General features: G+C 74.1%; 48 protein-coding genes and 1 pseudogene (2 of these 49 running past the window's edge). 32 read left to right on the plus strand and 17 right to left on the minus strand.

The features are described from left to right. The 5 genes and pseudogenes from ACFVHV_RS07255 to ACFVHV_RS07275 all read right to left on the minus strand — a co-directional run. On the minus strand, nt 1–2,994 hold the 5' portion of the coding sequence (locus ACFVHV_RS07255) for an error-prone DNA polymerase (protein ID WP_359900134.1). It extends 276 nt beyond the left edge of the window; only the first 2,994 of its 3,270 coding nucleotides appear in the window; it begins with the start codon at nt 2,992–2,994; its stop codon lies off the left edge, out of view. A gap of 65 nt (nt 2,995–3,059) precedes the next feature. Further along, nucleotides 3,060–4,811 carry a DNA polymerase Y family protein gene (locus tag ACFVHV_RS07260; RefSeq protein ID WP_359900132.1) on the minus strand — a complete coding sequence of 584 codons (1,752 nt, stop codon included), beginning with the start codon at nt 4,809–4,811 and terminating at the stop codon, nt 3,060–3,062. A 1-nt stretch (nt 4,812) separates the two neighbouring features. Then, the gene (locus ACFVHV_RS07265; protein WP_359900130.1) at nt 4,813–5,679 is read right to left on the minus strand and encodes a hypothetical protein; all 867 of its coding nucleotides are present in this window, start codon (nt 5,677–5,679) and stop codon (nt 4,813–4,815) included. A gap of 678 nt (nt 5,680–6,357) precedes the next feature. After that, the gene (locus tag ACFVHV_RS07270) at nt 6,358–7,050 is read right to left on the minus strand and encodes a DUF1062 domain-containing protein (protein WP_359900126.1); all 693 of its coding nucleotides are present in this window, start codon (nt 7,048–7,050) and stop codon (nt 6,358–6,360) included. Between the two features lie 334 nt (nt 7,051–7,384). Continuing rightward, nucleotides 7,385–7,653, minus strand: a pseudogene (locus tag ACFVHV_RS07275) (response regulator transcription factor); the annotation flags it as partial. A gap of 419 nt (nt 7,654–8,072) precedes the next feature. Between ACFVHV_RS07275 and ACFVHV_RS07280 the strand changes: the two are divergent. The 5 genes from ACFVHV_RS07280 (at nt 8,073) to ACFVHV_RS07300 (ending at nt 11,308) form a co-directional block, all read left to right on the plus strand. Continuing rightward, nucleotides 8,073–8,612: an RNA polymerase sigma factor gene (locus ACFVHV_RS07280; protein ID WP_380349455.1), complete on the plus strand. Its 540-nt coding sequence runs from the start codon at nt 8,073–8,075 to the stop codon at nt 8,610–8,612. Between the two features lie 20 nt (nt 8,613–8,632). Next, nucleotides 8,633–8,989, plus strand: coding sequence for a hypothetical protein (locus ACFVHV_RS07285; RefSeq protein ID WP_380349458.1), 357 nt, complete (start codon nt 8,633–8,635; stop codon nt 8,987–8,989). 192 nt (nt 8,990–9,181) lie between these two features. Beyond that, nucleotides 9,182–9,889, plus strand: coding sequence for an ArsR/SmtB family transcription factor (locus ACFVHV_RS07290; protein ID WP_380349461.1), 708 nt, complete (start codon nt 9,182–9,184; stop codon nt 9,887–9,889). Further along, nucleotides 9,886–10,623 (plus strand): SRPBCC domain-containing protein, encoded by a 738-nt coding sequence (locus ACFVHV_RS07295; RefSeq protein WP_359900119.1) that lies wholly within the window; start codon nt 9,886–9,888, stop codon nt 10,621–10,623. Before ACFVHV_RS07290 ends, ACFVHV_RS07295 begins: the two co-directional genes overlap by 4 nt. 112 nt (nt 10,624–10,735) lie before the next feature. Then, nucleotides 10,736–11,308, plus strand: coding sequence for a dihydrofolate reductase family protein (locus ACFVHV_RS07300; protein ID WP_359900117.1), 573 nt, complete (start codon nt 10,736–10,738; stop codon nt 11,306–11,308). 119 nt (nt 11,309–11,427) lie between these two features. Here ACFVHV_RS07300 and ACFVHV_RS07305 read toward each other — a convergent pair whose 3' ends face one another. Then, nucleotides 11,428–12,267, minus strand: coding sequence for a class I SAM-dependent methyltransferase (locus ACFVHV_RS07305; RefSeq protein ID WP_380349465.1), 840 nt, complete (start codon nt 12,265–12,267; stop codon nt 11,428–11,430). A 192-nt stretch (nt 12,268–12,459) separates the two neighbouring features. Between ACFVHV_RS07305 and ACFVHV_RS07310 the strand changes: the two genes are divergently transcribed. Next, on the plus strand, nt 12,460–13,050 hold the full coding sequence (locus tag ACFVHV_RS07310) for a DinB family protein (protein ID WP_359900114.1): 591 nt from the start codon (nt 12,460–12,462) through the stop codon (nt 13,048–13,050). A gap of 80 nt (nt 13,051–13,130) precedes the next feature. On the opposite strand, the gene ACFVHV_RS07315 is transcribed toward ACFVHV_RS07310, so the two are convergent. Continuing rightward, the gene (locus ACFVHV_RS07315; protein ID WP_359900112.1) at nt 13,131–13,691 is read right to left on the minus strand and encodes an AAA family ATPase; all 561 of its coding nucleotides are present in this window, start codon (nt 13,689–13,691) and stop codon (nt 13,131–13,133) included. Between the two features lie 58 nt (nt 13,692–13,749). On the opposite strand from ACFVHV_RS07315, the gene ACFVHV_RS07320 reads away from it, so the two are divergent. From ACFVHV_RS07320 to ACFVHV_RS07335, 4 genes are all read left to right on the plus strand, one after another. Further along, entirely contained in the window at nt 13,750–14,751 is a 1,002-nt protein-coding gene (locus ACFVHV_RS07320; protein ID WP_380349469.1) for a hypothetical protein, read from the plus strand. A 195-nt stretch (nt 14,752–14,946) separates the two neighbouring features. After that, nucleotides 14,947–16,098 (plus strand): SUKH-4 family immunity protein, encoded by a 1,152-nt coding sequence (locus ACFVHV_RS07325; protein WP_359900108.1) that lies wholly within the window; start codon nt 14,947–14,949, stop codon nt 16,096–16,098. Nucleotides 16,099–16,349: 251 nt separating this feature from the next. After that, nucleotides 16,350–17,441, plus strand: coding sequence for a DUF2332 domain-containing protein (locus ACFVHV_RS07330; protein ID WP_380349473.1), 1,092 nt, complete (start codon nt 16,350–16,352; stop codon nt 17,439–17,441). 216 nt (nt 17,442–17,657) lie between these two features. Continuing rightward, a complete protein-coding gene (locus tag ACFVHV_RS07335; RefSeq protein ID WP_359900104.1) occupies nt 17,658–18,416 on the plus strand; it encodes a MerR family transcriptional regulator in 759 nt (252 codons plus the stop codon). 123 nt (nt 18,417–18,539) lie between these two features. Here ACFVHV_RS07335 and ACFVHV_RS07340 read toward each other — a convergent pair whose 3' ends face one another. Both ACFVHV_RS07340 and ACFVHV_RS07345 read right to left on the minus strand, forming a co-directional pair. Then, nucleotides 18,540–20,933 (minus strand): FtsX-like permease family protein, encoded by a 2,394-nt coding sequence (locus ACFVHV_RS07340; protein WP_380349476.1) that lies wholly within the window; start codon nt 20,931–20,933, stop codon nt 18,540–18,542. Next, complete coding sequence (locus ACFVHV_RS07345; protein ID WP_380349479.1) at nt 20,930–21,643, minus strand: ABC transporter ATP-binding protein; 714 nt, start codon at nt 21,641–21,643, stop codon at nt 20,930–20,932. The genes ACFVHV_RS07340 and ACFVHV_RS07345 overlap by 4 nt, the downstream gene beginning before the upstream one ends. Before the next feature lie 303 nt (nt 21,644–21,946). Between ACFVHV_RS07345 and ACFVHV_RS07350 the strand changes: the two genes are divergently transcribed. The 5 genes from ACFVHV_RS07350 to ACFVHV_RS07370 all read left to right on the plus strand — a co-directional run bounded on the left by ACFVHV_RS07350 (nt 21,947) and on the right by ACFVHV_RS07370 (nt 26,584). After that, complete coding sequence (locus ACFVHV_RS07350) at nt 21,947–23,395, plus strand: histidine kinase (RefSeq protein ID WP_359900099.1); 1,449 nt, start codon at nt 21,947–21,949, stop codon at nt 23,393–23,395. Next, the gene (locus tag ACFVHV_RS07355; RefSeq protein ID WP_359900097.1) at nt 23,347–23,994 is read left to right on the plus strand and encodes a response regulator transcription factor; all 648 of its coding nucleotides are present in this window, start codon (nt 23,347–23,349) and stop codon (nt 23,992–23,994) included. The genes ACFVHV_RS07350 and ACFVHV_RS07355 overlap by 49 nt, the downstream gene beginning before the upstream one ends. 349 nt (nt 23,995–24,343) lie before the next feature. After that, the gene (locus tag ACFVHV_RS07360) at nt 24,344–25,387 is read left to right on the plus strand and encodes a 2-oxoglutarate and iron-dependent oxygenase domain-containing protein (protein WP_359900096.1); all 1,044 of its coding nucleotides are present in this window, start codon (nt 24,344–24,346) and stop codon (nt 25,385–25,387) included. A 191-nt stretch (nt 25,388–25,578) separates the two neighbouring features. Further along, nucleotides 25,579–25,707, plus strand: coding sequence for a hypothetical protein (locus ACFVHV_RS07365; RefSeq protein ID WP_380349484.1), 129 nt, complete (start codon nt 25,579–25,581; stop codon nt 25,705–25,707). A 103-nt stretch (nt 25,708–25,810) separates the two neighbouring features. After that, entirely contained in the window at nt 25,811–26,584 is a 774-nt protein-coding gene (locus ACFVHV_RS07370; protein ID WP_359900094.1) for a MerR family transcriptional regulator, read from the plus strand. A 75-nt stretch (nt 26,585–26,659) separates the two neighbouring features. Here the strand turns inward: ACFVHV_RS07370 and ACFVHV_RS07375 are convergent, their stop codons facing one another. The 4 genes from ACFVHV_RS07375 to ACFVHV_RS07390 all read right to left on the minus strand — a co-directional run bounded on the left by ACFVHV_RS07375 (nt 26,660) and on the right by ACFVHV_RS07390 (nt 32,575). After that, the gene (locus tag ACFVHV_RS07375; protein WP_359900092.1) at nt 26,660–28,837 is read right to left on the minus strand and encodes a 3-hydroxyacyl-CoA dehydrogenase NAD-binding domain-containing protein; all 2,178 of its coding nucleotides are present in this window, start codon (nt 28,835–28,837) and stop codon (nt 26,660–26,662) included. Nucleotides 28,838–28,926: 89 nt separating this feature from the next. Beyond that, complete coding sequence (locus ACFVHV_RS07380) at nt 28,927–30,141, minus strand: acetyl-CoA C-acetyltransferase (protein ID WP_359900090.1); 1,215 nt, start codon at nt 30,139–30,141, stop codon at nt 28,927–28,929. Nucleotides 30,142–30,212: 71 nt separating this feature from the next. After that, nucleotides 30,213–31,355 carry an acyl-CoA dehydrogenase family protein gene (locus ACFVHV_RS07385; RefSeq protein ID WP_380349489.1) on the minus strand — a complete coding sequence of 381 codons (1,143 nt, stop codon included), beginning with the start codon at nt 31,353–31,355 and terminating at the stop codon, nt 30,213–30,215. Between the two features lie 2 nt (nt 31,356–31,357). Then, on the minus strand, nt 31,358–32,575 hold the full coding sequence (locus tag ACFVHV_RS07390) for a CoA transferase (protein WP_380349554.1): 1,218 nt from the start codon (nt 32,573–32,575) through the stop codon (nt 31,358–31,360). Between the two features lie 306 nt (nt 32,576–32,881). On the opposite strand from ACFVHV_RS07390, the gene ACFVHV_RS07395 reads away from it, so the two are divergent. The 11 genes from ACFVHV_RS07395 to ACFVHV_RS07445 all read left to right on the plus strand — a co-directional run bounded on the left by ACFVHV_RS07395 (nt 32,882) and on the right by ACFVHV_RS07445 (nt 45,114). Next, nucleotides 32,882–33,358 carry a hypothetical protein gene (locus tag ACFVHV_RS07395; RefSeq protein ID WP_359900084.1) on the plus strand — a complete coding sequence of 159 codons (477 nt, stop codon included), beginning with the start codon at nt 32,882–32,884 and terminating at the stop codon, nt 33,356–33,358. A 21-nt stretch (nt 33,359–33,379) separates the two neighbouring features. Continuing rightward, nucleotides 33,380–35,491, plus strand: a complete 2,112-nt coding sequence (locus ACFVHV_RS07400) for a hypothetical protein (protein WP_380349492.1) — start codon at nt 33,380–33,382, stop codon at nt 35,489–35,491. A 4-nt stretch (nt 35,492–35,495) separates the two neighbouring features. Next, nucleotides 35,496–36,557, plus strand: coding sequence for a hypothetical protein (locus ACFVHV_RS07405; protein WP_359900081.1), 1,062 nt, complete (start codon nt 35,496–35,498; stop codon nt 36,555–36,557). An 85-nt stretch (nt 36,558–36,642) separates the two neighbouring features. After that, a complete protein-coding gene (locus ACFVHV_RS07410) occupies nt 36,643–37,701 on the plus strand; it encodes a hypothetical protein (RefSeq protein ID WP_380349495.1) in 1,059 nt (352 codons plus the stop codon). Nucleotides 37,702–37,744: 43 nt separating this feature from the next. Further along, nucleotides 37,745–38,809, plus strand: coding sequence for a hypothetical protein (locus ACFVHV_RS07415; protein ID WP_380349498.1), 1,065 nt, complete (start codon nt 37,745–37,747; stop codon nt 38,807–38,809). 94 nt (nt 38,810–38,903) lie between these two features. After that, nucleotides 38,904–39,458 (plus strand): GNAT family N-acetyltransferase, encoded by a 555-nt coding sequence (locus ACFVHV_RS07420; protein ID WP_359900075.1) that lies wholly within the window; start codon nt 38,904–38,906, stop codon nt 39,456–39,458. An 81-nt stretch (nt 39,459–39,539) separates the two neighbouring features. Continuing rightward, on the plus strand, nt 39,540–40,517 hold the full coding sequence (locus ACFVHV_RS07425; RefSeq protein ID WP_380349501.1) for a hypothetical protein: 978 nt from the start codon (nt 39,540–39,542) through the stop codon (nt 40,515–40,517). After that, complete coding sequence (locus tag ACFVHV_RS07430) at nt 40,514–41,782, plus strand: sensor histidine kinase (RefSeq protein WP_380349504.1); 1,269 nt, start codon at nt 40,514–40,516, stop codon at nt 41,780–41,782. The genes ACFVHV_RS07425 and ACFVHV_RS07430 overlap by 4 nt, the downstream gene beginning before the upstream one ends. Before the next feature lie 74 nt (nt 41,783–41,856). After that, entirely contained in the window at nt 41,857–42,546 is a 690-nt protein-coding gene (locus ACFVHV_RS07435) for a response regulator (RefSeq protein ID WP_380349556.1), read from the plus strand. Nucleotides 42,547–42,683: 137 nt separating this feature from the next. Then, a complete protein-coding gene (locus ACFVHV_RS07440; protein ID WP_380349507.1) occupies nt 42,684–43,334 on the plus strand; it encodes a Pr6Pr family membrane protein in 651 nt (216 codons plus the stop codon). 298 nt (nt 43,335–43,632) lie between these two features. Next, entirely contained in the window at nt 43,633–45,114 is a 1,482-nt protein-coding gene (locus tag ACFVHV_RS07445) for a S41 family peptidase (RefSeq protein WP_380349510.1), read from the plus strand. A gap of 30 nt (nt 45,115–45,144) precedes the next feature. Here ACFVHV_RS07445 and ACFVHV_RS07450 read toward each other — a convergent pair whose 3' ends face one another. Further along, nucleotides 45,145–46,758 (minus strand): ABC-F family ATP-binding cassette domain-containing protein, encoded by a 1,614-nt coding sequence (locus ACFVHV_RS07450; protein ID WP_380349513.1) that lies wholly within the window; start codon nt 46,756–46,758, stop codon nt 45,145–45,147. Nucleotides 46,759–47,298: 540 nt separating this feature from the next. On the opposite strand from ACFVHV_RS07450, the gene ACFVHV_RS07455 reads away from it, so the two are divergent. From ACFVHV_RS07455 to ACFVHV_RS07470, 4 genes are all read left to right on the plus strand, one after another. After that, entirely contained in the window at nt 47,299–48,510 is a 1,212-nt protein-coding gene (locus ACFVHV_RS07455; RefSeq protein WP_359900063.1) for a hypothetical protein, read from the plus strand. A 107-nt stretch (nt 48,511–48,617) separates the two neighbouring features. Next, a complete protein-coding gene (locus ACFVHV_RS07460; protein WP_359900061.1) occupies nt 48,618–50,255 on the plus strand; it encodes an ABC-F family ATP-binding cassette domain-containing protein in 1,638 nt (545 codons plus the stop codon). A gap of 109 nt (nt 50,256–50,364) precedes the next feature. Further along, nucleotides 50,365–51,048, plus strand: coding sequence for a nitroreductase family protein (locus ACFVHV_RS07465; RefSeq protein ID WP_359900059.1), 684 nt, complete (start codon nt 50,365–50,367; stop codon nt 51,046–51,048). Between the two features lie 83 nt (nt 51,049–51,131). Further along, a complete protein-coding gene (locus tag ACFVHV_RS07470; RefSeq protein ID WP_359900057.1) occupies nt 51,132–51,734 on the plus strand; it encodes a GNAT family protein in 603 nt (200 codons plus the stop codon). A 111-nt stretch (nt 51,735–51,845) separates the two neighbouring features. Here the strand turns inward: ACFVHV_RS07470 and ACFVHV_RS07475 are convergent, their stop codons facing one another. Beyond that, nucleotides 51,846–52,799: an aldo/keto reductase gene (locus tag ACFVHV_RS07475; protein WP_359900055.1), complete on the minus strand. Its 954-nt coding sequence runs from the start codon at nt 52,797–52,799 to the stop codon at nt 51,846–51,848. A gap of 380 nt (nt 52,800–53,179) precedes the next feature. Here ACFVHV_RS07475 and ACFVHV_RS07480 point away from each other — a divergent pair, with 380 nt between their 5' ends. Both ACFVHV_RS07480 and ACFVHV_RS07485 read left to right on the plus strand, forming a co-directional pair. Next, on the plus strand, nt 53,180–54,703 hold the full coding sequence (locus ACFVHV_RS07480; protein ID WP_359900053.1) for a carbohydrate binding domain-containing protein: 1,524 nt from the start codon (nt 53,180–53,182) through the stop codon (nt 54,701–54,703). Between the two features lie 168 nt (nt 54,704–54,871). After that, nucleotides 54,872–56,275, plus strand: coding sequence for an SDR family NAD(P)-dependent oxidoreductase (locus tag ACFVHV_RS07485; RefSeq protein WP_359900051.1), 1,404 nt, complete (start codon nt 54,872–54,874; stop codon nt 56,273–56,275). Nucleotides 56,276–56,388: 113 nt separating this feature from the next. Here ACFVHV_RS07485 and ACFVHV_RS07490 read toward each other — a convergent pair whose 3' ends face one another. After that, on the minus strand, nt 56,389–56,916 hold the full coding sequence (locus tag ACFVHV_RS07490) for a hypothetical protein (RefSeq protein ID WP_380349519.1): 528 nt from the start codon (nt 56,914–56,916) through the stop codon (nt 56,389–56,391). Between the two features lie 106 nt (nt 56,917–57,022). Continuing rightward, nucleotides 57,023–57,671, minus strand: the 3' portion of a protein-coding gene (locus ACFVHV_RS07495) for a serine hydrolase domain-containing protein (RefSeq protein WP_380349521.1). It continues 563 nt past the right edge of the window; the window shows 649 of its 1,212 coding nt (coding positions 564–1,212); its start codon lies off the right edge, out of view; the stop codon is at nt 57,023–57,025.

Genomic DNA, 57,671 nt, shown 5'->3' on the forward strand with positions numbered 1-57,671 from the left:
GGCACAGAGGGCGCCGCCGCGCTCCAGCCGGGCACGCAGGTGCTGGAGCGGGTGGCTGGTGGCGGAGGTGCCGGTGGCCCACAGGTCGGCGATGGTCTCCTCGACCGGGCTCATCCCGGGCAGCTCCGGCGCCTCGGTACCGGGCGTGGTGCCGGGGATCAGATCGGCCGAGATCCCGGCGAACGCCCCTGCCGCCCACAGCGCCTGACGCCTCGTCAACCCGAAGCAGTCGAAGGCCCCGGCCGTCGCCAGCGCCTCCAGGGCGGGCCCGGGCAGGCCGGTGCGGCGGGCGAAGTCCTCCAGGTCCGCGTACGGCTGCCCGGCCACGACCGCCTCGGCCTGCGGGGTGCCGATGCCGCGCACCGTCTCCAGGCCGAGCCGGATCGCCGGCTGCGGGCGCCCTGCCGTCAGCGGCGGCCCGGGGGTCGGCCCCCGGTACGGTTCCAGGGTGGGCCGCGCCCCACTGGCGTTGACGTCCACCCCGCGCACCCGCACGCCGTGCCGGCGGACGTCCGCGACCAGGCTGAGCGGCGAGTAGAAGCCCATCGGCTGGTTGGCCAGCAGGGCACAGGTGAAGGCCGCCGGGAAGTGGTGCTTCAGCCAGGCGCTGGCGTACACCAGGTAGGCGAAGCTGATCGCGTGGCTCTCCGGGAAGCCGTAGTTGGAGAAGGCCTCGATCTTGCCGTAGACGTCCTCCGCCACCTCGGGCGGGATGCCGCGCTCGGCCATCCCGCCCAGCAGCCGGTCGCGCAGCCGGGCGACCCGCTCGTGCGAGCGCTTGGCGCCCATCGCCTGCCGCAGCCGGTCGGCCTCGGCCGGGGTGAACCCGGCGCAGTCGATGGCGAGTTGCATCATCTGCTCCTGGAACAGCGGCACCCCCAGGGTCTTGCCGAGCGCGTTCTCCATCAGCGGGTGCGGGCAGCCGGCCGGCTCCGCCCCGGCGCGGCGCCGCAGGTACGGGTGGACGGAGCCGCCCTGGATCGGTCCGGGGCGGATCAGCGCGACCTCGACCACCAGGTCGTAGAAGTGGTCCGGCTTGAGCCGGGGCAGGGTCGCCATCTGCGCCCGGGACTCGACCTGGAACACGCCGACGGTGTCGGCCCGGCGCAGCATCGCGTACACGCCCTCGTCGTCGTCCGGGATGGTGGCCAGGTCGTAGCGCAGACCGTGGTGCTCCGCGACCAGGTCGCAGGCGTCGTGCAGGGCGGCCAGCATGCCGAGGCCGAGCAGGTCGATCTTCACCAGTCCGGCGCCGGCGGTGGACTCCTTGTCCCACTGGAGCACGGAGCGCCCGGGCATCCGGGCCCACTCGGTGGGGCAGATCTCGCCGATCGGCTCCCGGGTGAGCACCATGCCGCCCGAGTGGATGCCCAGGTGCCGGGGCAGGCCGTGCAGCTGGGTGGCGAGCTGGAGCACGTCGGCGGGGATGACGGCGTCCGCGCCGGGGGCGGAGCGGAAGTCGGTCTGCCGGCTGAACGCGTCCACCTGCCCCTGCGGGTAGCCGAGCACCCGGGCGGCGTCGCGGATCGCCAGCCGGGGCCGGTAGGTGATCACATTGGCGACCTGGGCGGCGTGCTCGCGCCCGTAGCGGCCGTAGACGTACTGGATGACCTCCTCGCGGCGGCGGTTCTCGATGTCCAGGTCGATGTCGGGCGGCCCGTCCCGGGCCGTGGAGAGGAAGCGCTCGAACAGCAGCTTGTAGTGGATCGGGTCGACGGCGGTGATCCCGAGGGCGTAGCAGACCGCCGAGTTGGCGGCCGAGCCGCGGCCCTGGCACCAGATGTCCCGGCTCCGGCAGAAGTCCACGATGTCGTGCACGATCAGGAAGTAGCCGGCCAGGTCGAGGTCCTCGATCACGTCCAGCTCCCTGCCGAGCTGGCGGCGGGCGGCGGCGTTGCCGGGGCCGAAGCGGCCCGGGCCGCCGGCCGCGACCAGGGCGCGCAGGTGGCTGATCTCGCTCTCGCCCTCGGGCACGGGGAAACCGGGCAGCTCCGGATCCAGCCGGGCGAAGTCGAAGGCGCAGGCCCGGCCGAGTTCGGCGGTGGCCCGCTGCACCCCGGGGAAGCGGGCCAGCCGGCCGGCCATCTCGCGGCCCGAGCGCAGGTGCGCGGTGCCGGCCGCCCTGGTCCAGCCGACCGCGTCCTGGAGGGTGCGGCGGTCGTGCAGCGCGGCGAGGCTCTGCGCGAGGCGGCCCTGGGCGGGGCCGGCGTGGTGGGCGTTGGTGGAGGCGACGACGGGGAGCCGCGCCGTCGCCGCGAGGGCGGCGAGGGCGTCGTTGCGCCGGTCGTCGCCGGGCAGCCACTGGTCGATCAGCTCGACGTGGACGTTCTCCCGGCCGAACGCCTCGGTGAGGGTACGGAGCCGGCGCTCGGCCTCGCCCCGGTCGGGCAGCGCGGCGGGGACCCGGCCGAGCCGGCAGCCGGTGAGCACCGCCCAGTGGCCGTCGTGCGCCCCGGCGAGCGCCGCGAGGTCGTACACCGGACTGCCCTTGGCACCGCCGGCCAGCTGGGCGGCGGCGATCGCGGCGGAGAGGCGGCGGTAGCCGGCCGGGTCGCGGGCGAGGACCAGCAGGTGCTCCTCCGCCCCGCCGCCGCGGACGGTCAGCTCGGCACCGAACACGGTGGCCAGGCCCGTGCCCCGGGCCGCCTCGGCGAGCCGGACGGCCCCGTACAGGCCGTCGTGATCGGTGATCGCGAGGCTCTCCACGCCCAGCCGGACCGCCTCGGCGACCAGGTCCTCCGGGTCGCTGGCGCCGTCCAGGAAGCTGAAGGCGGAGTGGACGTGCAGCTCGGCCCAGGGCTCGGCGGCCCTCCCGGGGCCGGGGCCGGGGCCGGGACCGGACTCGGGCTCCGCCGGAGCGGGAGGGGATTCGGGAGCGGGGGCAGGCTCGGGAGCGGGGCGGCGCAGCGGGACGACCGTGCGGTCCGGCGCCGTGCCGGTCAGCCGGCGGTGCAGCTCGCTCCAGGGGAGGGTGGGGTGGCTGGTGAAGCCCATCGGGGGTTGCCTTCGTCGTTCTCGTGCTCGTTCCACTCCCCCCGGGGTCCGGACCGACCGGACCGCTAGTCGTAGCCGGCCTCCAGGTACCAGGCACCCCCCTCCACGGTGAGCAGCAGCGCCCGGCCACCGCCCACCACGACCTGGAACCGCGCCCGGCGCCGGGCCAGCGACTGGTCCCACCAGTACTCGACCGCCGGCCAGGGACCGGTCCAGCCGTCCACCCGCTCCTCCCGGCCCCGGACCACGACCAGGGCCGGCCGGGCCGACACCCCCGCCCGGCCGTCCACCGTGACCGGCTGCCCGGCCCCGTCCAGCACCCGCACCGGTGCGGGCTCCCGCAGCACCACGGCGGGCCACACCTCCGGCAGCCGACCCGGCCAGGGCGCGTCGGCCGCCACCGCCGCCTCGTACGGCTCGCCCCACGGCACCTTGACCGCCTGCTCGCCCGGGCCGCGCCCACCCGCCGGTTCGATCCGGCGCAACCCCGCGTGGCCGAGCACCGCCTGCACCCGGGCGACCGCGCGCTCCACCCGGTCGTCCGCGACGGCCTGGCCCCACAGCGCGAGCTGGCGGCCCTGGTCCGGGGAGAGGCCGTCGGGGGCCAGCCGGAGCAGGGTGAAACCCGCGTCCTCCCCGCCTTCCCCGTTGCCGGCGAAGGTGCCCGCGCCCTGCCAGGCCTGCAGCTGCCAACGGACCCGCTCGGCCAGCGCCGTCGCGGACAACCGGCCCTCGTGCCGCCACAGCCGGGAGGCCGTCCGACCGTCCGCGCAGGCCACCTCGACGGCCACCCGGCGGCAGGTCAGCCCGGCCCCGGCCAGCCGCCGGTGCAACTGCTCGGCCAGCGTGCGGGCGACGAACACCAGCGGCTCGGCCAGCGGCTCCGGCGGGTCGAAGCGCTGCTCGACGGCGAGGTCTGGCTCCTCGTCGCGCGGCACCAGCGGGCGCGGCTGCAAACCGCGGGCCAGCCGGTGCGCGACCGTCCCGGACGGGCCGAAGCGGTCCGCGACCGACTCGGCCGGCAGGGCGGCGAAGGCCCCGACGGTGGGCAGGCCGAGCCGCCCCAGCAGTTCGGCCAGCGTCTCGTCGCCCAGCGCGCTCACCGGGTACGGGGCGAGGAACTCCGCCGTCCGGCCGGCCGGGACCAGCACCCCGGCCCGGGCGGCGAGCACGGCGGCGAACAGGCCGTCGGCGACACCGACCCGGGCCTGCGGGGCGGCTTCGGCCGGAGCGGTCCGGGTCTGCGGGGCGGCTTCCGCGTCCCGGGCCTGCGGGGCGGCTTCGGGGCGGGAGGCGGTTGCCGGTCGGGAGGCGGTTTCGGGTAGGGAGGCGGCTGCCGGTCGGGAGGCGGCTTCGGGGCGGGAGGCGGCTTCGGGGCGGGCCTCGACGGCCATCGCGCCCGGGACGGCGTCCGGGACGAGGGGCCGTCCGAGGGCGTCCGCCACCGCTCTGCCGACCTTGCCGGCCAGCGCCTCCTCGCCGCCGAAGTAGCGGCCCGGGCCCTTCACCGGGATCGCGCACAGTCCCGGACGGATCACCTCCACCCGGGGCGTGAACGCCTCCACCGCCGCGACCACCGGCTCGAAGCGGCGGGTCTCCGCCTCCGGGTCGCGGTCGCGCAGCTCCAGCTCCGGGCAGAGCCGCTGGGCCAGCTTGAGCCGCTGCCCCTGCCGCACCCCGGCCGCCCGGGCGCCCGCCGAGCAGGCGAGGATCCGCCCGCCCTCGGTCACCGCGACCGGGTCGTCGCCGGTGACGGCCACCACCGGCCAGTCCGGGCACCAGATCACCAGCACCCGGGGGGTTCCGTCGTCCGCCATCTCAGACCACCGCCGCCACGCGGGGTGCCATCGGCTCCGCCGCCGGTATCGCCGGTAGTGCCGGTAGCGCTGGTAGTGCCGGCATCGCCGGTTCCGCCACCGGCTGCGGCCGTCCCTGTCGCGGCTGCTCCTGGAGCGGGCGCACCGCGCCGTGCTCGTCGGGCAGCCAGAGCCGGGCCGTCCGGCCGCGCACCGCCGAGCCGCGGCCCTCGGCCACCACCTCCACCTGCCGGCCGACGAGCTGCCCGTGGCCGTCGCCCAGCCCGAACCAGCGCCCGGAACGCACCCCCAGCCGCAGCACCGCGCCCGGCCACGGCCCGGCGACCAGCAGCACGCAGCCGCTGCGCCGCAGCACCGCCGCCAGCCGGGCGGCCAGCTTCGGCGGCACCGGCCCGTCCGGGCGCAGCATGATCAGCTCGACCGCGCCGGCCAGCACCGAGACCACTTCGGCCCAGTGCGGCCCCGGATCGTCCGCGACCAGCAGCCGCCGCAGGTCCAGTCCGTACCCCTCGGCGGCGGCCAGCCCCAGGTCCGGCAGTCCGACCGCCGCGGCCCAGCCGCCCTCGGTCTCCTTCACCCCGGCGGCGAGCGCCAGCAGCAGCCCGGTGTCCCCGCCCGCCACCGACACCGCCGTCCCCCGGCGCAGCCCGGCGTCGGGCAGCACCTCCCGCAGCGCGGACGGCACCGGCAGCAGCCCCCGGGGCTCCGCCGTCCGCCCGGTGGCCGGTGTCGCCCGCCCCTCTCGCTCCTCCCGTTCCCCCGGCTCACCCCGCTCCCCCGGCGCGGCAGCCGGGGACGCCACCGGGCGGAGCACGGGGCGTGCGGGCTGCTCGGCGGTGGATTCGAAAACAGATTCGAAAACGGGCACACCCCCAGGATCGAACATTCGTTCGCAAAGATTCAAGTCCGACCTGGTCAACCCGCCACGGGCGCGACGCGCCGAACACCCCGGCCCCGGGGTGCCGCCTCAGCGGCGGTCGCCCCCGGGGTGATCGGGCCGGTGACCGCGTCCGGTGGCCCGGGTACCGCTTCACCCGGGGACGGCTCCAGGGTCCGGCGGACCTTCGCGGTCGGGGTCTCGGTCAGGGGTTTCGGGGTGTGCCCGGCTGGTCGATTCGGCAGCGAGGTCGCGTGCGCAGGCGTCGAGGGCGGCAGCGATCGGGCGGAGCTCGCCGAGCCGGTTGATGCGCTGCCGATGGCGGGTCTCGGCGAGCTGTCACCCGTCGCGATGTCCGCCACCACCCCCTTCCCGGACCGCTCCCCGAGGAGGGCGCCGGAGGCGATCACGGTACGGCCGTCGGGATCGGTGGCCGGCAGCGCAGCACCACCGCGGCCACCGGCTGCGGGTAGTGACGGTAGAAGCACACAGCCTGGTGACGTTCGGGGTTCCGGCCACGCTCCGACCATCGCCTGCCGCCACCGTTGCGGCGCCCCGGACTGCGTCGCCGGAGGAGGCTGGACCCACCACGCGGGAGCCCGCCGCGCGGCTCACGAACGGCGAGTCCGTGAGCCGCGCGCGGGTACCGCCCCGCACCGAGCCGTCGGCCTACGCCCCGGACACCGCGCGCGACAGACGCAGCGGCGCCTCGACGGCGTCGGCGGCGCCGAGTTCGCGCACCGCCTCCCGCCGCGTCGCCGCGACCGGAGCCGCGAGCCGAGCCAGGGTCGCCGCCGGAGCGTGGACCGTCAGCTCGAAGTCGCGGCGCGCCTTGGCGTCCGGGGCGAGCGGCAGACGGATGCGGCCGTCCGCGACCATCCGGCGGACCCGGCTGCGGCTGAGACCGAGGCCGGACATGAGCAGGCGTTCGACCCGGACCGGGACCGGCAGCTCGAAGCTCACCAGCACCGTCAGCGGGGTCGGATCGTCGATCGCGTGGAGCGGCGTGCGTACCTCCAGCTCCCAGGTGCCGCTCCAGTCCAGGCTGTAGCCGTTCTTGGCGGCGAGCGACGCACTCATCGTCAGTTCCCGCACCACGGCGAGGTCGTTGTTCTCGTACGCCTCCCTGCGGGCGGGTTCCAGCGACGACGTGTGGACGCGCTCGTGGACGGGCACCTTCGAGGTCCGGTCGCAGCCCGCGCAGCTGAGCAGCAGCCAGACGTCGAGGAGCTTGCCGTTGGCGTTGACACGGATCTTGCCCGAGGGCCGGTGCCGCATGCTGGAGCAGTCCGGGCAGCTGCGGACGGCGGTGGGCAGCGCGGACTGGCGCACGGCCCAGCGGGCCTTGCGTTCGGTATGCATGGTGGTCTGTTTCCTGGTTCAGCAGGAACGCGCGCAGGCCGGATCGACTGGATCGGCCGGGGTTCCTGGGATCTGACGAGTGCTCACGAGGGCGCGTGTCATCGCCTCGGGGCGGGTGGCCGCATGGCGGGGCGTCCCGAGGTCGATCGCGCGACAGGTCGTATCTCTCCGTGGCAACTCGCGACGGCGCGTCTCATCGCCTCGGGACATGGCCACATGCCGGCATGTGGCATGGCCGAGCGCCGAGGGCGGTCGATCGCGTGAGCGCGCGTGTCATCGACTCAGCGCGCGGCCAGTGGCTCGGCGCAGAGGTCGATCGCGCAGGGGTGAGTTGCTACGTGGCAGTCGTCAGCACAGGTACATGCCGCACATCGTGATCCGGGCCGCGCTCCCCCGCAACCGGTTTTTTCGGACCACCACCGTCGGACCACCACCGTCGGACCAGCGCCGCCGGCTCCCCGCGCGAGCCGACGCCGAGCTTCGGACAGGCCTTCCAGAGGTGGTGGCCGACCGTTCGCGAACTCAGGAAGAGCCGGGCGGCGATGTCCCGGTTGGACATCCCCGGGCGGCGAGGCGGACGATCTGCGTCCCCTGAGGCGTCAGGCCGGCGCAGTGCTCCGGTGGTGCGCACGGCGGTCGTCACCCGCCAGGTTGGAGCACCGACCTTGACCAGCCGGTTCGCCGCCCCGGACGGTGACAACCGCCGTGACCGGGCGAGGCAGGTGACAACGATCTCGACCACTTGGTGACAACCACCTCGACCGGTCGCAACTCTCCGTGCACCCGGCCGCTCGCGCAGCCCGTACGGGCCGTGGCACGGCCGCCGGCGCCCCGCCGGGAACCCGGACGACTTTCTGCGGCGCGGGCCGAATCCTTTGGAGCGACCCGCGCCTCTTATAAACGTTCCGACAAACGTCGGGTACGGGATCCGGAGGTAGTGATGATCATCGGAATCGGCATCGCCGTCGCCCTGGTGCTGCTCTGCACCTGCATGCTGGCCGTGAAGCGCAAGCGAGCCGGGCGTGGCTGAATCGACCTGGCCCGGCGAGCAGTTGATCGCCGCCGCGCAGGCCGGCGACGTCGACTCGATCGCCGCGCTGGTGTCGGGATCGCACCCCAATGTGCAGCGGTTCGCCCGTTCCCTCTGCGCCACCCCGGAGGACGCGGAGGACGCGGCGCAGGAGGCCCTGATCATCCTGTACCGCAAGATCGGGATGCTGCGGGCCTCCGGCGCCCTGGCGTCCTGGATGTTCCGCATCGTCCGCAACGAGTGCCTCCGGCGCGCACGGACCCGGTTGCGGGACCACGGCGCACCGCTGCGACAGGACGTCTGCGTGGACTCCGCCGAGGAGGCCGCCCTGCGCCGCCTGGAAGCCGGCACGGTGGCGGCCGCGGTCGCCGCCCTGCCCCCCGACCAGCGCCGAGTGCTGATCATGCGGGACGTCCAGGGCCACAGCGGCCGGATGGTCGCCGACGCGCTGGGCCTCAGCACGGCGGCGATGAAGTCCCGTCTGCACCGGGCCCGTTCGGCGATCCACCGGACGCTGCGGCCCACCATCTGAATCCGCCCGTGGAGGGAACGATGACCGGAACGAAGCCCGGAACGAAGCCCGGAACCGCCGCCGGCCCCGGGGGCCCCGACTTCGCGAGCAAGTCCCTGACCGAACACGTCGTGCGCGGCGTGGTGGGCATCGGCTCGCTGATCGGCTCGGTCGCCCTCGTCCCGGCGGTCGGGCCGGTCGGCCTGGCCCTCCTGCCGGTCGGCCTGCTCGCCCTGCGCGGCTGCCCGACGTGCTGGGCGATCGGCTTGGCGCAGACCGTCTCGCGGGGCCGCCTCCAGCGCTCCTGCGAGGACGGCCGGTGCAAGCTGGCCGTCGCCGACCGCCACGACGAGCACGGGGAGGAGGTGCGGTCGGCGTTCACGGGCTCCACCGTCTGAGCGGCTCCCACCGGAGGGCGGCAGCGGGAAGGCGGGGGCCGAGGGGCGGCGGGAGGGCTCGTCCCGTCGAAGTCCGGGCCTCCGCCCACGCGGCCCCGTGTTCCGCCGGTCGGGCGGCGGCACTCGCCCGACCGGATTACCGACAAGCGTTTTTTCCTTGACAAATTTTTTTGTCGGCTGGATGCTGGAACGGTGCTGGAAGTCGCCGTGATCGAAGAACCCGCCGCGGCCGAGGCCTCGCTGGACCCCATGCGGTCACGCCTCCTCGCCGCCCTGACCGAGCCCGGCTCGGCCGCCATGCTGGCCGCCCGGCTGGGGCTGCCCCGGCAGAAGGTCAACTACCACCTGAAGGAACTGGAGCGGCACGGCCTCGTCGAACTCGCCGAGGAGCGTCGCAAGGGCAACGTCACCGAACGGGTGTACCGCGCCACCGCGGCCTCCTACGTGATCTCCCCCAACGTCCTGGCCGCCGTGAGCCCGGACCCCGCCCGCTCCCCCGACCAGCTCTCCGCCCGCTGGCTGCTGGCGCTCGGCTCCCGGCTGGTGCAGGAGGTCGGGTCCCTGCTGACCGGCGCCTCCCGGGCCCGGCGGCGGGTCGCCACCTTCGGCATCGACGCGCAGGTGCGGTTCGCCTCCGCGGCCGACCGGGCCGCCTTCGCCGAGGAGTTGGCCCAGTCCGTGGCCGCCCTCGTCAGCCGCTACCACGACGAGTCCGCCCCTGGGGGCCGCAGCCACCGGGTGGTGGTCGGACTCCACCAGATCCCCTCCGCACAGCCCGGGGCGGAGGCGGGGGCGACCGGAGCCGGGGCCGAACCGGCCGGGACCGGACCGGAGACCGACGCCGCCGGCAGCGCGGCAGAAGGCGCCGGAACCGCACCGAACCAGGAGAACCCACGATGACCCACCCGTTCGAGATCGAGCTGGAGACCTCCCTCCCGGCGAGCCCGGAACAGGTCTGGGAGGCGATCGCCACCGGACCGGGACTCGACTCCTGGTTCATGGGCCGCAACGAACTGGACCCGCGCGAGGGCGGCACCGCCGTCATGGAGACCGGGGGCCACCGCGCGGAGGCGGTCGTCACCGCCTACGAGCCCGGCAAGCGCCTGGCCACCCGTACGGCCGCCGGCGAGGACGGCCGGTTCATGGCCTTCGAGTACCTGATCGAGGGCCGGGACGGCGGTGCCACCGTGCTCCGCGTCGTCCACAGCGGCCTGCTCGGCGACGACTGGCAGGACGAGTACGACGCGCTGCGCCGCGGCTGGCCCTTCCACCTCCACACGCTGCGCGAGTACCTCACCCACTTCCCCGGGCGCACCGCCGTCCCCGTCTTCGCCGCCGCGCCGTCGGCCGGCCGGCCGGAACCGGAGGTCCGGGCCCTCCTCGCCCACGCCCTGTCGCTTCCGCTCCCGGTCACCGCGGGCACGCGGGTCCACGGCGAACCGGCGGGCCTGCCCCCGCTGGACGGCGAGGTGGCCTGGGCGGACGACGAACGCTTCGAGGTCCGCACCGCCGACGGGCTCTACACCTTCCACCACGGCTCCGGCCTGGTGCTGATGTTCCACCACCTCTTCGGCCCGGCTCCGGACGGGTCCGAGGCCGCCTGGCAGCAGTGGCTGTCCGGGGTCCTCGGCTGACCTGCTCCTTCCTGCCGTTCGGACCTCCCCGACCGGCCCGTCGATCCGACAGCCCCGACCGGCCTGACCGGCCCGACCGCTCCAGATCCGCACGAGAACCGAGGAACCACCCATGCGCACCCTGATCAGCACCGCTTTCATCTCGCTCGACGGCGTCGTCGAGGGCCCCGGCGGCGAGCCCGGCTACCGCAACTCCGGCTGGACCTTCAAGGACATCGAGTTCCTCCCCGAGGCGTTCGAGATCAAGGGGCGGGAGCAGGAGGAGGCCACCGCGATGCTGCTCGGCCGGGTCAGCTACCAGGCGTTCAGCCCGGTGTGGCCGGACATGCCGGAGTTCGCCCGCTACAAGACGCTGCCGAAGTACGTCGTCTCCACCACCCTCACCGAGGACGACCTGGTGCCGAACTGGGGCGGGACCACCATCCTGCGCTCGCTCGACGAGGTCGCCGCGCTGAAGGAGACCGAGGGCGGCCCGATCATCGTCCACGGCAGCGCCGCCCTGAACCGCGCCCTCTCGGACGCCGGTCTGATCGACCGCTACCACCTGCTCGTCTTCCCGCTGCTGCTCGGCGCCGGCAAGCGCCTGTTCAGCACGACGGACAAGGACACCCAGAAGCTGAAGCTGGTCGAGCACGAGGTGTACGGGAACGGCCTGCAGAAGCAGGTCTTCGACGTCGTCCGCTGACCGCTCCCCGGCTGCTCCGCTCCCCTGCGTCGGCGGCGAGAGCGTCGACGGGGTCGGGGCGGGGGCGGCCCTCCTGTCCGGTGTCCCGTGTCCTGTGTCCTGTGTCCCGTCCCGGACCGTCAACGCTCCTCTGCGGTGCGCCAGATGAACACCTCGCTGCTCGGCTGCCGCTCCGAGAAGAGCCCCGGCGGCGAGGTCCGGGCGAGGACGCCGCGGAGGTCCGACTCGAAGGCCGGGCGGCGCTCCGCGAAGAGGTGCGGGGCCGAGGAGGAGAGCGCGAAGACGCCCGCGACCGCCTCGTCGGCCGTGCGCTCCAGCGGTCGCCCGCCCGGGACGACGATCCGCTGCGGGCCGGTGAAGCCCGCCCGGGCGAGGACGGCGGCCTCGTCGCCCGGCGTGCCGTGCGGCAGCAGTCCCTGCCCGGCGCGGCGGACCGGGCCGAGGTAGTGCCGGACCAGCTCGCCGATCGCGGCGTACGGGACCGGCGGGTGCGGCAGCCCCTCGGTGGGCCGCGGTTCGCCCTTCAGGTCCGAGACGTGCGCCAGGGCGCCGCCGGGCCGCAGCACGCGCCGTACGGTCGCCGCCACCAGGTCGCGGTCCATCCAGTGGAAGGACTGGCCGAAGGTCGCCAGTGTGAAGGTGCCGAGGCCCGACGGCAGTTCCTCGGCCCGGGCCCGCACCCAGGTGGCCTTGGGCTCCGCGGCGCCGGCCCGGCGCGCCTCGGCGATCATCCCGGCGTCCGGGTCCACTCCGACGACCTCGCCGAACAGGTGCGCCAGGCCCAGCGCCAGCGTGCCCGGCCCGCACCCCACGTCGAGCAGCCGCCCCCGCCCGTCGAGCCCCAGCGCCTCGGCCAGCGCCTCCGCCAGTCCGGGGGCGTACGGGAGCCTGCCGCGGGTGTAGTGGGCGGCCGTTCCGGCGAACAGCGTCTCGTCCCAGGACCAGGGGTCGTCCGTCATGGCTGCTCCTCCAGGGGTCCGGCCGGGGGCGGCCGGGAAATCCGGCCGGGGCGGCCGGGGGTAGCCGGGGGTTCGACCAGGGATCCGGCCTCGGGCGAACGGAGTTGATCCTGACACGAGTTGACTCCTGGCCAGAAGTTCGCGGGGCGGGAAATCGATGGACAGGCATTCCGTGATCAGCAGACTGATCCCATGACCGTGACAGATGACAAGACCGACCTTCGGATCTACATCCAGGACGCCCGCGACGCCCTGCTCTGGAAGCTCGAAGGCCTCTCCGAGTACGACCTGCGCCGCCCGCTCACCCCCACCGGAACCAACCTGCTGGGCCTGGTCAAGCACGTCACCGGCGCCGAGGCCCTGTACTTCGGCGACACCTTCGGCCGCCCCTTCCCCGAACCGGCCCCCGTGTGGATCACCGGCGGGACCGAGCCGAACGGCGACCTGTGGGCGCGGGCGGACGAGAGCACCGAGGAGATCACCGGGCGCTACCGGCGGGTCTGGGCACACTCCGACGCCACCATCGAGGCCCTGCCGCTGGACGCCGTCGGCAAGGTCCCGTTCGGCGCCGGACACGAACAGACCCTGCACCGGGTACTCGTCCACATGATCGCCGAGACCCACCGCCACGTCGGACACGCCGACCTGGTCCGCGAACTCGTGGACGGCGCCACCGGCCAGCGCTCCGACGGCGCCAACACCGCCCCCGGCGACGCCGACTGGTGGCGGGCCCACCACGACCGCGTGGAGCAGGCGGCCCGGCAGGCCGGCGGCCTGGCCTGAGCCGGAGGGGTTGGAGAGCCGGAGGGGACGGAAAGTCGGAGGGACCGAGGGGACCGGAGGGCCGGAGGGGGCCGGGGCCGTCAGCTCTCGTGCGGGGCCGCGTCCGCGCCGACGTGCCGCACCACGGCCGCCGCCCGGTCGGCGAGGGGCCCCGGGGCGATCGGGACGCACACGTACCCGAACCCGGCATAGGCCTCCCGGTGGATCCGCTCGAACCGCAGCGACTCCTCGTACGAGATGCGCCGGGCCTCGGACGGGGCGACGAAGCCCGGGCTCTCCACGAAGAACACCCGCCGCTCGTACACCCCCGCCTCCCGGATGCGGTCGAGCTCCCGGGTGAGGGCCCGGGTCACCGGATGGCCGAGGTACACCGCCAGGGCGTACGTGCACACCGGCGAGCGGTCGAAGAACCGCACCTCCCCCGGCCGGCCGACGGCCTCCTCCTGCCGCCGCCGCTGCAGGTCGACCACCGCGTCCACGAACGACGGGTCCGTCCACGGCTCCGGCTCGCCCTGGGCCTGCCGCAACGCGATGACGTCCGTCGCGGCCTCCTCGACCACCGGATGGCCCGCCCACTCCAGCCACCGCAGGATCGCCGTCTTCCCGGCCCCCGGGGTGCCGGTCAGCAGGTAGCGCTTCATCCCCGCACTCTACGGGCCGGGTGGAGCGGCAGCGAAGCGGCTCCCTAGGGTGTCGGGCATGGGGACCTCCGGCGTGACGGGTACGGAGCAGGGCGCGAGGGTGACCGTCCGGTGCGCGGACTGCGGCGGCGACGCGGTCCGGAGCTTCGGACAGTTCCTCCTGCACGGACGGGAGTTGTGGTGGGACGCCGAGCGTTTCTGCCCGCAGTGCGGCGCCGCCTGCTGCGAGGACGCGGGCCCGGAGGCCGCACCCCAGGACGTCCGCGAGACGCTGCTGACCACCCACGGACCGGCCCGGCTCCGGCTCACCGGGCCGCTCACCGACCCGGTGGCCGCACTGCGGACGCTCCGCGAAGGAGCGGACATCACACTCCGGCAGGCGCGGGAACTCCTCGACGAGCTGCGGGACTTCGGCCTCAACGGGACAGCCGTCGAAATGGCGTACTGGCGGGCCCGGCTGGCCGGGCGCGGAATCGAGGCGGAGGTGGCGGACGGCCTCGGGAGGGCGTACCGGTACGTGGGGCCGCCGGAGTTGTGGGCGGCGGGTGACGGCACCGGCGGTGGCGGTGGCGGTGGCGGTGGCGGTGGCGGTGGCGGTGGCGGTGGCGGTCAACTGTTGCGGACGGAAGGCGAGTTCGCCGCCTGGGTGGAGGGGCGGTCGGCGGAGGAACTCGCGGAACCGTTCACCTTCGTGGTCGACCTCGGCGGCGCGCTGCGGCTCGCTCCGCGCCGCAGCGAGCATGTGGACTGTGCGGGCGGGAAGTTGGTGCTGAGCGCCGGGGAGATCGGGTTCCGGCGGTCACCGGACGGATGGGAGGTCGAGACGGTCAGCAACCACTCCACCGGCTACTGCCCCGACACCACGTCCTGGCCCGCCGTCGCCGCCGCCCTCGCCCGCCTCCGACTGCCGCACCCCGACGCCTTCACCCACGCGGTGGTCTTCCGCCGCTGCCCCCGGTGCGCCCGCTGCAACCTCGTCCGCGAGGAGCACTACGCCTGCGTCTTCTGCGACGCGGACCTGCCCGAGCACTGGAACGTCGACCGGGCCGCGCTGCCGTGAGCCGCCCGGGCGCGCTCCCCTCCGCCCCCGCACGGCGAGCGCCCCGGGCGACCAACCCGAACCACCCCGCCCCCGGCCGGCCGCTCACACCGACCCGCCGCCGCACCCCTCCCCCGCTCGGGAGTCCTCGGTGTTGTCGGGCCGGGCCGCTAGGGTCTGTGGGTCACGGGGCAGGCAGGGAAAGGGTTGGGGCACGTGGGATTTGTGCGGGCGGCGGAGCTGCCGGGTGAGGTGGTGCACGAGGGGAGTCGGGAGTTCCTGGTGCGGGAGGGGCTTCCGGCGACCGGGGCGTTCCTGGACTTCGAGGCGCTCGGGGACGGGGAGCTGACGGCGTTCCCGGCGGAGGCCGAGCGGCTGTTCGTCCTCGGGGAGACGGAGTACTGCACGCCGTTCGCCGCCGGCGGGAGCCTGGTGCTGCTGGACGGGGTGACCGGCGAGGTGTTCCTGGACAACGGTGGCCCGCGGCGCGACCTGCTGGCCTCCGGCGTGGCCGCGCTGGCGGGCCTGGTGCGCGAGGTGGACGCGGTGGCCGAGGGGGCCCGGCGGCCGGAGGCGCTGGACGGGCGGCGCGGGCCCACCGTGGTGGCCGAGGTGCTGGCGGGGGCCGAGCGGCGGATGCGGGAGATCGATCCCGGGCTGTTCGACGACGGGTCCGCGCCGCCCCCGCACTGGGGCACCGCGCTGCTGGTGGGGGCGTTGGGCTGGGGCGCGCTGCCGGGCGGGCCGGGCGGGCCCGCGTACGAGACGGCCCCGGAGCTGGTGGCGGAGCTGGCGGCGCTGACGGACCAGGACGGCGGCCCCGGCCGGGTGCACCGGTTCCGGCCCGAGGAACTGCCCGCAGCTCTCGTGCACGAGCCGACCCGGCGGCTGCTGACCGAGGTCGGCCTGCCGCTGGGCGGGGCGATGTTCGGGGTGTGCGAGGAACCGCTGGTCACCATGGGCGAGGCGTACCCGGAGTACTTCGACGGCGAGGAGGAACGGCCGTACCAGCGGGACTTCCTCGCCCTCGGGGACTGGCCGACCGACCTCACGATCGCCCTGGACGGCGCCACCGGCCGGCTGGAGCTGCCGGACTGGTACGACGACGGCCACCCCGAGGCCTACCTGAACCGCGACCTGTCCGCCCTGCTCTACGCCCTCTGGACCTACGAGCGGCTGCGCGCCGAGTGGGACCGCTGGGACTACGGCCGGGCCCGGGACACCTGGGCGGTGTTCGATCCGCAGGCGCTGCTGAGCGCGGTGGTGGACCGACTGGTGGAGACCGTCGACCCGGAGGCGTTCGCCTCGCCCGGCTGCTCCTGGCGACTGCTCGCCGAGGACGGGCACATGGGCGGCCTGCTCGGCTGAGCGCTTCGCCCGGACGGGCTCCGGTGACGGGCGGTGGCCGGGGCGCCCGGCGACGCGCTGGCGCACCGGCCCGCCGGTCGACGCGCTGCGGGCGGCGGGAGGGGTGGCGGGCGGCGGGAGGGGTGGCGGACCGGTCGACGCGCTGCGGGAGGGGTGGCGGGCCGGTCGACACGCTGCGGGAGGGGTGACCGGCCGGGCGTAGGCTGAGCCGATTCGATCACTTGAGAAGGCGTCGAAGGGAGCTGCGAGGGATGCGCAGCGATACGGGGGAGCTCTACCGCGCGTTCGCGGAGAGGGAGGCGCACGGCAACTCGCCGATCTACCAGGAGCTGGCCGAACGCGTCGCCGAGGACCGGCAGTTGTGTGCGCTGCTGGACGGGCTGCCCATCGCGAAGCGGCAGCCGAACCTGTTGTTCGGCGCGGTCCGGCACCTGGGCGGGCCGGTGACGGAGGGCTGGCCGGCCTTCCACGGCTGGGTGGCGGAGCACTGGGCCGGGGTCTCGGCGACGATGCTGGAGCGGCGGACGCAGACCAACGAGGCGGGCCGCTGCGCCACCCTGCTGCCGCTGCTGGCCGCGCTGCCGCAGCCGCTCGCCCTGATCGAGGTCGGCGCCTCGGCCGGACTCTGCCTGTACCCGGACCGGTATCGGTACCGGTACGTGGCCGGAGACGGGCGCAGGAGTGGGGGCGGGAGCGGGAACCGGAGCGGGAGCGGGAGCGGCAGCGGCAGGGGCAGGGGCAGCCGGGCCGGTACCCCGGTCGCCGAGTTCGGCGCCGAGGCGAGCCCGGTGACGCTGGACTGCGCGGTGAGCGGTCCGGTACCGCTCCCCGGATCCCTGCGGGAGCGGCTGCCCGAGGTGGTGTGGCGGGCCGGGATCGACCTCAATCCGCTGGATGTGCGGGCCGAGGAGGACGTGCGCTGGCTGGAGTCGCTGGTCTGGCCCGAGCAGGCCCACCGGCTGGACCGGCTGCGCGGCGCCGTCCGGGTCGCCCGGGCCGAACCGCCGCTGCTGGTGCGCGGCGATCTCAACGCGACGGTGGGTGAGTTGGTGGCTCGGGCCCCGGCGGGGTCGACGCCGGTGGTGTTCCACAGCGCGGTGCTCGCGTACCTGTCGCCGGAGGAGCGGGAGGAGTTCGCGGCGACGATGCGCGAGCTGCCCGGGCACTGGATCTCCAACGAGGCGGTTTCCGTGCTGCCGACCGTCGCCCGACGCCTCCCCCGCCCGGCCCCGGCCGGCTCCGGACTGTTCGCGCTCGCGCTGGACGAGCGGCCGGTGGCCTTCACCGGGCCGCACGGGCAGTCCCTGGACTGGTTCGGCGAGGCGTGGCCCGGCGAGGCATAGAGGCAGATGAGGCAGAGAGGCACAGGCGGCGCACGGCGGTGTGCGGCGGTGTACGGCGGTGTGCGGCGGTATGCGGCGGTGTGCGGCAGCGGGCAAACCGGCGGGAGTCTCGGGCTTGAAGCTGCCGCAGCGGCAGCTTCTACCGTCGTGACCAGGGCCGGAGAACCGGCCCCGGTCCACGCGAACGTGGGGACGTGGAGAACGAGGGAGGCGGCCATGGCCTGGCCCATCGCCGATGTGGCCCGGATGTCCGGCGTGACCGCCAGGACGCTGCGGCACTACGACGAGATCGGACTGCTGCCTCCGGCCTGGATCGGCTCCAACGGCCACCGCTACTACGAGGAACGGCAGTTGCTCCAGCTGCAACAGATCCTGGTACTGCGGGCACTGGGCGTGGGGCTGACCGAGATCGCCCGGATCCTGGGCGATCAGGTGGACGAGCTGGAGGCCCTGCGGGGCCACCGCCGCCGGCTGGTCGCCGAGCGCGACCGGCTCGACGCCCTGGCCACCACTGTTTCCCGCACGATCGCCGACCTGGAACGCTCCCGGAAGGACGGCACGCCCATGACCATCAACCGCCCCGAGAACCTGTTCGAGGGCATCCAGCCCGACGACGTCGACGCGAGCCTGCGCGACTTCCCCGAGCACGCCGAGGCGGCTCGGCGCGCGACCGCCGCGATGTCTCCGGCCGAGATCGAGGCCGGACAGCGCGAGCGGACCGCCCGCATGATCCACCTGGCGGAGCTGCTGGCGGCCGGCCACCCGGCCGACGCCGAGCCCGTGCAGAGCACGATCGACGAGGAGTACCAGCAGCTCCGCACCATCCGTTCGGTTCCGGCCGAGGAGTACCTGGCGATCGCCCGTTCCTGCACCGAGAACGAGCAGTGGAGCGCCGCGTACGAGGCCATCGCCCCGGGCCTGGCCGCGTACCAGCGTGCCGCCATGGAGGCGTACGCGGCGGCGCGGCTGTCCTGAGCCGGGTCGGGCCGGACCGACCCGGCCTGGCCCAACCCGGTCCGGTCCGGTCCGGGAGCCTTACGGGGGGCTCCCGGACCGGGCCGGACGCCGGGTGGCTCCGCTCCTGGTCCTTTCTCCTTGTCACTCCGTGCGCAGCGCCGAGACCGTCCGGGTGCGGGCCGCCCAGGTGGCCGGGAGGGCGGCGCCGAGCAGGGCCAGCACCAGGCCGCCGAGTATCAGCGGCCCCGCCACCGGCGGGGCGAACACGGCGAGGTCGGCGTCCGGCACCCCGATTCCGGCGGCCCTGGCCATCGCGGGCATCACCTGGTGGTGCACCAGGACACCGATCGGGACTCCGATCAATCCGGCCGCCAGCCCGCTGCCGCAGACCGAGGTGAGCACCATGCCGACCGTCTGCCGGGGCGCCATCCCGAGCGCCTTGAGCACCCCGAGGTCGTGCACCCGTTCCCTGGTGTCCAGCAGCACGGTGTTGAGCACCCCGAGCCCCGCCACCACGGAGAGCAGCAGTGTGAGCACGCCCGCCAGGGTGTTCATCGCCAGCACCACGATGTTGAGGTCCTCCCCGCCGGGTTCGGCGCCCAGGCCCATCGGCTTCACGGCCTGGTCCAGCCCGTCGGCGTAGGACTGCGCGTCGGTGCCCGGGGTGAGGTCGACGTGGAAGGCGAGCGCCTCGGCGTGGATCGCGCCACCGAGCGGCGCCAGCGTGGCCCGGTCCGTGAACACCACGTCGTGGGTGGTCATGACCTCGCCGGTGATCTTCGCCGGGGTGCTGCGGCCGTGGTCGGTGAGTGTGACGGTGTCACCGACCTTCGCCTCGTTGGCCCGCAGGAAGGCGGCGGCCACCACCACCTCGCCGGGGCCGTGGAACCAGCGGCCGGAGACCAGTTGGAAGCCGCTCCAGGAGGCGTCGCCGCTGAACGCGACCACCTCGGAGCGCCCGGTGTTCCCGGCCAGGGCGACCGGGGCCGGGGCGGTGCTGTACCAGGCGCGGGTGCCCGGCCGGGACTCGACGGCCTCGGCCACGGCCGCCTCGTCCACGTGGTCGACGGGCTGCGCGGCGCCCTCGATCGGGACCTGGACCACCACCTTGCCCGCGCGGTCGGCCGCCAGGCCCTCCTGGATGGAGCTCAGTGAGAGCGTCAGACCGACGCAGAGGGTGACCCCGACCGTGCCGAGCACCACGGCGGCACCGGTGGTCGCCGAGCGGCCCGGCCGGTTGAGCGGGGAGGCCAGCCCGAGGCTGAACGCACGTGGCACCGGCAGCCGGCCGATCAGGTCCTGCGCCCGGGACAGCGGACCCGCCGCCCCCGCCCCGCCGGCCGTGCGGCGGGCGGCCGCCCGCTTGGCGCCGGGAGCCGTCCGGCCGACCGCGAGTGCCTCCACCGTCCGCAACCGCCCGGCCCGCAGGGCCGGTACCACCGCGGTGCCCGCCACGGCCGCAAGCGCCGCCACCGCGACCACGGCGTCCACCCAGACCGGGATGCCGAGCAGCCCGCCGCGCAGGGCCTTGTGGGCCAGCCCGAGGACCGGTACGGAGAGCAGGTTTCCGAGGAGCACGCCGAGCGCCGTGCCGAGCCCGGCGGGGATCAGCGCCTGGCCGACGTAGGCGCGTGCCACCTGGGCGGGCGTGAAGCCCAGGGACTTGAGGATGCCGATCCGCCGGGTGGCGGCACTGACGGCCCCGCTGACCACGACACCGATGATCAGCACCGACATGGCCAGCCCGAGCACCCCGAAGGCCGTGACGAACGGGACGAAGGTCGAGGCCGTCCGGTTCGCCTCCTCCCGGGCGGGCCGGTAGGAGGTGACCGCGGCGAGCGCGTCACCGGGGACGGTGGCGGCCAGCGCGGCGCGGTCCGCGGCCACCTCGGCGTCGTCGTCGGCGTGGGCGAAGCGGTAGAGGTACTGGACCGCGGGCGCCGTGCCGGGCGCCGCCAGCCCGGCCACCTGCTCCGGGGCGACCCAGCCGTCCGCGCTCCAGGAGACCGAGGCCGCCAGGCCGACGACCTTGAGCGTCGGGTGCCCCGGCCGGTCCGGGAACTCCATGCTGTCGCCGACCGCCAGCGGGGAGCGCCCGTCCAGGAACACCACCTCACCGGGGCCCGCGATCCAGCGGCCTTTGGTGATCCGCAGGCCGTCCAGTGGGCCGTCCTGGGCACGGCCGACCAGCGTCATCGGCGGCAGCGGGCTCCCGGCCGGCGGGATCCGGGTGTCGGGGCCGGAGCGCGGCTGGACGGTCACCGCCTGGTAGGGGCCGGCCGTGGCCGTCACGCCGGGCGCGTGGGCCGTCGCGGCGAGCTGGGCGGGGCTCGCTCTCTCCCCGTCGTACACCACGCCGAGGTGGGCGCCGCGCTGGTCCGCGAAGGAGCGCTGGTAGGGGCCCTGGGCGGCGACCAGCAGCCCGAGCGCGAGGATGCACGCCGTCACGGACACCATCGTGGTGAGCACCATCACCAGTGTCTGCACCCGCCGGCGGCCGACCCCGGCGCGCACCACCTTGCCGAGCGCGCTCATCGGCCACCGCCCGGCGCCGGCGCGGCCGCCGTGTCCCGGACCAGCCGGCCGTCGAGCAGTTCGATCGTCCGGTCGGCACAGGCGTCGGCGAGCGCGGTGTCGTGCGTGACCAGCAGGATCGTCTGGCCCTCCGCGTTGAGCCCGCGCAGCAGGTCGCGGACGTCGGCGGCCGAGGCGGTGTCCAGCGCTCCGGTGGGCTCGTCGGCCAGCAGCAGCGGCGGACGGTTCATCAGCGCCCGGGCCACCGCGACCCGCTGGCGCTCGCCGCCGGAGAGCCGGCCGGGGAAGGCCTTGGCGTGCCGGGCCACTCCCAGCCGCTCCAGCAGTTCCCCGGCCCGGGCCCGGGCCGGCTCCCGCCGCATCCCCGCGAGCTGGGCCGGGAGCAGCACGTTGTCCTCCGCGGTCAGGTCGTCCAGCAGGTTGAAGAACTGGAACACCATGCCGATCCGCGCCCGCCGGTACTCGGCCAGCGCGGCCTCGCCGAGCCGGTGCACGGCGACGCCGTCCACCTCCACCTCGCCCTCGCTCGGGCGGTCGAGGCCGGCGACCAGGTTCAGCAGGGTGGACTTGCCGCTGCCCGAGCGGCCGAGCACGGCCAGCGCCTCGCCGGCCCGGACCTCCAGGTCGAGCCCGGCCAGGGCGGGACGGGCGGCGTCGGATCGCTCGTACGTCTTGCTGACGCCGCGGATCCGGATGATCGGCGCGTTCACGGGCCCTCCACTGTTCGGGGTCCGGCCCCGGGAACCCCGGGCCGGCTGACGGGACATGACGCTACGAATCCGCGGCGGGGTGCCGACAGCCGTCTGGACGGCCTCTGCGGGGTGTATCCAGATACACCCCGAACTGGGTGTTCAGGCCTAGAGCGCCGGGCGACCCGGACGGGCAGACTGACCCGTCGAAAGATCGGAACCGGGGTCCGCGGGGCTTCGGGGCGACGGCTTCGGGTCCGCCGCTCCGGGCCCGCGGCTCCGAGGTCCCCGGACGGGGGCCGCGGAAGGGAGAGGGGGCGCGTCATGAACGCGGGAGTGCTGGAAGAACTGGCCCTGAGGGTCGGCCGGGCGTGCGCGGACGGAGTGCGGGCCTGGTACGCGGCGACGCTGGCCGTGACGGGCTTCCTCGCGCTGCTGGCGGGGCCGGTCCTGCTGGCCTCCGCGCTGTTCGGACCGGACGATCCCCTGGACCTCCACCCGGGCGGACCGCTGATCCTGCTGGTGCCGATGGGGCCGGTCGCCCTCTGGGCGCTCTGCTGGGCCACCGGGGGCGGCGGCCGGGCGGTCGGCGCCGCGCTGTTCGCCCCGGGGACGATAGCGCTGATGGCGACGCACCTCTACGGGGGTGCCGCGCCCGGCGGCCGGTCCGGCTCGCTCTGGCTGGCGCCCTCGCTGCTGGTGCTCGGGCTGTTCGGGGCCCGCTGGGTCGCGACCGAGAGCAGGCGGACGGTCGGGAAGTGGAGCGGGCGGCCGATCCCGGTGCCGTACCGTCGGCCGGTCGGGGCCGGGCCCTGGCGACGGCTGCGCACCGGCGGCTGGCTCACCGACCCGGCGACCTGGCGGGACATCGCCTGGACCCTGCTCACCGGCGCCGCCGTGCTGCTCACCGCCGCGATCGTCCTGCTGACCCCGGTCGCCCTGGAGGTCTTCGGCCGGAACGGCCGGTTCTTCGCCCTGGGCGTCGTCTACGGGATGGGTCTGACCGTCGCCCCGTTGGCCGTGCTGTGGGCCGCCCCACCGGTCCTGCGCTTCCACGAGAAGGCCGCCCGGGCCCTGCTCGGGCCCTCCCGGCGGGCCGAGCTCGCCCGCCGGGTCAGCCACCTCGCGCGGACCAGGGCGGACACCATCGACGCCGGCGCGGCCGAGCTGCGCCGGATCGAACGGGACCTGCACGACGGGGCGCAGGCCCGGCTGGTGGCCCTGGGCATGCTGCTGACCGTGGCCGAGCAGCTGAAGGACGATCCGGACGCCCTCGGGCCGCTGCTGGCCGAGGCCCGGCTGTCCTCGGTGAAGGCGCTGGGCGAACTGCGGGACCTGGTCCGCGGCATCCACCCCCCGGTGCTCGCCGACCGCGGCCTGGCCGACGCGGTTCGGGCGACGGCGCTGGACATGCCGCTGCCGGTCGGCTTCAGCGGCGACCTGCCCGGCCGGGCATCCGCCCCGGTGGAGTCGGCGGCCTACTTCGCGGTGACGGAGCTGCTGGCCAACGTGGTCAAGCATGCCGGGGCCTCGCAGGTGTGGATCGAGATAGGGCACAGTGACGGACTGTTGCGGATATCGGTCACCGACGACGGGCGCGGCGGCGCCGACCCGTCCCGGGGAACCGGCCTCAGCGGAACCGAACGCCGACTGGCCGCCTTCGACGGGGTGCTCGCGATCAGCAGCCCGTCCGGCGGGCCGACCATTGTGAACCTGGAGATCCCGTGCGCGTTGTCATCGCCGAAGACCTCTTCCTCCTCCGGGACGGCCTGACCCGGCTGCTGGAGGCCAACGGCATGAAGGTCACCGCGGCGGTGGAGGACGGAGAGCAGCTGCTCTCCGCGGTGGCCGCGGACCGCCCCGACATCGCCGTGGTCGACGTCCGCTTGCCGCCGGGCTTCACGGACGAGGGCCTGCGGGCCGCACTCGCGGCCCGCCGGGCCCACCCGGGCCTGCCCGTCCTGGTGCTGTCGCAGTTCGTGGAGCAGCTCTACGCGCGCGAGCTGCTCGCCGGCAGCACCGGCGGGATCGGCTACCTGCTCAAGGACCGGGTGATGGACGGCACCCAGTTCATCGACGCCGTCCGGCGGGTCGCCCAGGGCGGCACCGTCATGGATCCGGAGGTGATCACCCGACTGCTCACCCACAACTCCTCGGCCGGCCCGGTCTCCACCCTCTCGCCGCGCGAGCGGCAGGTGCTGGCGCTGATGGCGGAGGGCCGGTCCAACGCGGCGATCGCCCAGCAGCTGGTGATCACCGAGCGGGCGGTCGCCAAGCACACCGCGTCGATCTTCGTCCGGCTCGACCTCCAGCCCTCCGATGACGACAACCGTCGGGTCCTGGCCGTCCTGGCCTACCTCAACAACTCCTGAAAGGAGCCGCCATCGCCCGCGCTCCGGCATCGACCCCGCACAACTTGATAGATCACCGACAAGTGGTGAGTGGCCCTCCGCCGCACGGGGCTCGCCTGCTGCAGAACGGGTCAATTAGGCTGGTGAGGTGCTCATCCTTGTTCGCCGCCGCCACGTGGACCTGCTCCGCGTGACGACCATGTCCTGTCGACGCTCCGGCTGAACCTCGCGCCACCCACCCTCACCGGCGGCCCCTGCCCGGCCGCCACCACCTCCCGGCTCCCCGAGCACCCGCCGCACCAGGCGCTGCTCCCGCCGTCCCCGGTCGACCACCGGGACCAGCCGGGACGAGACCCAGCGGATGTCACACATGACGCAGCAGTACACGCCCATATCCGAGACCGGCACCGACTCCGCCCCGGCGGACGCCCTCCCGGTGATCGACCTGTCGCTCGCCGACGGCAGCCCGGAGGACCGTCGCCGCCTGCACGACGAGCTCCGCGACGCGGCCACCGGCGTCGGCTTCTTCCAGCTCGTCGGCCACGGTGTCACCCCGGACGAGACCACCGCACTCGCCCGGGCCATGCGCGCCTTCTTCGCACTCCCCGAGGCCGACCGGCTCGCCGTGAGCAACCTCAACTCCCCCCACTACCGGGGCTACACCCGCACCGGCGACGAGCGCACCGGCGGCAGCCAGGACTGGCGCGACCAGCTGGACATCGGCGCCGAGCTGCCCCCGCACGTCCCCGGCACCGGCGAGCCCCCGTACTGGTGGCTGGAGGGGCCCAACCAGTGGCCCGAGGCGCTCCCCGAGCTGCGCACCGCCGCGCTCGGCTGGATCGACCACCTCGGCGGGGTCGCCCGCCGCCTGCTGCACGAGCTGCTCACCGCGATCGGCGCCCGCCCCGACTTCTACGACGAGGCCTTCGCGGGCCACCCCCACCTGCGCCTCAAGCTGGTCCGCTACCCCGGCAGCGCCCCGGACGGCACCGGTCAGGGCGTCGGCACCCACAAGGACTACGGCTTCATCACCCTGCTGCTGCAGGACACCGTCGGCGGCCTCCAGGTCGAGCGCGCGGACGGCACCTTCCTGGACGTCCCGCCGCTCGACGGCGCCTTCGTCGTCAACCTCGGCGAGCTGCTGGAGGTGGCCACGGACGGCTACCTCAAGGCCACCAGCCACCGCGTGGTCAGCCCGCCCGGCGCCCGCGAGCGCTTCTCGGTGCCGTTCTTCTACAACCCCCGCCTCGACGCCCACATCGAGCCGCTCGACTTCCCGCTCGCCCACCACGCCCCCGGCGCCACCGAGGACCCGGCCAACCCGCTCTTCGCCGACTTCGGCCTCAACGAGTGGAAGGGCTACACCAGGGCCCACCCCGAAGTCACCCGCCGCCACCACGCCGCCCTCGCCTGACCCCCGCGGCGCGGAGTCCGCACCGCACCGATGCTCCCCACCGGCAGCCCTCCGGCCCGGGCCCCACGCGGGGTGCCCGGGCCGGAGGGACCCGTCGGCCCAGCGCCGTCGGAGCGGCGGCAGGACCGACACGGTCGACACGACCGACATCACGTAGCGGATCGCCGGCAGCGCCCCGAGGCGGAGAGAGCGTGCTCACCGAGGCGCTGGTGGACGTCGGACTGCTCGTCTCCCCCGCGCCCCGCCGCTGCGCCTACCCCCACGACCTGCTCCGCCGCTGCGCCCGCGGCCTCGCCACCGGACGCCGGCCGTCCTCCTGAGCCGGTGCACCGATGGACCCGGGGCGACGGGCACTGTCACACTGCTGCTGTCACAGCAGGAGTGTGCCAGCGCGGGAGGCGGCGGGTGGGGGAGCACGGCGGAGTGGGGGTCGGGTTGCGGCTGACGGTGGACGAGCTGGCGGCGCGGGCCGGAGTGACGGTGCGGACGGTGCGGTTCTACGGGACGAAGGGGCTGCTGCCGCCGCCGGAGCTGGGGCCGCGGCGGGTGGGGCTGTACGGGGCCGCGCACCTGGACCGGCTGGAGCTGATCGAGGAGTTGCAGCGGCAGGGGCTGACGCTGGCGGCGATCGAGCGGTACCTGGCGCGGTTGCCGCAGGACAGCTCACCGCTGGACCTGGCGATCCACCGTGCGCTGGTGGCGTCCTGGACGCCGGAGGCCCCGGAGGAGGCCACCAGGGCTCAGCTGGAGCGGCGGGCCGGGCGGGGGCTGACGGAGGAGCAGGTCGGGCGGCTCGCCGCGATGGGGGCGCTGGAGCGGACGGCGGATCCGGAGGTGTTCCGGGTGGATCCCGGACTGCTGCCGCTGGGCGTGCGGATCCTGGACGTGCCGATCCCGTTGGAGACGCTGCTGGCCGCCCGGTCGGTGGTGGTGGAGCACAGCCGGGCGACGGCCCGGGAGCTGCAGCGGCTGTTCCGCGAGACGGTGTGGAAGCCGTACCGGGAGAGCGAGCCCGCGCCCCAGGAGCTGGCCCGGATGCGGGCGCTGACGGACCACATCCAGCCGATGGTGGCGCAGGCGCTGGTCACGGCCTTCCAGCGGTACCTGCGGGAGGAACTGGGCGAGGAACTGCGCCAGGAGCAAGGGCAGGAGCAGGCCCAGGAACAGGAACAGGCCCAGGAGCAGGTACAGGCATAGGGGTACGGGTAGGGGCGGAGGCCCGGTGGGGCCGTGCGGCGCACGGCCCCACCGGGATCCGAGCAGGGCGTCGGGTCAGTCCGTGAAGGTCCGTCCCTCGGCCGCCACCCGCTCCAGCAGCGCCGGGGGCGCGAACCGCTCGCCGTACGCGGCGGCGAGTTCGCGGGCGCGGGCCGCGAAGCCGGCCGGGCCGCCCTCGTAGCCGTTGATGTACTGGAACACGCCGCCCGTCCAGGCCGGGAAGCCGATGCCGAGGATCGAGCCGACGTTGGCGTCGGCGACCGAGGTCAGCACGCCCTCCTCCAGGCAGCGCACCGAGTCCAGCGCCTCGCTGAACAGCATCCGCTCCTTGAGGTCCTCGAAGGGGACGTCCGCCGCCCCTGCGGGGAAGTGCTCCAGCAGCCCCGGCCAGAGCCGCCCGCGCCTGCCGTCCTCGCCGTACTCGTAGAAGCCCGCGCCGCCGCTGCGTCCGGGGCGGCCGAACTCGTCGACCATCCGGTCGACCACCGCGTCCGCCGGGTGCGGCGTCCAGGTGCCGCCGACGGCCTCGACCGAGCGCCGGTACTCGTCCCGGATCTTGCGCGGCAGGGTGAGGGTGAGCTCGTCCATCAGGGAGAGCACCTTGGCGGGGTAGCCGGCCTGGGCGGCGGCCTGCTCGATGCTGGACGGGTGGACGCCCTCGCCGACCATGGCGACGCCCTCGTTGAGGAACTGGCCGATCACCCGCGAGGTGAAGAAGCCGCGCGAGTCGTTGACCACGATCGGGGTCCGGTCGATCTGCCGGACCAGGTCGAAGGCGCGGGCCAGCGCCTCGTCCCCGGTCCGCGGGCCGCGGATGATCTCGACCAGCCGCATCTTGTCGACCGGCGAGAAGAAGTGCAGCCCGATGAAGTCGCCCTGGCGCTCGACGCCTTCGGCGAGCACGCCGATCGGCAGGGTGGAGGTGTTGGAGCAGAGCAGCGCGTCAGCGTCGACCACGCCCTCGATCTCCCGGAACACCTTGTGCTTGAGCTCGGTGTTCTCGAAGACGGCCTCGATCACCGCGTCGCAGCCGGCCAGGTCGGCGGCCTCGGCGGTGGGGGTGATCCGGGCCAGGAGCTCGTCGCGCCCGGCCTCGGTGGAGCGCCCGCGCGCGACGGCCTTGTTCAGCAGCCCCTCGGAGTAGGCCTTTCCGCGTTCGGCGGCCTCGACGCTGACGTCCTTGAGCACGACGTCGATGCCGGCCTTGGCGCAGGCGTAGGCGATGCCCGCGCCCATCATCCCGGCGCCGAGCACCGCGACCTTGCGGACCGGCCGCTTCTCGACGTCCTTCGGGCGTCCGGCGCCGGAGTTGACCGCCTGCATGTCGAAGAACAGCGCCTGGATCATGTTCTTGCTGGTCTGTCCGCAGACCAGCTCGGTGAAGTAGCGGGCCTCGACGGCCATCGCGGTGTCGACGTCCACCTGGGCGCTCTCCACGGCGGCGGCCAGGACGTTGCGCGGGGCCGGGTAGGGCGCGCCGTTCAGCTGCTTGCGCAGGTTGGCCGGGAAGGCGGGGAGGTTGGCGGCGAAGGCCGGGGTGGCCGGGGTGCCGCCGGGGATCCGGTAGCCCTTGACGTCCCAGGGCTGGACGGCGCTCGGGTTGGCCTCGATCCAGGCGCGCGCCCGGGCGGCCAGCTCCTCGGGGGTGTCGACCAGTTCGTGCACCAGTCCGTGCTCCAGCGCCTGCGCCGGACGGTACTGGCGGCCCTGGAGCAGGAACTTCAGCAGGGCGTCGGTGATGCCGAATAGGCGGACCGTACGGACCACGCCGCCGCCGCCCGGCAGCAGGCCGAGGGTCACCTCGGGCAGGCCGATCCGGCCGGCGGGGGTGTTCAGCGCGATCCGGTGGTGGCAGGCGAGGGCGATCTCCAGACCGCCGCCGAGCGCGCTGCCGTTGAGGGCGGCGACGACCGGCTTGCCGAGGGTCTCCAGCGTGCGCAGCGAGCGCTTGATCCGCATCGACTTCTCGAAGACGGCCGCGGCGTCCTCGGGGCGGGCGGCGGAGAGCATCCGCAGGTCTCCCCCGGCGAAGAAGGTCTTCTTGCCGGAGGTGATCACCACGCCGCGCAGCGCGTCCGAGGACGCCAGGGCAGCCAGCCGCGCGACGACGGTCTCGAAGTCGGCGGCGAAGGCCTCGTTCATGGTGTTGACGGACTGGGCGGGGTCGTCGAGGACGAGGGTGACCACGCCGTCCTGGTCCTGCTCCCAGCGGATGGTGGTGGTGTCGCTCATGGGTTCACGGTCTCCAGGTCTACCGGTCTGCGGAGGAGGTGCCACGCCCCGCGTGTCCCGGGAAGGGTGGCGGCGGGCGACGGGCTGGCTCAGATGCGCTCGACGATGGTGGCGATGCCCATGCCGCCGCCCACGCAGAGGGTGATCAGGCCGTAGCGCAGGTCGCGCCGCTCCAGTTCGTCGATCACGGTGCCGAGCAGCATCGCGCCGGTGGCGCCGAGCGGGTGGCCGAGCGCGATCGCGCCGCCGTTGACGTTCACCTGGTCGTGGCGGAAGCCGAGTTCGCGGATGAAGCGGAGCGCGACCGCGGCGAAGGCCTCGTTGATCTCGACCAGGTCGATGTCGGCGGCGGTGAGCCCGGCCTTGGCGAGCGCCTTGTGGGTGGCCGGGGCGGGGCCGGTGAGCATGATGGTCGGCTCGGAGCCGGAGACGGCCGCGGAGACGATCCGGGCGCGCGGGCGCAGCCCGTACCGTTCGCCGACCTCGCGGTTGCCGATGGCCACCAGCGCCGCGCCGTCCACGATGCCGGAGGAGTTGCCCGCGTGGTGGACGTGGTCGATGGCCTCGACCCAGTGGTACTTCTGGAGGGCGACGGCGTCGAAGCCGCCGGCCTCGCCGATGGCGGCAAAGGAGGGCTTGAGGCCGGCCAGGGTCTCGACGGTGGTGCCGGGGCGGATGAACTCGTCGCGTTCCAGCACGACCAGGCCGTTGCGGTCGCGCACCGGGACGACCGAGCGGTCGAACAGGCCGTCCGCCTGGGCCTTGGCGGCGCGGGCCTGGGACTCGGCGGCGAAGGCGTCCACGTCGGTGCGGGAGAGGCCCTCGATGGTCGCGATGAGGTCGGCGCCGATGCCCTGCGGGGCGAAATTGGTCTCGTAGGCGGTCATCGGGTCGGCGAACCAGGCACCGCCGTCGGAGGCCATCTTCACCCGGGACATCGACTCCACGCCGCCGGCCAGGACGAGGTCCTCCCAGCCGGAACGGACCTTGGCGGCGGCCAGGTTGACGGCTTCCAGACCGGAGGCGCAGAAGCGGTTCTCCTGGACGCCGGCGACGGTGTCGGGCAGGCCGGCCGCGATGGCGGCGATCCGGGCGATGTCGGAGCCCTGGTCGCCGACCGGGCTGACCACGCCGAGCACGATGTCGTCGATCGCGGCCGGGTCCAGCCCGGGGTAGCGGTTGCGCAGCTCGTGGATCAGTCCGACGACCAGGTCGATCGGCTTGGTGCCGTGCAGCGAGCCGGAGGCCTTGCCCCGGCCGCGCGGGGTGCGGATCGCGTCGTAGACGTACGCTTCGGTGGTCACGGTGGAACGCCTTTCAGCGGGTTTCGGGGCAGGGGGTGGGCGGGGTCGCCCGAAAGCTCGGGGGTGGAAGGTCAGCCGAGGAGGGAACGGCCGACGATCTCCTTCATGATCTCGGTGGTGCCGCCGTAGATGGTCTGGATGCGGCCGTCGGTGAACGCCCGGGCGACCGGGAACTCGCTCATGTAGCCGTAGCCGCCGTGCAGTTGGAGGCAGCGGTCGGCGGTGCGCTTCTGCAGCTCGGTGGCCCACCACTTGGCCATCGAGGCGTCCGCCGGGGTGAGCGCCCAGCGGTTGTGCTCGGTGATGCAGCGGTCCACGAAGGCCCGGGTGACGGCGCACTCGGTGGCCAGTTCGGCGATCTCGAAGCGGACGTGCTGGAGCTTGGCGAGCGGACGGCCGAAGGCCTCGCGCTGCTTGACGTAGTCGGTGGTGATCTCGACCAGGTACTCGGCGCCCGCGATCGCCGCGGCGGCGATGGTGAGCCGCTCCTGGGCGAGGTTCTGCATCAGGTGGACGAAGCCGCCGTTGAGTTCGCCGATCAGGTTCTCCTTCGGCACCCGGACGTCCTCGAAGAACAACTCGGCGGTGTCCTGGGCCTTCTGGCCGATCTTGTCGAGGTTGCGGCCGCGCTCGAAGCCGGGCGTTCCGCGCTCGACGGCCAGCAGGCTCAGCCCGTGCGCGCCGCCCTCGGGGGTGGTGCGGGCGACCACGATCACCAGGTCGGCGAGGATGCCGTTGGAGATGAAGGTCTTGGCGCCGTTGAGCAGGTAGTGGTCCCCCTCGTCGACCGCCTGGGTGCGGATGCCCTGGAGGTCGGATCCGGTGCCGGGCTCGGTCATCGCGATCGCGGTGATCAGCTCGCCCGAGCAGAAGCCGGGCAGCCAGCGGCGCTTCTGCTCCTCGGTGGCGAGCGAGGTGAGGTACGGGCCGATGATGTCGTTGTGCAGGCCGATCGCCAGGCCGGAGGCGCCGGCCCGGGCGAACTCCTCGGCCAGCACCGCGGCGTAGCGGAAGTCCGGGGTTCCGCCGCCGCCGTACTCCTCGGGGACGGCGAGGCCGAGCAGGCCCTGGCGGCCGGCCGCGAGCCAGGCGGAGCGGTCGACGATGCCGGCCTTCTCCCAGCGGTCGTAGTGCGGCAGCACCTCCTTGGCCAGGAAGGCCCGCACGGTGGCCCGGAAGTCGTCGTGCTGCTCGGTGAAGATCTCGCGCTGCAACGCTACTCTCCTTGCTCTGCCGAAGGGTTGGGGGACGGGGCGCCGGGGCCGAGTGGCGGGGCGCCGGGCTCCGGGGAGGGGGCGCCGGGGTCGCGGGGCGGGGCGCCGGGTTCCGGGGAGGCGACGTCGGGATCGAGGGAGGGCACGCCCCAGTCGCGGGCCACCTCGCCGGTGTCCGCGCCCGGCCGGGCCGGCGGGCGGCGCAGGGCGCCGGGGGTCGCGGAGAAGCGCGGGGCCGGGGCGGGCTGGGTGACACCGTCCGCCTCGACGTACGTCCCGCGCGCCGACAGGTGGCCGTCCACGGCTGCCTGGCGCATCGTCAGCACCGGCTCCACGCAGGCGTCCGAGCCCGCGAAGACGGCCTCCCACTCGGCCCTGGTCCGGGTGGCGAAGCGGGCGGCGATCAGGGCCCGCAGCTCGGGCCAGCGGGCCGGGTCGTACTGGCCGGGCGCGTCCGGGCCCAGCTCCAGCAGCCGGGCGAACTCGGCGTAGAAGCGCGGCTCCAGCGCGCCGACGGCCAGGTGCCCGCCGTCGGCCGCCCGGTAGAGCGCGTAGAACGGCGCGCCGCCGTCCAGCAGGTTGACGCCCCGGCGGTCCTGCCAGTGACCGGCCGCCAGCAGGCCCCACAGCATGCTGCCGAGGTGCGCCGCGCCGTCCACGATCGCGGCGTCCACCACCTGGCCGGTGCCGGTGGCCCGGGCGTGGTGCAGACCGGCGAGCAGGCCGACGACCAGGTAGAGCGAGCCGCCCGCGTAGTCGCCCAGCAGGTTGGCCGGGATGCCGGGGGCCTCCTCGGCCCCGCCCGGCGCGGCCACCATCCCGAGCACCCCGGCGACCGCCGCGTACCCGAGGTCGTGCCCGGCGGTCGCCGCCCGGGGGCCGTGCTGCCCCCAGCCGGTCATCCGCCCGTACACCAGCGCCGGGTTGCGCGCCAGGCACGCCTCCGGCCCGACTCCGAGGCGCTCCGCGACACCGGGCCGGTAGCCCTCGATCAGCAGGTCCGCCCGCTCGACCAGGTCCAGCACCCGCCCGGGGCCCTCGGGGGACTTCAGGTCGATCAGCACCGAGCGCTTGTTGCGGTTGCTGAGGTCGTACGCCGGATCGGTGCCGAGCGGAGAGGGCTCCGGCCGGTCCACCCGCACCACGTCCGCCCCGAGGTCCCCCAGCAGCATCGCCGCGAAGGGCCCCGGCCCGATCCCGGCGAGCTCCACCACCCGCACACCCGCCAGCGGCCCCCCGGCCTCCGGCGCACCGCTCGCGTCACCCACTGGCAGCTGAACCCTTCCCGACGGGTTTGACAGTAAAGCTGTAACACTCGGGATGATAGGCAAGCGACTCGCCAGTAACAAGACCTCCGCCCACGCGCCGAACCGCCAATTCCCCCTCGGCCGGGCCCCGCTGAGCCCGGCCACTCCCCGCGCATCCGGAATGACGGAGGGTGGGTCAGTGCACTGACAGTGCCCCCCTGTACGGTCGTCATGCCGCAGGGGAGCGGCCGCATCGCCGAATGGGGAGGATTTCCGCACATGGGTAGCCCGAACTTCGTCACGGGACCGGTCGCACCGGCCAAGGACCCGATGCCGGGCCCGGTGTCCACGTACGCCGCGAAATCGCCGTACGCCAATCCGGCACAGCCGAGCGACACCACCGTGCCGCCGCTCCCCCTCATGCCGCCCGGCAAGGCCACCACCCGGCTGGACACCCCGTACGAGCTCACCGCCTCCGCCGCGATAGCCCGCCAGATCGCCACCGACCTCGACAACGCCAACGGCAAGGCGGGCGCGGGCGCGCACAGCCTCACCGAGTACGCGAGCACCGCGTCGACCAGGATCCGCGGCTTCTCCTTCGGCGGCGCCCTCACCGGCAGCACCGAACGCTGGCTGCAGCAGTGCAAGACCCTGCACGGCAAGCTCGGCAGCGCCGCCAACAACCTCGACCGGACGCAGCAGTACTACCAGTCCAACGAAGCCGCCATCGCCGCCGGCTTCCGCCCGGGTCGGTAGAAGGCAAGGGGGAACGAAGAGATGGTGTCCTTCAAGGAACTGCACGAGGCCGACTTCTCCGGGGTGAACGAGGCCGCCGAGGCCTGGGCCGGCGTGGCCAAGGCCCTCACCTCCATGGACGGCCGGGTCGCCAAGGACCTCACCAGCACCGCCCAGCGGGCCGGCTGGAAGGGCGACGCCGCCGACGAGGCGACCAAGGCGATGCAGGGCATCGACGGCGACTTCAAGCAGGCCTCGGCCGTCGCCACCGCCCTCGCCGCGATCATGAAGACCGCCGCCGAGGACTTCGCCGCCGCCCGCCGCGACCTCGACACGGCACTCCACGACGCCCAGGCCGACACCACCCTGAGCGTCACCGCGGACGGTGCGGTCAACTGGACCGTGCCGAAGGAGTCCAGGAACGACCCCGAGGCCGAACGCACCATCCGGGCCAACGCCCAGGCGGTCGCCGACCGGCTCGGCAAGGCCGTGGAGAAGGCCTCTGCCGCCGACCAGCGGGCCACCGCAGCCCTCCAGGGTGACATCGGCACCAGCACCACCGCCTTCAACGCCGCCCCGTACGGCGCCGGCCCGGTCGCCGACGCCAAGCGGGCCACGGACCTGATGTCCAAGGCCGGGAGCCTCTCCGACGACCAGCTCAAGCAGTTGCAGGCCCTGATGGCCGCCAACGCGGAGAACAAGGACTTCTCCACCACCCTGCTCAACGGCCTCAACGCCGGCGGCAAGACCGGCCCCGAGGCCCTGCTGGAGTACAGCAAGGTCTACGACGGCCTCGCCCACGGCAACCACAACGCCGCGGGCTACCAGGACGTCTACAAGAACCTGTCCGTCGCCCTGGCCAGCGCCACCCGCGACGGCGGGATGGGCAAGGAGTGGGAGGACGGGCTCTTCGCGGCAGCCCGCCGCCCCGGCGGCTCGGCGGCCGGGTGGAACGACAACTACCCGGCGCTGACCTCGCTCATGGAGGCGAAGGGGGACTTCGACAAGGCCTTCGTGCGCCGGGTCGGCACCGACCTGCTCGACTTCGAGGCCTCCAGCAAGGTCAAGGGCGAGGAGCTGTGGGGTCCGAACTGGGTCAACGACCCCCAGAAGGGCGACCCGCTGGCCCCACTGTTGAGGATGATGAAGGGCGACGTGGCCACGACCCAGGAATTCCTCGACCCGAGCAAGAACCAGAACCTCGTCTACCTGCTCAAAGAGCGTAACTGGCTCGACGAGGGCCAGGAGAGCAAGCTTCCCCAGAGCGTCCTGCGCGACACCTCCCACCGGATGTTCGCGGAGATGCTGGAGTCCGCCGCGACCGGCCATGGCCCCGGCCAGCCACCGGTGCGCCCGCACGACGCGACGATGACGCGGATCACGGATACCGCACTCTCCACTCTGGGCGGGGACAAGGCGGGCAACGAGAACGCCATGTACTCCGCGCTTCGCCGTCCGATGGCCAACATGATCAGCGAGTACATCACCGACACCCACGACATCCTCAGCAAGGACCTCCCCGGCCCCTCCGAGCCCGGCGGACTGAACACCACCCGCGAACAGCTGCTCCGGGTGATCCGGGGCACCGCCGAGGACCCGGAGTCGTACTCCCTGATCCACCTGGCCGAGACGCAGGAGGTGGCCCGACGGATGGCCGAATACGGACCGGAGGCCTTCAAGGACGTCAACGGCCGCCCGGATCCGAAATTCGAAGACTTCGTCAACCAGGCAGGCAAGGCGTTCGGCGCGCTCGACGCCGTCCAGGCGGACACCATCACCGACCACAAGTCCGACTTGCAGTTCAAGGCCAACTGGAAGGCCAAGATGGACTACCACTACGTCGGCACGTTGGCGAACATGTTGCCGGGCGCCAACTGGCTGCCGGTGGGGGACATAGCCCAGCGGTACGTCGACGTTGCCACGTCCGAGTGGGCGGCCAAGGTCAGCTCGGAGATCGACACCAAGGCACAGGGCGACCTGAGCAAGCTCTACACCTTGGGCCGGTCGCAGGTGCAGGCCATGCTCCTCGACAAGGCTCATCAGTTCGGCATACCGGACCGCGACCTCCTCCTCGGCCAACTGGCCGACTCGGCCAACGTCCACTACCAGACGTCGATCACCCAGGCCCACACTGCGGCCTTCGGAAAGGGGTGATCCTGTGTCGGGACAACAGCGCGAGACCTCCAACGGGCCGGTCGGCAAGGTCGATGCCGCACTCGACCGACGGGGCTTCACCACGTGGCCGCTGCGGGTGCGGGCGGCGGTCGCCGTGGCGGGGGTAACGGTGGTCGCGGCAGGAGTGGGGGCATTCCTCACGGACAACCTGAGCAATGCGTTCGGGCCGGACAGCGTGTGCGACGGTGCGATGAGTGCGGCTGCCCTGAACGACGCGCTCGGGTCCGGACCGGTCGACAGCGAGACGAACGGCGCCTGGCAATCACCCAGTGGCGGGGCGTTCTGCACGGCAACAGTGAGCCACGGGGTGTTCGGTGACAGCCGGTCCGTCTTCGTGCAGGTCCTTCAGGCCGACGACCTCGGCCCTTACCTGGCCTACTCGGGAGACCGGTTGTTCGCCGCCTCGGCGAACGGTGGCGCGACCGGGGCGGCCCGCGACGACCGGGCCTGGGCGCTCCTCCCCGAGGGGTGCGGCAACGGGTTGCGGGTCGAGGTCAGGTCGGGCGACAACGGCCGACCCGGTGCCGGGAAACTCGCCCGACTCGCCGTGGCTGCGGCGAACGGCCTGGCAGCGGACAAGGGGTGCGGGAAGTCGCCGCTCCCCGCACCCCACGAACTGTCGGCGGCCGGACAGGAACACGAGCTGAACTCCGCCTCGGTCTGCGGCCTGCCCGGGTTCACCGCCTCCGGTACTGCCGGGGGCAAGGAGTTCAAGGAGAGCGTGAACACCGCGTTCGATCCGCTGTGGGTCTGCCGGATCGGCACGGACCAGGACCGTTCGGCGATCTCCTTCTCCATCGGAACCGAGCCCCGGGTCCGCGGCCCGCTGTCCGAGAAGGACGCCTCCCCCGCATTCGGCCGATCGCGTTGGGCCGGCTCCCCCATGACGAACAGGGAAGTGGTGGCGACCTGCCAGGGCAGGCCGACCTACTTCCGGATGGACTCCGACATCACCGTCCAGGGGCCGCTCCCCGGCACCAGCGAGACCTGGGAGCAGTTCCTCACCGCCGGGGGCAAGGCGATCGGCTGCGAGCCGATCCTGTAGCCGCCCCCTCCTGCGGGCGGCCGGTTCCCTACCAGCCGCACGCAACAATCCAACCGACTGAGCAGCAAACGGGGAACAGCGCATCGTGGAAGACACGCACGAGGTCAAACCCGACGAATCCGCCACAAGCCTCGCCGGACGCGTCGACGCCGTGCTCGGCCGGAAGGGGTTCACCACCCAGGGGCTTCGGGTGCGGGCGGCGGTCGCCGTGGTGGCGGTGACCGTGGTCGCGGCAGGGGCGGGGACGTTCCTCGTGGACAACCTGACCAATGCGTTCGGGCCGGACAGTGTGTGCGGGGGCGCCGTGAGCGCGGATCTGCTGAACGACGCACTCGGGCCCGGCAAGGTCAGTGATCAGGCATTCGGCGACGGGCACTTGCGCAACGGATCCGCCCTCTGCATGGCCAAGGTGAGTTCGGGGGTCTTCGGCGACGAACGGTCCGTCACCGTGGAGCTTCGCAAGAACCCCGACCTCTCCGTCGTCGCGCAGGACTCGGAGGCCAGGCTGTTCGGCGCTTCGGCCAACGGCGGTGCATCCGGCGCGGCATTCGACCACCGGGCCTGGGCGCTGCTTCCCCAGGGGTGCGACAGCGGGCAACGCGTCACCGTCAGGGCGGACCGCGGCGAACGACCCGGCGCCGGGAAGCTCGCCGCACTCGCCGTGTCGACGGCCGACCGCATCGCGGCACAACAGGGGTGCGGCACGTCACCGATGCCCGCACCGCGTCAGCTGTCCCCGGCCGGCCAGGACCACGATCTCGACCGGAACGCCGTCTGCGGCCTGCCGGGGGTCACCGTCCCCGAAACCCCGGGAGGCCCCGCTTTCAGGGAAACGGTGACCACCGCGACCGACCCGCTGTGGACCTGCCTCATCCACTCCGACGCGAACCCGCAGTCCTCGATCACCTTCACCATCGGCACCGAGCCCCGGCTGCTGCTCCCGGCTCCCCCGAAGGACGAGCCGGGCGTCGGCCGGGCCCGTTGGATCAAGCCCGGCGAGATGGTGGCGACCTGCCAGGGCCGGCCCACCTACTTCCGGATGGACCTCAACGGCTTCTGGGACCTCGTCCCGGACAGCAAAACCACCTGGACGCAGTTCCTCACCGCCGGGGCCAAGGCGATCGGCTGCGAGCCGATCGTCTGACCGGTCCGACCGACAAGCACGCAGACGAGGGAGCGAGCACACGATGGGGAGCGAAGACGTGGACAAGGCCTCCGCAGGCCTCGCCGGGCGCGTCGACGCGGCGCTCGACCGGCGGGGGTTCACCACGCGGGGCCTGCGGTTGCGGGCGACCGCCGTGGTGGTGGCGCTCTCGCTCGTCCCGGTGGGGGCGGCGGGGTTCGCGGTGTACCGGCTGACCAACGTCGGCGGGCCGGACAGCGTGTGCGACGGGGCCGCCACGGCGGACCAGTTGCACGACCTCCTGGGCTCCGGGCGGATCGGCGAGCGCCGGAGAGGATTCTCGGCCACGGAGGAATCCACCGGGAACAGCTGCACCGCGACGGTCCGTTCCGGCTTGTTCGAGACCTCCGAGAAGACCGTGCGGTTCACCCCCGTCCGCAATGCGAAGGCCGGGCCGGGCGCGCTGGCCGCCTCGGACGCCCGGCTGTTCTCCGGCGGCTCGGTCGGCTCCGTGACGCCCGACGACGCGTGGGCGGTGCTCCCCGAGGGGTGCGACAAGGGCGTGCGCGCCGAGGTGCGCGCCGACGTGCAGGGCCACGACGAGACCAGGGCCCGTCTGGCCGCGGCCTTCGCCAATGGCCTCGCCAAGGCACGCGCGTGCGGCAACGGGGCACTCCCGATGCCGACGACCCTGTCGGAGAAGGGCGCCGAGACGGACCCGGACTGGGCCAACCTCTGCGGCCTGCCCGGGTTCGCACCCGCCAGGAACCCCGAGGCCCTGTGGCGCATGCCGCAGCAGGTCACCACCGCCACCGCCCCGATCTGGTCGTGCCGGATCGGCGGGGACCCGCGGTACGACAGCCGGGTGCAGGAGTTCGCGATCACGACCGAGCCGCGGACCACCGCCCTGGCCCGGAAGGAGAGCACGGCCCCCGATTTGGGTCGGGCCCAGTGGGTGGCAGACGGAACGCTCGTCACCACGTGCCAGGGCAAGGACGTCTTCTTCACCGTCACCGGTGGGATCACCTCGGGCCTCGAAAAGCCGTTCCTCTTCCCCGACCAGAAGGACCTGGTGCGGCAGTTCCTCACCGCCGGGGGCAAGGCGATCGGCTGCGAGCCGATCCTGTAGCAGCCCCCTCCCGCGGGCGGAAAATGGGCCGACAGGCCTCCGGGTAATGGCCTATCTTGCGATGGAACTATTACGCGAGACACGGGGAAACGCCATGACCACCACCACCGACCCGACCTCCCGCACGATCGTCGCCGTCTCCGAGCGGCTGGTGCTGACGCGGCCCCAAGAGGGGGACCTGGAGGCGATGTTCGCGATCCACGGGGATCCGGAGACCAACCGGTACAACCCGAACGGGCCGCAGCGGGACATCGCCCAGGCGCAGGAGATGCTGGACGGGTTCGTCGCCGACTGGGTGCGGGACGGGGTGGGGTACTGCGCCGTCGCCACCCGGGAGGACCCGGGGGCGGTGATCGGGTTCGCCGGGCTCTACCTGCACACCCTGGACGGGGAGCGGGTGTTCAACCTCTACTACCGGTTCCGGCCGTCCGCGTGGGGCAAGGGGTACGCGGCGGAGGCGGCCCGGGCCGCGATGGCCGAGGGGCTGCCGCGCCACCCCGGCATCCCGGTGATCGCCCTGATCCACGCGGACAACCTGCCCTCGCGCCGGCTCGCCGAGCGGCTCGGGCTGGTCGCCGACCCGGACGGCCGCACCGACGAGGAGGACCGGGTGATCCACCGGATGGCCACGGCCGTCGCACCGGCCTGAGCCGGAGATCCCCCGCCGGGGGGAGCGGGATCGGACCGTGGGTGGAGGCCCCGGGGCGGGGCCCGGCGGGACGGTGGGGGCATGAGGATCAACGAGCACGCGGTGCGGACCGGGGCGGCGTGGACGGCGGTGGCGGCGACCGGGCCGTACCTGACGCTGAAGCTGCTCTGGCTGACCGGGCACCCGGTGGGGTCGGACGCCCCCGGTGAGATGGACCGGCTGTGGCTGGTGAACCTGCTGACCTTCGGCATGGACGCGATCGCCGTGGCGCTGGCGCTGGCGTTCGCCCGGCCGTGGGGGCGGCGGGCGCCGGCCGGACTGGTGGCGTTCCCGATGTGGGTGGCGACCGGGCTGCTCGGCACGATCCTGATCGCGCTGCCGCTGTACCTGCTGAGCGTCCTGGTGCTCGGGCCGGAGCGCGGCGACCCGGACGACAAGGGCATCGGCGACTGGGTCTTCCTCGTCGTGTACGGCGGCTTCGCCGTCCAGGGCCTCGCCCTGCTCACCGCCTTCGCCCTGTACGCCCGGCGGCGCTGGGCCGGGCTGCTGCGGGAGCGGATCGGCGACCTGCCCGACTCCCCCACCCTGACGGTGCAGCGCGTCCTCGCCTGCGTCGCCGCGCTGCTCGCCGCGGGCGTCGCGGCGGTCCGCGCCTACTGGGCGCTCGGCGGCACCGCCGGACTTCCGCGGGACATGGCCGAGGCCCGGAGCCGGGGCGTGGCGGTGATGGACGGGGTGGCCGCGGTGATGGCGGTGGCCGCGGCGGCGGCGCTGCTGGTCCTGGTCTTCCGGATCCGGCCGGGGCGCCGGGTGCTCGGGCCGCTGCTGGTGGTGTGGACGGCGGCCGGCTCGCTGTTCGGCTGGGGCTGCTGGCAGTTGGTGGCCTTCGGGGTAACGACGACCCGGGTGACCGAGCTGCGGACGGCCGTGCCCGGGCTGACACCTCTGGTGCAGAGCGCCCAGGTGGTGGCCTCGGTGCTGGTCCTGGTGGTCGGGGCGACGGCGTTGACCGAATGGGGCGCCCGCCGGCGCGCCGCTGCCGTAGAGTCGCGCGGGTGATCACGGGGGTGGGCCGCCGGTTGCGGCGTGCGGCGGGGGCCGCGCTGGGGCGTCGGGCCCGCCTGCGCTGGGTGCACCTGGTGCTGGGCGGCGCGCTGCTGATGCCGTACTGGATGCTGTCGGTGGTGCTGTACGGGGCGCTCAACCCGGACCAGTCGCCCGCCCGCCAACTGCTGATGTACGTCCTGTCGTTGCTCACCTCGCTGCCGATGGCCGCGATCACCGCGCTGGTGCCGACGGTGCGGGGCCTGGAGGGCGCGGCCGCGCGGGCGCTGTGCGCGGTGGCCCGGCCGGAGGAGCTCGCCACCGGACCGGCCCGCTCCTGGACCGCCCGCCGGCGCACCGCGCTCTGGTACGTGCTGCACGTCCTGTTCGGCGGGGTGGTCGCCGGGATGACGCTGGCCGGCACCCCCTTCGCGGTGGTCCTGGTCCTCGGCTTCGCGGGGACGGAGGAGTTCGTCCGGATGTGGGAGCGGCACTTCCCCGGCTGGCTGGTCACCGGCCCGGCCCTCGGCCTCGGCGTGCTGCTGCTGATCGTCGGCACCAACGCCGTCTGCGGCGCGCTGCTCGCCCGCTGGGCGCCCGTCCTGCTCGGCCCGACCCCCGAGGAGCGGGTGGCCGCGGCCGAGCGTCGGGCCACCGTGCTCGCCCAGCGCAACCGGCTGGCCCGCGAGCTGCACGACTCGGTCGGGCACGCGCTCAGCGCCGTCGGCATCCAGGCCTCGGCCGCGGCCCGGGTGCTGCGCAGCAACCCGGACTTCGCCGCCGAGGCGCTCGCGGCGATCGAGGAGACCGCCCGGGGCGCCGTCGCCGAACTCGACGCCGTCCTCGGTCTGTTGCGCGAGGAGGACCCGGAGGCCGCCGAGCCGTCCGGGCCCACCCTCGCCGAGCTCGACGACCTGCTGCGCCAGCTCGGCCGGGCCGGGGTCGCGGTGGACGCCGAGCTGGCGCCCGGGCTGGGCGGCCTGCCCGGGACGGTGTCCCGCGAGGCGTACCGGATCGTGCAGGAGGGCCTGACCAATGTGCTGCGGCACGCCGGGCCCGCGTCGGCCGGGCTCCGGGTCGGGCTGGCCGGCGACCGGCTGGAGATCGAGCTGACCAACCCGCTCGGCCCCGCCCGGCCGAGCCGCCCCGGCGGCGGACGCGGACTGCGCGGGATCGCGGAACGGGCGGCGGCCCTGCACGGCGGCAGCACGGCGGGGCCCGGCGAGGACGGAACGACGTGGCGGCTGGCCGTCTGGCTGCCGGTGGGAGGGACGACGTGAACGAGCACGAAGGCGTGGACGAAGGCGTGAACGACCACGAAAGCGCGGGCGAGCACGAAGGCGCGGACGCAGGCGTGGGCCGGGCCGCGGACAGCATCCGGGTGGTGATCGCGGACGACGAGCGGCTGGTCCGCCTGGGCCTGCGGGTGGTGATCGACAGCGAACCGGGCCTCACCGTGGTCGGCGAGGCCGCCGACGGCGCCGAGGTCGTCCCGCTGGTGCGCGAACTGCGCCCCGACGTGGTGCTGATGGACGTCCGGATGCCCGGCATCGACGGCATCCGGGCCACCGAACAGCTCGTCAACGGGATGGCCGCGCCGCCGCGCATCCTGGTCGTCACCACCTTCGAGCACGACGACCACGTGTACGACGCGCTGCGCGCGGGCGCCGCCGGGTTCCTCCTGAAGCGGGCCCGGGCGGAGGAGATGGTGCAGGCGGTGCGGCTGGTCGCGCGCGGCGACTCGCTGCTGTTCCCGGCTGCTGTCCGCGAACTCGCGCTGCGCCACGGCGCGGACCGGCGCCGGGAGGCCGAGCGGGCGGACCGCGCCGGCCGGGGGCCGATCCGGCGGCTGACCGAGCGGGAGGGCCAGGTGCTGCGACTGATGGCCTCCGGGCTCAGCAACGGCGAGATCGCGCAGCAGCTGGTGGTGAGCCCGGAGACGGTGAAGACGCACGTCGGCAGCGTGCTGGCCAAGCTGGGCGCCCGGGACCGCACCCAGGCGGTCATCGCGGCGTACGAGTCGGGCTTCGTACTGCCGGGCTGACACCCGCTCAAACGGCTTTCTCGGCGCCGCGCGAATCGAACGTGGATTCCACCCGATCGTCACCAGCGAGTAGAGTGCGGGTTTCCCCCGAAAACCTCCGATACCTCCCGTATCGCCTGGAACGAACTGGTGGCCGCATGACTGTCCGGACCCGGCCCGCGCTGTGGTGGCGCATGGGCATCGTGCTCTCGGCGGGCCTCGGCCTGATCCTCGGAACCGCGCCGCTGGTCTACTTCACCGTGCAGAGCAACGTGATCGTGTTCGGCTACTTCATCGGCGCGGTGTACTGGATGCTCAAGCGCGGCACCGTGGACGCGCCCGCGCCCCGGCTGCGCGGCGCCGCCACGCTGTACATCCTGATCACCGGACTGGTCTCGCACGTCCTGCTCGAACACGGCGCCAACCCGCTGCCCGGGCTGGTGAGCGGACCGGACAGGCTGGCGCACTGGTCGTCGTTCTTCCTGCACTACGTGACGCCGGTCCTGGTGATCGTCGACTGGCTGGTGCTCAAGCCCCGCAACGCCGCGGCCTGGAAGGACATACCGCTCTGGCTGGGCTTCCCGCTCGGCTACGCGGCGATCGTGCTCGCCCGCAACGCGCTGTTCGACGACTACCCGATGCCCTACCCCTACTTCTTCTTCGACCCGACCACCAAGGGCTACGGCTACGTCTGGGGCCAGATCGCCCTGCTGACCGTCGAGTTCGTGGTGCTCGCCGCCCTCGTCGTCGGACTGGACCGGCTCGGGACCCGGATCGCGGGCCGGCTGCGGCCCGCGCCGCAGGCCTGACGCCGTCCACCGCGGAGACCTTCAGCCACGCGGACCTTCGGCCGCGGGGACCTTCCGCCACGCAGACCTTCAGCCGCGGCGAACTCCTGCCGACGGCGCACCGGTCCGCTGTCGAGACCACCGGGGACCATTCCTCCCGGGCCCGGATGAGCCCTGAGGAGGAAGCGGATGGGCCCGCAGGAGGAAGCGGCTGCGGCTCGCCGGATGACGCCCGGGCGGTGGGGCCCGCCGTAGCCTCGGCCGGGAGCGGTGGCGGAGGGGTTCCGCGGGGGAGACCGGGGTTCGGCGGAGGCCGGAGATGACACGCAGGAGCACGGGCAGGGCGACGGCCGCGGCGGTGGCGCTCGCGGCGGCGGTGGGGTTGGCGGCGCCGGGGGCGGCCGCGGCCCAGGAAGGGCGGGCGAACCCGCTGGACGGGGTCTGGCGGACGGAGGGCTACGGCCTGCTGGTCGCGGTCTCCGGGGACCGGCTCACCACCTACGACGTGACGGCGCACAGCTGCGTGCCGGGGTGGATCACCGGGACGCGGACCGCGGCGCCCGGCCCGGACGGCACCACTCGCTACGGCATGGGCGACAACGCCCTGACGCTCACCCCCCGGGGCCGGAACCGGGCGGTGGAGCGCGAGGAGGGCGGGGTCGGCAGCAAGACGCTCAGGCGTCTGGACGCCCTGCCGCCGCTGTGCGCCACGCCGGCCGCGAACGACCCGCTCGCGGTCTTCGACCGGTTCTGGGAGAACTTCGAGGAGAACTACCCCTTCTTCGCTGCCAAGGGAATCGACTGGCACGCCGTCCGGGACGAGAAGCGGCGCACGATCACTCCGACGACGACCGTCGACCAGTTGCAGGCCGTCCTCGTGGACATGCTCCGCCCGCTCGGCGACGCCCACACCTCACTGGCCCGGACGGTCGACGGGCACCCCGAGTTGGTCTTCGGCGGGCAGCGGCCCGGGTCGACCGAGGAGACCGAGGAGCTGACCGCCCGCGCCCGGCAGGCCTCGGCCGCCCGGCTCACCGGTCCGGAGCAGCTCTTCGCCAACGGCCGGCTCGGCGTGGGCCGGCTCCCCGACGGCATCGGCTACCTCCGGGTGAGCAGCTTCGGCAGGTACGCCGCGGGCGGCCACCAGAGCCAGCTCGACGAGCTGGACCGCGCGCTGGACGCCCTGCTGGCCGGCCCGGACCGCCCGGCCGGACTGGTCGTCGACGTGCGGCTGAACGGCGGCGGCTCGGACGCGCTCGGGCTGCACATCGCCGCCCGGCTCACCGACCGCCCCTACGTCGCCTACCGGAAGGTGGCGCGCAACGACCCGGCCGACCCGGCGAGGTTCACCCGGCCCGAGCCGGTCACCGTGCGCCCCTCGGCGGGCGCGCGCTTCAACGGCCCGGTGGCGGTGCTCACCTCCTCGATCTCCACCAGTGCGGCGGAGACCTTCACCCAGGCCATGATGGGCCGCTCCCCCAAGGTGCTGCGGGTCGGCGAGAACACCCAGGGTGTCTTCTCCGACGTGATGATCAAGAAGCTCTCGCCGGACCTGATGGTCGGCCTGCCGAACGAGAAGTACCTCACCCGGAACGGCGGCACCTTCGACGGACCGGGCATCCCGCCGAACGTCCGCACCCCGGTGTTCACCCCGGACGAGCTGGCCGCGCTCAGGGACTCGGCCCTGAGCACGGCCCGCCGGATGCTCGTCGAGGACGCCCGGGGCCGGCAGGACGCCCGGGCCGACCAGGACACCCAGGCCCGGCAGGACGCCCAGGCCGACCAGGGCGACCAGGAGTAACAACGGCAGGCACGGCAGCGACGCCAGGCGCTACATCGGCTTCACCGCCCGCAGTTCGCCGTCCAGCTCCAGCCACCGGGTGAGCCCCAGGCCGCGCAGGAACGGCAGGTCGTGGCTGGCCACGATCAGCGCCCCCCGGTAGGCGGCCAGCGCCTGGGTGAGCTGGCGGACGCTGGCGAGGTCCAGGTTGTTGGTCGGCTCGTCGAGCAGCAGCAGCTGCGGCGGCGGGTCGGCCAGCAGCAGGGCGGCCAGTGTCGCGCGGAAGCGCTCGCCGCCCGAGAGGGTGGCGGCGGGCTGGTCGGCCCGGGCCCCGCGGAACAGGAAGCGGGCGAGCCGGGCGCGGACCGCGTTGTCCCCGGCGCCGGGGGCGAACAGCTTGACGTTCTCCACGACCGAGCGCTCGTCGTCCAGCAGGTCGAGCCGCTGCGGGAGGTACCGCAGCGGCACCGGGGTGACGACCTCCCCCGCCAGCGGGGCGAGTTCGCCCGCGATGGTGCGCAGCAGGGTGGACTTGCCGGCGCCGTTGCGGCCGACCAGGGCGATCCGCTCGGGCCCGCGCAGGTCGAGGTCGGCGGTGGCGCCGTAGGGCAGCCGGACCTTGTCCAGGGTGAGCACGGTACGGCCGGCCGGGACGGCGGTGCGCGGCAGGTCGATCCGGATCTCGGCGTCGTCCCGCACCGCCTCCTCGGCCACGTCGAGCCGCGCCCTGGCCTCCTCCAGTCGCTCGGCGTGCATGCCCTGGAGACGGCCGGCCGTCTCCTGGCCCTTGCGCTTGAGCATTCCGGCGAAGATGTGCGGGTCGTTGCGGGTGACCGAGCGCTTCTTGCCGTACGCGGCGCTGCGGTCCAGCCGGACGCGGGCCTCGGCCAAGTCCCGCTTCTGGCGCTGGACGTCGGCCTCGGCGTTGCGCAGCAGCCGCTCGGCCGTCTCCTGCTGGGCCGCGAGGGTGCGTTCGTAGTCGTCGAAGTCGCCGCCGTACCAGGTGACTTCGCCGTCCCGCAGGTCGGCGATCCGATCGACGTGCCGGAGCAGTTCGCGGTCGTGGCTGACGATCAGCATCACGCCGTTCCAGCCTGCCACCGTCTCGTAGAGCCGCTCGCGGGCGGCCCGGTCGAGGTTGTTGGTGGGCTCGTCGAGCAGCAGGACGTCGGGGCGGGCCATCAGCAGGGCGGCCAGCCGCAGCAGCACCACCTCGCCGCCGGAGAGTTCGCCGGTGGTGCGGTCGAGGCCGAGGCGGTGGAGGCCGAGCCGGTCGAGGGTGGCGCGGGCGCGCTCCTCGACGTCCCAGTCGTCGCCGATCGCGTCGAAGTGGCGCTGGTCGGTGTCGCCGGACTCGATGGCGTGCAGGGCCTCGCGGGCGCCGCGGATGCCGAGCGCCTCGTCCACCCGCAGCGTCGTGTCGAGCGTCAACCCCTGTGGCAGGTAGCCGAGTTCGCCCTCGACCCGGACGGTGCCGCCGGTGGGGGTGAGCTCGCCGGCGATCAGCCGCATCAGGGTGGACTTGCCGGCGCCGTTGAGACCGATCAGGCCGGTGCGGCCGGGGCCGACGGCGAGCTGGAAGCCGTCCAGGACGGGCTTGCCGTCGGGCCACTCGAACGAGAGCTCGGTGCAGAGGACGGCGGTGGTGGTGGGTTGGTGTGCCACAAGGGCCTCCCGGGGTGGTTGCCGAAGGGGTGGTGAGCAACACGGGGAGACACCGCGGGTGCGGAACCGGGGACGGCCGAAGGAGAACGAAGGGGTGGCGTCACGCAGAGGGGCGCCACGGGCCGTGACTGAGGTCGCACACTCGCGCACCGCGCAACGGCAGCAGGGCCTGCGCGGCGGGGGCGGTGTCCCGGGACCTCAGTAGAGCAACGGCCTTCTCCTTGTCTGGCTGATGACCCGGACCACGTTAGGCAGCCCGTACGGCACCCGCAACCGATTTACCGGCCCCGAGGTCGCGGCGGAACGCACCCCCGACGAGGTCCGGCGGGGACGACCCCCCGACGGAGGTCCGACGGGGAGCCGGCGGGGGCCCGGTGCCGATCCGGTGCCGATCCGGTGACGGCCCCGTCCCGGTCAGGGGCGGATGTCAGGAGTCCCCCGGCCGCATGGCAGACTCCTCACCTGCCATGCCGGCGGCCGAAGCGGGCCGCACCCGGGGATCGGGTCGCATGGCGGTAGTCAACAGGGGGATTTGAACTCATGTCACCGATATCCCGGCCGGGCCGTGCCGTCCTGGGCGCCTCCGTCGCCGCGCTGACCATGGTGGTCGCCACCGCGTGCGGCCCCGACAACGCCGATCCGGCCGTGACCGCGGCTCCCAGCGTCGCGGCCAGCGCCGCCGGCACCCCGGGCGCGGCTCCGATCAAGCTTCCGACGCTCGAAGAGCTGAAGACCTGGAAGCTGGAGGACTGGGACAAGTGGGCCCAGGCGAACGTGATCACCCCGGCGGTCAAGGGCTACTGGACCCTGCAGAAGCTGCTGGAGGCCAAGCCGAAGCCGCTGCCCCAGCCCGCCCCGGAGGCGACCCAGCCGCCCGCGCAGCCCACCGGCGCCGCGTCGGCCACCAGCGCGCCCACCAGCGCGCCCACCGCTGCCCAGCCGGGCGGCGGCGCGGACCAGCTGCCCGCCGTGGTCCCGGCCAAGCCCGTGGCGCACCCGTTCCCGAAGAACATGCACGTCAACGGCAAGATCTTCTTCAAGGACGGCAACGAGGACTACGTGTGCTCCGGCACCGTCGTCTCCGACCCGGCCAACCCGGGCAAGAGCAACCTGGTGTGGACCGCCAGCCACTGCCTGCACGGCGGCAAGGGCAACAAGTACTACACCGACATCACCTTCGCCCCGGCCTTCAACAGCAACGGCGTGCTGAGCAACGGCAACAAGCAGGCCAAGCTGGAGGACGCCGAGCCGTACGGCGAGTGGACCGCCACCTCCGGCATGGTCTCGCCGCAGTGGGCCGGCGAGGCCGACCCGGAGAAGGGCGGCCCGTGGAGCCAGTACGACTTCGGCATCATCAAGGTCTCCAACCCCAACCCGGGCGGCAAGTCGCTGGAGGAGACCGTCGGCGGTTCCGTCCCGCTCTGGTTCAACGCCCCGCGTGACCAGGTCGGCGCCGTCAGCAACTACGGCTTCCCCGAGGGCAAGCCCTTCGACGGCGTGGAGCTGGAGCACTGCGACGGCGGCAAGCCGTCCAAGAAGACCGGCGACCCGAGCCGCCCGGCGATGCTGCTGATCGGCTGCAACATGACCGGCGGCAGCAGCGGCGGCGGCTGGTACGCGACCAAGGACGGCAAGCCGGCGCTGGTCAGCGACACCTCCATCGGCAACGGCGCGAACACCTACGAGGCCGGTCCGTACCTGGAGGACGTGGCCCAGCACATGTTCGAGTACTTCTCGAAGAAGGCCAAGTGATCAAGGCCCGGTGATCAAGTCCGGGTGATCCGGGGGCCGCGGCAGGACAGCCGCGGCCCCCGCTTTTTTCCGTCGAGCGGGCCGCTCCTCCTACAATCGGCCCCATCATGAGCGCGACACTCGTAGTCAAGGACCTCAGCGCCGGCCACGGCGAACGCACCCTCTTCTCCGGCCTGGACCTGGTCGTCGCCCCCGGCGACGTGATCGGTCTGGTCGGCGTGAACGGCGCCGGCAAGTCGACCCTGCTGCGGCTGCTGGCCGGCCTGGACGCCCCCGAGGGCGGCTCGCTGCGGCTGAGCCCGGCGAGCGCCAACGTCGGCCACCTGCCGCAGGAGCCGGAGCGGCGCGAGGGCGAGTCGGTGCGCGACTTCCTGGCCCGCCGCACCGGCGTGGCGGCCGCGCAGGCCGCGCTGGACGAGGCCACCGAGGGCCTGGTCGAGGGCCGGGCGGGCGCCGACGACGCGTACGCCGTCGGCCTGGAGCGCTGGCTGGACCTCGGCGGCGCCGACCTGGAGGAGCGCGCCGAGGAGGTCGCCGACTCGCTCGGGCTGAAGGTCTCGCTGGACCTGCCGATGACCGCCCTGTCCGGCGGCCAGGCCGCCCGGGCCGGCCTCGCCTCGCTGCTGCTCTCCCGCTACGACGTCTTCCTGCTCGACGAGCCCACCAACGACCTCGACCTGGACGGCCTGGAGCGCCTGGAGGCCTTCGTCAAGGGCCTGCGCACGGGCACCGTGCTGATCAGCCACGACCGCGAGTTCCTGGCCCGCACCGTGACCAAGGTGCTGGAGCTGGACCTGCACCAGCAGCAGGTCAACCTGTACGGCGGCGGCTACGAGGCGTACCTGGAGGAGCGGGCGGTGGCCCGTCGGCACGCCCGCGAGGAGTACGACGAGTACGCCGACACCAAGGCCGGGCTGGAGGCCCGGGCGCGGATGCAGCGCGGCTGGATGGAGAACGGCGTGCGCAACGCCCGCCGCAAGTCCTCCGACAACGACAAGATCGGGCGCGCGATGCGCACCGAGTCCACCGAGAAGCAGGCCGCCAAGGCCCGGCAGACCCAGCGGATGATCGAGCGGCTGGACGTGGTCGACGAGCCCCGCAAGGAGTGGGAGCTGCGGATGGAGATCGCCACCGCGCCGCGCTCCGGCTCGGTGGTCGCCACCCTGCGCGGGGCGAGCGTGCGGCGCGGGGACTTCGCCTTCGGCCCGGTGGACCTGCAGATCGACTGGGCCGACCGGGTCGCCATCACCGGCGCCAACGGCGCGGGCAAGTCCACGCTGCTGGCCGCCCTGCTCGGCCGGCTGGAGCTGGACGGCGGGAGCGCCTCGCTGGGCTCCGGCGTGGTGGTCGGCGAGGTGGACCAGGCGCGCGGCCTGTTCCTGGGCGGTGAACCGCTGCTGGAGGCCTTCGCAGCCGCCGTACCGGAGCTCGCGCCGGAGGACGTGCGCACGCTGCTGGCCAAGTTCGGCCTCAAGGCGGTGCACGTGCTGCGTCAGGCCGCCACCCTCTCCCCCGGCGAGCGCACCCGGGCCGCGCTGGCGCTGCTGCAGGCCCGCGGGGTCAACCTGCTGGTGCTGGACGAGCCCACCAACCACCTGGACCTGCCGGCGATCGAGCAGCTGGAGACCGCGCTGGGCTCGTACACCGGCACCCTGCTGCTGGTCACCCACGACCGGCGGATGCTGGACACGGTGTCGGTGAACCGCCGGATCGAGGTCCGGGACGGGCGGGTGCACGAGCTCTGAGCCGGCGCCGGCCGGCGATTGGCTCCATCTCCCGGTCTGTACCTATCGGTCTGTACCTATCGGTCTGTACCTCTTCCCGGAGGGGCCGTCATGTGCTGTGCTGTCCGCCATGGTTGACAGCACAGACAGCGCCGTGGCGGGGACGTCCCACCCGACCGTCCCGCTCGCCCCCATGACGGTGCCCGCCCACGAGGCCGAGGCCCGCAGCAGGTCCTTCCACGACGTGATGGCCCGGCGCCGGACCGTCCGCGACTACTCCACCCGCCCGCTCCCGGACGGGGTCGTCGAGTGGGCGATCCGGACGGCCGGCACCGCGCCCAGCGGCGCGCACGTCCAGCCGTGGCGGTTCGTGGTGATCACCGACCCGGAGCGCAAGCGGCGGCTGCGCGAGGCGGCCGAGACCGAGGAGCGCGAGTTCTACGGCCACCGGGCGTCGGAGGAGTGGCTGGCCGCCCTCGCCCCGATCGGCACCGACTGGCGCAAGCCGTTCCTGGAGGACGCGCCGGCCGTGATCGTGGTGTTCGAGGTGCACAAGGGCCCCGACTCGCCGCGCCCGTACTACACCAAGGAGTCGGTGGGGATCGCCGTCGGGCTGCTGCTGGCCACGCTGCACCAGGCCGGGCTGGCCACGCTGACCCACACCCCGAGTCCGATGAAGTTCCTCAACGAGGTGTGCGACCGCCCGGCGGAGGAGCGCGCGGCGTACGTGATCCCGGTCGGCTACCCGGCCGAGGGGGCGCGCGTGCCGGACCTGCGGCGCAAGGAGCTCGACGAGGTGATGGTCCGGCTCTGACGCACCGGGGCGCGGGCGGGCGCGCCCGCCACCGGGGGGACATCGGATGGTGACAGGTCCCGGCCAAGGACATAATCGCCGTCATGAGCCAAGCACAGTCACGGTCCTGCGGCCTCGCCCCGCCGGTGGCGGCGGTGACCGCCGGGCGGCCGCCGGAACGGCTGCGGCTGCCCGGCGGCCTCTGGCTGCGGCGCCGCCGCAGCACCCACGCGGCCGCGCTGAACCGGGCCGTCCGCGCCAACCTGGACCACCTGCGGCCCTGGATGGAGTGGGCGGCCGAGGCCCCCTCCCGGGCCCGGACCGCCGAGCTGACCAGAGCCGGCGCGGCCGCCTGGGAGGCCGGCACCGACTTCATGTACCTGGCCGGCCTGGACGCCGAACCCGGCGGCGTGATCGGCGCCTTCGGCCTGCACGGGCGGATCGGGCCGGGCGCGCTGGAGATCGGCTACTGGGTCGCCACCGGGCACGTCGGCCGCGGCATCGCCACCGCCGCGGCCGGGGCGCTGACCGAGGCCGCGCTGGCACTGCCCGGGATCACCCGGGTGGAGATCCGCTGCGACCGGGCGAACGGCGCCAGCGCGGCCGTCCCGCGCAAGCTCGGCTACCGGCTGGACCGGGTCGCCGAGACCGCCGTCCGGGCTCCGGGCGAGACCGGACGGCAGCTGGTGTGGGTGATGGAGCGCTGACTCCCGGCGCCGCACCGGCCACCGGCGCGGCACCGGCTCCCGGCCCCCGGTCGGGCACCGGCCCCCGGCGAGCACCGATCCGCCGGCACCGCCCGCGCTCGCGGCGCCCCGTCAGTAACGCTCGCCGGTCGCGGCCGGGAGCGCGTCCAGCTCGGCCAGGTCCGCCGCCGAGAGTTCGATCCCGGCCGCGCCCACGTTGTCCACCAGGTAGCGCGGCGTCCGGGTGCCCGGGATCGGGAAGACGTACCGGCCCTGCGCCAGCACCCAGGCCAGCGCCACCTGCGCGGGGCTGGCGCCGGTCCGTCCGGCGACCGCCCGGACCCTCTCGACCAGCGCCAGGTTGGCCTTCAGCGCGTCCTGCTGGAAGCGCGGCAGCCGGCGGCGGAAGTCGTCGGCGGCCAGCTCGTCGAAGGAGGTGATGCCGCCGGTCAGGAAGCCCCGGCCGAGCGGCGAGAACGGCAGGAAGGCGATGCCCTGCTCCTCGGTGTACGGCAGCACCTCGGCCAGCACGTCCCGGGTCCACAGCGACAGTTCGGACTGCACCGAGGCCACCGGGTGCACGGACTGCGCCCGCTTGATCTCCTCGACCGTCGGCTCGGAGAGCCCGATGCTCCGGGCCTTGCCGGCCGCGACGGCCTCGGCGAACGCGCCCCAGGTCTCCTCGATCGGGACGTCCGGGTCGACCCGGTGCAGCTGGTAGAGGTCGACGTGGTCGGTGCCCAGCCGGCGCAGGCTCTCGTCGATCGAGCGGCGCACGTGCTCGGGCCGGCCGTTGCGCTGCTGCTGGCCCGCACCGCCCGGCACGATGCCCACCTTGGTGGCCAGGAAGGCGCGTTCCCGGTACGGCCCGGCCAGCGCGGCGCCGACCACCTCCTCGTTGGTGTACGGGCCGTACATGTCGGCGGTGTCGATCAGGCCGACGCCGAGGTCCAGCGCCTGCCGGATCACCCGGACGGAGTTCTCGTCGTCCCGGCTCCCCATGTCGTAGGCCCAGGTCATGCCCATGCAGCCGAGGCCGATGACGCCGATCTCGGGGCCGCCGGTACCGAACGGGGCGTTGCGCATGAGGGTGCTCCCATCGTGGATTCCGCGGCTTCCGTGGCGGTGGCCGCAGCAGTGGTTCGCGTGGTGGCGCGTTCGATGCCCTCAGCTTTCACCTTGGAGTGCACTCCAGGTCAAGTCCCTTTCGAAGCCCGCCCCGTCGCCGTCTTAACCGTTCCTAAAACCTGCCCCCGGTGGGGCGTCCGGGGCCGGGAAGTGCTTGACGTGCACAGCTGGTCTAGTCCAGTTTGATGCTCAGCACCGCACTCCCCCGCACCGCACTCCCCCGCACCGCACTCCCCCGCACCGCGCTCCCACGCCCGGAACACCCCCAGGCCGCCGCCCGCCCCGTGTCTCCCCCCTCGCGGCGCGGGCGGCCCCACCACGTCCCGAGAGGCACCCCCATGCCCAGCGCGCCCCTGCACGCCCCCACGCACCGCCGCCCCGCCGGCCGGACCACCCTGCTGAGCCTCGCCGCCGCCACCGCGCTCGCCGCCGGCGGCCTGGCCGTCCTCGCCGGGAACGCCGGCGCCGCCGACGGCAACCTGCTCGCCAACGGCGGCCTGGAGAGCGGCGCGGTCGGCCCCTGGAGCTGTTCCGCCGGCACCGGGAGCGTAGTCAACTCCGGTGCGCACAGCGGGACGTACGCACTCAAGGGGGCGGTGGGCGCGAGCGACACCGCGCAGTGCGGCCAGAGCGTCGCCGTCCAGCCCAACACCAAGTACACCCTCAGCGCCTGGGTGCAGGGGCAGTACGTCTACCTCGGCGCGACCGGCAGCGGCTTCACCGACCCGGCCACCTGGACCGCCGGCGGCCCCGGCTGGCAGCAGCTGTCCACGAGTTTCACCACCGGGCCCGCCACCACCAGCGTCACCGTGTACCTGCACGGCTGGTACGGCCAGGGCGGCTACCTCGCCGACGACATCGCGCTGACCGGCCCCGGCGGCGGCAACCCGACCACCCCGCCGCCGAGTTCGACCCCGCCGGGCCCGACCGGCACCCCGACCGGCACGCCCACCGGCGGACCGACCACCCCGGCGCCGAACGTCGCGCTCCCGGTCGCCCCGTACATCGACATGGGCGCCTGGCCCACCCCCTCGATGCCCGACCTGGCCAAGGCCGGCGGCCTCAAGGGCTACACCATGGGCTTCGTCACCGGCGTCGGCTGCAAGGCCAGCTGGTTCAACGCCTACGACCCGCGCACCGCCTGGGCCAAGGACCAGGTGGACGCGCTGCGCGCGGCCGGCGGCGACGTCAAGGTCTCCTTCGGCGGCGCCGCCGGCACCGAACTCGCCGCCGCCTGCACCACGGTGGACTCGCTGTTCGCCGAGTACGACGCCGTGGTGAACGCCTACAACCTGCGCTACGTCGACTTCGACATCGAGGGCGCGGCCATCGCCGACACCGCCGCCAACGACCGCCGCTCCGCCGCGCTCGCCAAGCTCCAGCAGGCCCACCCGGGCCTCAAGGTCTCCTTCACCCTGCCCGTCCTGCCGGAGGGCCTGACCGCCGAGGGCGTCGCCATCGTCAAGTCCGCCCGGGACGCCGGGGTGGCCGTCGACGTGGTCAACATCATGGCGATGGACTACTACCGGAGCGGGACCGACTACGGCAACGCCGCCGTCCAGGCCGCGCAGTCGCTGTTCGGCCAGCTCAAGGCCCTCTACCCGGCGAGGACCGACGCCCAGCTGTGGGCCATGGTCGGCGTCACGCCGATGATCGGCGAGAACGACGACCACCAGGTCTACAACCAGGCCGACGCCCAGCAGTTGGTGGCTTTCGCCCGGCAGAACCACCTCGGGATGGTGTCCTTCTGGGACGCCACCCGGGACGCCAACGCCTGCACCGGTGGCTCGCTGTCCAAGTGCACCAACATCCCGCAGCAGCCGTACGAGTTCGCGAAGATCCTCGGCCAGTACGCGGGCTGAGCCCACGCCCGCGGCGACGGCCCCGACGGCGGACCCGGCGGCGGACCCGGCGTCCGCCGCCCACCGCCCACCGCCCACCGCCCACCGCCCACCAGCGGAAATTGGCATCTCATCGTCCCGGGCCGTCCACTACAGTCCCTCCCACCTGTACGGCACGAGGGGGCGGACATGACGGTCCGGGACGACCATCACCAGCTGATCACCATCCATCCGGCGAGCGACGCCGCCGGGGCGGCGGGCCTCACCGCCGAGGAACTCGCCGCGTTCAGCCGCACCCTCGGCCGCCTGCGCGCCCTCCCCGCCCACGACCGCACCCGGCTGCACGCCGAGCGGCAGCTCGGCTCCTTCGTCATGGAGAGCCGCAAGCGCCGCCGCCAGGAGGCCCGGCAGGCCGTGCGGCAGGCCGACGCCGACCTGCTCGCCACCACCGCGACCGGCAGCCGGACCCGCCGCGAGGACGCACCGCTGGCCGCCGCGGACGGACCGGTCGGCGAGCTGCTGGTCCCGCGCAAGTGCTACGTCTGCAAGCAGGCCTACCGCTCGGTCGACGGCTTCTACCACATGCTCTGCCCGGACTGCGCGGCCGACAACACCGCCCGCCGCGCCCTGGGGACCGACCTGCGCGGGCGCCGGGCGCTGCTCACCGGCGGGCGGGTGAAGATCGGCTTCCAGCTCGCCCTGATGATGCTGCGCGACGGCGCCGAGCTGATCGTCACCAGCCGGTTCCCGCAGGACACCGTCCGCCGCTTCCGCGCCGCCGAGGGCAGCGGGCAGTGGTGGGAGCGGCTCAGCGTGGTCGGCATCGACCTGCGTGACCCGCGCCAGGTCATCGGTCTGACCGACCGGCTGCGCGCCGACGGGCGCCCGCTCGACATCCTGGTCAACAACGCCGCCCAGACCCTGCGCCGCCCGCCCGAGTCGTACGCGCCGCTGGCCGCCGGCGAGCTGGACGCCCTGCCCGCCGCCGACCGCCGGGCGATCGAGCACGCCCCCGGGTTCCGGCCGGTCGCCGGCCTCGCCCGGCTCTCCTCCGGCGCCGGGTCGTTGCTGGACCTCACCGACGAGTCCGGGCTGCTGCCCGACCTCGCGCCCGCCAACTCCTGGTCCGCCGTGCTCGGTTCGCTCGACCCGGCGGAGGTCCTGGAGACCCAGCTGGTCAACGTGCTGGCCCCGGCCCTGCTCTGCGACCGGCTGCTGCCCCTGCTGCTGGCCTCCCCGCACCCCGCCCGCTACATCGTCAACGTCACGGCGGTGGAGGGCCGGTTCGCCGTCCGCAACAAGACCGCCCGGCACCCGCACACCAACATGGCGAAGGCCGCGCTCAACATGCTCACCCGTACCAGCGCGGCCGAACTCGCCCCCCGGGGCGTGCACATGTGCGCCGTCGACACCGGGTGGATCACCGACGAGAACCCGGCCCCGAAGAAGGCCCACCTCGCCGCCCAGGGGTTCCGCACCCCGCTGGACATCGTGGACGGCGCGGCCCGGGTCTACGACCCGATCGTCCGCGGCGAGGCCGGGGACCCGGTGTCGGGGGTGTTCCTCAAGGACTACCGGGTGGCGCAGTGGTGAGGCCCGGACGGGCCGGGGCGGAAGCTCAGGTGTCGTAGTGGCCCGCGCTCCCGCCCCGCCCCGCCGGCGCGGGCCGGGGCGGGGCGGGGTGGGGCGGGGTGGGGCGGGGGGACTCACGCGCTGCCCGGCCGGCGGCGGCGGTGGTAGGCCCAGGCGAGGGCGAGGGTGATCGGCCCCCAGAACATCGCCGTCGAGGTGCAGATCCGGCCCAGGAGCATCCACCAGCCGTTGCTGTAGCCGACCTCCGCGAACACGCCCAGCCAGGCGAGCGGCATGCCGTCGAAGAGGGCCACCAGGGTCAGGCCCCCGAGCACGGCCGGGACGAGCGCCGCGAGCGGCGGCACCCGCCGGCCCCGCAGCACGGGCACCCAGCGCGGGAACACCTCGCCCCAGCCGCTGACCAGCCCCAGGGTCAGCAGCGTCAGCGCCTCGGTGACCACGCTCAGACCGATCACGTACGGGGCGGCCCACCAGACGTAGGGCGGGGCGGCCGGGTCGACGGTGCCCATCCGGAAGTCGAAGGCGAACGGCAGGCGCCACAGGCAGTGCGGCAGCACGATCAACGGGAGGGCCTTGGCCAGTCGCAGGGCCCAACGGGGAACGGGGCGTTCGGTGTCGCCCACCGGGATGTCCTTCAGCATGGCTCCACCGTCCCGGACACCACCCCCGCCGCACGTCCACCGCACGGCCCGCCCGCCTCCCCCGCGCGAGCCAACCCGCCGTCGGCCCAGCGGTGGAGAACGGACGTCAGCCCTTGGACCCCAGGCCGTACGCGGTGGTCAGCAGCCCGAGGAGGTACGGGGTCTCGGCGCCGTTCAGCGCGGTCGGGTCGACCGAGTACACGACCTTGCGGGCGAGGTCCTGGGTCGCGAAGACACCACTGGTGGAGCCCGGCCGGGACCCGGTCTTGCCCCAGACCACGATGCCGCCGGCCGTGAGGCGTTCGAGGCCCGTGCTCATGCAGGCCGTGCCGTCCGGGCAGTGGCCGCCGTGTCCGGCCATGGGCACCGCCGGGACCGTGAACAGCAGTTCCTGCTGGGCCGGCGGCAGGAGGCGGCCCCGGAACAGCGCCGTCATGAAGCGGTCCAGGTCGGGGGCGCTGGAGATCATGCCGCCCTCGGTCCAGGGCCACGGGCTCTGCTCGGTCACGTCCACCCGGTGCGAGCCGCCGTCCGCGTCGGGGACGGTCAGGTACGGGCGGGTCGCGGGGTGCCGCAGCCGCGGGTCGTCGGCGTCCGGGAGGGAGGTGTCGTGCAGGCCGAGCGGGCGGACGATCCGGTCGCGCAGCTCGTCGGCGTAGCGGTGGCCGGTGACCTTCTCCACGATCAGCCCGGCGACGAAGGTGTTCATGCCGTTGTACTGCTGGGCGCTGCCGGGCGTGAAGCCCAGCGGCTGC

It is taken from the genome of Kitasatospora sp. NPDC127116 (genome assembly GCF_042677365.1).
Taxonomy (GTDB): domain Bacteria; phylum Actinomycetota; class Actinomycetes; order Streptomycetales; family Streptomycetaceae; genus Kitasatospora; species Kitasatospora lactacystinica.

Coding starts and splice junctions, on each gene's coding strand:
- ACFVHV_RS07260 (WP_359900132.1), bottom strand. CDS start 4,811: ATGGCGGACGACGGAACCCCCCGGGTGCTGGTGATCTGGTGCCCGGAC.
- ACFVHV_RS07270 (WP_359900126.1), bottom strand. CDS start 7,050: ATGCATACCGAACGCAAGGCCCGCTGGGCCGTGCGCCAGTCCGCGCTG.
- ACFVHV_RS07285 (WP_380349458.1), top strand. CDS start 8,633: ATGACCGGAACGAAGCCCGGAACGAAGCCCGGAACCGCCGCCGGCCCC.
- ACFVHV_RS07295 (WP_359900119.1), top strand. CDS start 9,886: ATGACCCACCCGTTCGAGATCGAGCTGGAGACCTCCCTCCCGGCGAGC.
- ACFVHV_RS07300 (WP_359900117.1), top strand. CDS start 10,736: ATGCGCACCCTGATCAGCACCGCTTTCATCTCGCTCGACGGCGTCGTC.
- ACFVHV_RS07305 (WP_380349465.1), bottom strand. CDS start 12,267: ATGACGGACGACCCCTGGTCCTGGGACGAGACGCTGTTCGCCGGAACG.
- ACFVHV_RS07310 (WP_359900114.1), top strand. CDS start 12,460: ATGACCGTGACAGATGACAAGACCGACCTTCGGATCTACATCCAGGAC.
- ACFVHV_RS07315 (WP_359900112.1), bottom strand. CDS start 13,691: ATGAAGCGCTACCTGCTGACCGGCACCCCGGGGGCCGGGAAGACGGCG.
- ACFVHV_RS07320 (WP_380349469.1), top strand. CDS start 13,750: ATGGGGACCTCCGGCGTGACGGGTACGGAGCAGGGCGCGAGGGTGACC.
- ACFVHV_RS07330 (WP_380349473.1), top strand. CDS start 16,350: ATGCGCAGCGATACGGGGGAGCTCTACCGCGCGTTCGCGGAGAGGGAG.
- ACFVHV_RS07335 (WP_359900104.1), top strand. CDS start 17,658: ATGGCCTGGCCCATCGCCGATGTGGCCCGGATGTCCGGCGTGACCGCC.
- ACFVHV_RS07340 (WP_380349476.1), bottom strand. CDS start 20,933: ATGAGCGCGCTCGGCAAGGTGGTGCGCGCCGGGGTCGGCCGCCGGCGG.
- ACFVHV_RS07350 (WP_359900099.1), top strand. CDS start 21,947: ATGAACGCGGGAGTGCTGGAAGAACTGGCCCTGAGGGTCGGCCGGGCG.
- ACFVHV_RS07360 (WP_359900096.1), top strand. CDS start 24,344: ATGACGCAGCAGTACACGCCCATATCCGAGACCGGCACCGACTCCGCC.
- ACFVHV_RS07375 (WP_359900092.1), bottom strand. CDS start 28,837: ATGAGCGACACCACCACCATCCGCTGGGAGCAGGACCAGGACGGCGTG.
- ACFVHV_RS07395 (WP_359900084.1), top strand. CDS start 32,882: ATGGGTAGCCCGAACTTCGTCACGGGACCGGTCGCACCGGCCAAGGAC.
- ACFVHV_RS07400 (WP_380349492.1), top strand. CDS start 33,380: ATGGTGTCCTTCAAGGAACTGCACGAGGCCGACTTCTCCGGGGTGAAC.
- ACFVHV_RS07415 (WP_380349498.1), top strand. CDS start 37,745: ATGGGGAGCGAAGACGTGGACAAGGCCTCCGCAGGCCTCGCCGGGCGC.
- ACFVHV_RS07420 (WP_359900075.1), top strand. CDS start 38,904: ATGACCACCACCACCGACCCGACCTCCCGCACGATCGTCGCCGTCTCC.
- ACFVHV_RS07425 (WP_380349501.1), top strand. CDS start 39,540: ATGAGGATCAACGAGCACGCGGTGCGGACCGGGGCGGCGTGGACGGCG.
- ACFVHV_RS07440 (WP_380349507.1), top strand. CDS start 42,684: ATGACTGTCCGGACCCGGCCCGCGCTGTGGTGGCGCATGGGCATCGTG.
- ACFVHV_RS07445 (WP_380349510.1), top strand. CDS start 43,633: ATGACACGCAGGAGCACGGGCAGGGCGACGGCCGCGGCGGTGGCGCTC.
- ACFVHV_RS07455 (WP_359900063.1), top strand. CDS start 47,299: ATGTCACCGATATCCCGGCCGGGCCGTGCCGTCCTGGGCGCCTCCGTC.
- ACFVHV_RS07460 (WP_359900061.1), top strand. CDS start 48,618: ATGAGCGCGACACTCGTAGTCAAGGACCTCAGCGCCGGCCACGGCGAA.
- ACFVHV_RS07465 (WP_359900059.1), top strand. CDS start 50,365: ATGGTTGACAGCACAGACAGCGCCGTGGCGGGGACGTCCCACCCGACC.
- ACFVHV_RS07470 (WP_359900057.1), top strand. CDS start 51,132: ATGAGCCAAGCACAGTCACGGTCCTGCGGCCTCGCCCCGCCGGTGGCG.
- ACFVHV_RS07475 (WP_359900055.1), bottom strand. CDS start 52,799: ATGCGCAACGCCCCGTTCGGTACCGGCGGCCCCGAGATCGGCGTCATC.
- ACFVHV_RS07480 (WP_359900053.1), top strand. CDS start 53,180: ATGCCCAGCGCGCCCCTGCACGCCCCCACGCACCGCCGCCCCGCCGGC.
- ACFVHV_RS07485 (WP_359900051.1), top strand. CDS start 54,872: ATGACGGTCCGGGACGACCATCACCAGCTGATCACCATCCATCCGGCG.
- ACFVHV_RS07490 (WP_380349519.1), bottom strand. CDS start 56,916: ATGCTGAAGGACATCCCGGTGGGCGACACCGAACGCCCCGTTCCCCGT.